The organism is Acinetobacter sp. 797_lipA, from assembly GCF_058243025.1.
Genome location: NZ_JBZAYQ010000001.1, coordinates 1095755 through 1153425, shown reverse-complemented (window position 1 = coordinate 1153425; position 57671 = coordinate 1095755). Strand labels below are relative to the sequence as shown.

General features: G+C 42.1%; 54 protein-coding genes and 3 pseudogenes (2 of these 57 running past the window's edge). 23 read left to right on the top strand and 34 right to left on the bottom strand.

Annotated features, from left to right (window positions below; translation table 11 throughout):
• Nucleotides 1–12, top strand: partial view of a tRNA (guanosine(46)-N7)-methyltransferase TrmB gene (trmB, locus tag AC4CU2_RS05590; protein WP_490768410.1) — the final stretch only. Its footprint begins 705 nt before the window's first position; 12 of the gene's 717 nt are visible here — the last part of the coding sequence; the start codon falls outside the window, past its left edge; the stop codon is at nucleotides 10–12.
• A 53-nt stretch (nucleotides 13–65) separates the two neighbouring features.
• On the opposite strand, the gene AC4CU2_RS05585 is transcribed toward trmB, so the two are convergent.
• From AC4CU2_RS05585 to AC4CU2_RS05555, 7 genes and pseudogenes are all read right to left on the bottom strand, one after another.
• Nucleotides 66–851 (bottom strand): fatty acid desaturase family protein, encoded by a 786-nt coding sequence (locus tag AC4CU2_RS05585; RefSeq protein WP_490768409.1) that lies wholly within the window; start codon nucleotides 849–851, stop codon nucleotides 66–68.
• A 127-nt stretch (nucleotides 852–978) separates the two neighbouring features.
• On the bottom strand, nucleotides 979–1752 hold the full coding sequence (locus AC4CU2_RS05580; protein WP_490768408.1) for a Rossmann-like and DUF2520 domain-containing protein: 774 nt from the start codon (nucleotides 1750–1752) through the stop codon (nucleotides 979–981).
• Nucleotides 1753–1843: 91 nt separating this feature from the next.
• Nucleotides 1844–2641, bottom strand: a complete 798-nt coding sequence (locus tag AC4CU2_RS05575; protein ID WP_279043050.1) for a thioesterase family protein — start codon at nucleotides 2639–2641, stop codon at nucleotides 1844–1846.
• A 57-nt stretch (nucleotides 2642–2698) separates the two neighbouring features.
• A pseudogene (locus AC4CU2_RS05570) lies at nucleotides 2699–3370 on the bottom strand (class I SAM-dependent methyltransferase); the annotation flags it as partial.
• A 70-nt stretch (nucleotides 3371–3440) separates the two neighbouring features.
• The gene (gene bioB, locus AC4CU2_RS05565; protein WP_490768407.1) at nucleotides 3441–4433 is read right to left on the bottom strand and encodes a biotin synthase BioB; all 993 of its coding nucleotides are present in this window, start codon (nucleotides 4431–4433) and stop codon (nucleotides 3441–3443) included.
• A gap of 74 nt (nucleotides 4434–4507) precedes the next feature.
• Nucleotides 4508–6196 (bottom strand): AMP-binding protein, encoded by a 1689-nt coding sequence (locus tag AC4CU2_RS05560; RefSeq protein ID WP_490768406.1) that lies wholly within the window; start codon nucleotides 6194–6196, stop codon nucleotides 4508–4510.
• 100 nt (nucleotides 6197–6296) lie between these two features.
• Nucleotides 6297–6923, bottom strand: a complete 627-nt coding sequence (locus AC4CU2_RS05555; RefSeq protein ID WP_490768405.1) for a TetR/AcrR family transcriptional regulator — start codon at nucleotides 6921–6923, stop codon at nucleotides 6297–6299.
• 148 nt (nucleotides 6924–7071) lie between these two features.
• Between AC4CU2_RS05555 and AC4CU2_RS05550 the strand changes: the two genes are divergently transcribed.
• The 8 genes from AC4CU2_RS05550 to AC4CU2_RS05515 all read left to right on the top strand — a co-directional run bounded on the left by AC4CU2_RS05550 (nucleotide 7072) and on the right by AC4CU2_RS05515 (nucleotide 16505).
• A complete protein-coding gene (locus tag AC4CU2_RS05550; protein ID WP_333653066.1) occupies nucleotides 7072–8244 on the top strand; it encodes an isovaleryl-CoA dehydrogenase in 1173 nt (390 codons plus the stop codon).
• Nucleotides 8245–8280: 36 nt separating this feature from the next.
• Nucleotides 8281–9882, top strand: coding sequence for a carboxyl transferase domain-containing protein (locus AC4CU2_RS05545; RefSeq protein ID WP_490768404.1), 1602 nt, complete (start codon nucleotides 8281–8283; stop codon nucleotides 9880–9882).
• A 10-nt stretch (nucleotides 9883–9892) separates the two neighbouring features.
• Nucleotides 9893–10687 (top strand): enoyl-CoA hydratase/isomerase family protein, encoded by a 795-nt coding sequence (locus tag AC4CU2_RS05540; RefSeq protein WP_490768403.1) that lies wholly within the window; start codon nucleotides 9893–9895, stop codon nucleotides 10685–10687.
• A gap of 20 nt (nucleotides 10688–10707) precedes the next feature.
• Nucleotides 10708–12699, top strand: coding sequence for an acetyl/propionyl/methylcrotonyl-CoA carboxylase subunit alpha (locus AC4CU2_RS05535; protein WP_490768402.1), 1992 nt, complete (start codon nucleotides 10708–10710; stop codon nucleotides 12697–12699).
• Nucleotides 12696–13598, top strand: coding sequence for a hydroxymethylglutaryl-CoA lyase (locus AC4CU2_RS05530; protein ID WP_490768401.1), 903 nt, complete (start codon nucleotides 12696–12698; stop codon nucleotides 13596–13598). The genes AC4CU2_RS05535 and AC4CU2_RS05530 overlap by 4 nt, the downstream gene beginning before the upstream one ends.
• Nucleotides 13599–13624: 26 nt before the next feature.
• On the top strand, nucleotides 13625–14329 hold the full coding sequence (locus AC4CU2_RS05525; RefSeq protein WP_242759376.1) for a CoA transferase subunit A: 705 nt from the start codon (nucleotides 13625–13627) through the stop codon (nucleotides 14327–14329).
• Nucleotides 14330–14332: 3 nt separating this feature from the next.
• Nucleotides 14333–14962 carry a CoA transferase subunit B gene (locus tag AC4CU2_RS05520; RefSeq protein ID WP_078426227.1) on the top strand — a complete coding sequence of 210 codons (630 nt, stop codon included), beginning with the start codon at nucleotides 14333–14335 and terminating at the stop codon, nucleotides 14960–14962.
• A 133-nt stretch (nucleotides 14963–15095) separates the two neighbouring features.
• Entirely contained in the window at nucleotides 15096–16505 is a 1410-nt protein-coding gene (locus tag AC4CU2_RS05515) for a short-chain fatty acid transporter (protein WP_004696201.1), read from the top strand.
• 101 nt (nucleotides 16506–16606) lie between these two features.
• Here the strand turns inward: AC4CU2_RS05515 and AC4CU2_RS05510 are convergent, their stop codons facing one another.
• From AC4CU2_RS05510 to AC4CU2_RS05490, 5 genes are all read right to left on the bottom strand, one after another.
• Nucleotides 16607–17632 carry a DUF1311 domain-containing protein gene (locus AC4CU2_RS05510; RefSeq protein ID WP_114836820.1) on the bottom strand — a complete coding sequence of 342 codons (1026 nt, stop codon included), beginning with the start codon at nucleotides 17630–17632 and terminating at the stop codon, nucleotides 16607–16609.
• Nucleotides 17633–17743: 111 nt separating this feature from the next.
• Entirely contained in the window at nucleotides 17744–19201 is a 1458-nt protein-coding gene (locus tag AC4CU2_RS05505; protein ID WP_114836821.1) for an OmpA family protein, read from the bottom strand.
• A 160-nt stretch (nucleotides 19202–19361) separates the two neighbouring features.
• Entirely contained in the window at nucleotides 19362–20597 is a 1236-nt protein-coding gene (locus tag AC4CU2_RS05500) for a dihydroorotase (protein ID WP_114836822.1), read from the bottom strand.
• 10 nt (nucleotides 20598–20607) lie between these two features.
• Nucleotides 20608–21624: an aspartate carbamoyltransferase catalytic subunit gene (locus tag AC4CU2_RS05495; RefSeq protein WP_490768400.1), complete on the bottom strand. Its 1017-nt coding sequence runs from the start codon at nucleotides 21622–21624 to the stop codon at nucleotides 20608–20610.
• Between the two features lie 286 nt (nucleotides 21625–21910).
• The gene (locus AC4CU2_RS05490; RefSeq protein WP_004696191.1) at nucleotides 21911–22264 is read right to left on the bottom strand and encodes a hypothetical protein; all 354 of its coding nucleotides are present in this window, start codon (nucleotides 22262–22264) and stop codon (nucleotides 21911–21913) included.
• A 231-nt stretch (nucleotides 22265–22495) separates the two neighbouring features.
• On the opposite strand from AC4CU2_RS05490, the gene rlmKL reads away from it, so the two are divergent.
• Nucleotides 22496–24700 (top strand): bifunctional 23S rRNA (guanine(2069)-N(7))-methyltransferase RlmK/23S rRNA (guanine(2445)-N(2))-methyltransferase RlmL, encoded by a 2205-nt coding sequence (gene rlmKL, locus AC4CU2_RS05485; RefSeq protein ID WP_490768399.1) that lies wholly within the window; start codon nucleotides 22496–22498, stop codon nucleotides 24698–24700.
• Nucleotides 24701–24823: 123 nt separating this feature from the next.
• Here rlmKL and AC4CU2_RS05480 read toward each other — a convergent pair whose 3' ends face one another.
• From AC4CU2_RS05480 to AC4CU2_RS05470, 3 genes are all read right to left on the bottom strand, one after another.
• Complete coding sequence (locus AC4CU2_RS05480; RefSeq protein ID WP_490768398.1) at nucleotides 24824–26110, bottom strand: DUF945 family protein; 1287 nt, start codon at nucleotides 26108–26110, stop codon at nucleotides 24824–24826.
• 215 nt (nucleotides 26111–26325) lie between these two features.
• Entirely contained in the window at nucleotides 26326–28905 is a 2580-nt protein-coding gene (clpB, locus tag AC4CU2_RS05475; RefSeq protein ID WP_419282436.1) for an ATP-dependent chaperone ClpB, read from the bottom strand.
• A 390-nt stretch (nucleotides 28906–29295) separates the two neighbouring features.
• Complete coding sequence (locus tag AC4CU2_RS05470; RefSeq protein WP_004982311.1) at nucleotides 29296–29718, bottom strand: OsmC family protein; 423 nt, start codon at nucleotides 29716–29718, stop codon at nucleotides 29296–29298.
• A gap of 147 nt (nucleotides 29719–29865) precedes the next feature.
• On the opposite strand from AC4CU2_RS05470, the gene crp reads away from it, so the two are divergent.
• Nucleotides 29866–30573 (top strand): cAMP-activated global transcriptional regulator CRP, encoded by a 708-nt coding sequence (gene crp, locus AC4CU2_RS05465; RefSeq protein ID WP_004696183.1) that lies wholly within the window; start codon nucleotides 29866–29868, stop codon nucleotides 30571–30573.
• A gap of 186 nt (nucleotides 30574–30759) precedes the next feature.
• The gene (locus tag AC4CU2_RS05460; protein ID WP_078388958.1) at nucleotides 30760–31809 is read left to right on the top strand and encodes an NADP(H)-dependent aldo-keto reductase; all 1050 of its coding nucleotides are present in this window, start codon (nucleotides 30760–30762) and stop codon (nucleotides 31807–31809) included.
• Between the two features lie 125 nt (nucleotides 31810–31934).
• Here AC4CU2_RS05460 and AC4CU2_RS05455 read toward each other — a convergent pair whose 3' ends face one another.
• The 4 genes from AC4CU2_RS05455 to AC4CU2_RS05440 form a co-directional block, all read right to left on the bottom strand.
• The gene (locus tag AC4CU2_RS05455; RefSeq protein WP_004982314.1) at nucleotides 31935–32708 is read right to left on the bottom strand and encodes a M48 family metallopeptidase; all 774 of its coding nucleotides are present in this window, start codon (nucleotides 32706–32708) and stop codon (nucleotides 31935–31937) included.
• A gap of 186 nt (nucleotides 32709–32894) precedes the next feature.
• Nucleotides 32895–33200 carry a hypothetical protein gene (locus AC4CU2_RS05450; RefSeq protein WP_004696180.1) on the bottom strand — a complete coding sequence of 102 codons (306 nt, stop codon included), beginning with the start codon at nucleotides 33198–33200 and terminating at the stop codon, nucleotides 32895–32897.
• Between the two features lie 199 nt (nucleotides 33201–33399).
• A complete protein-coding gene (locus AC4CU2_RS05445) occupies nucleotides 33400–34719 on the bottom strand; it encodes an adenylosuccinate synthase (protein WP_490768397.1) in 1320 nt (439 codons plus the stop codon).
• Between the two features lie 69 nt (nucleotides 34720–34788).
• Nucleotides 34789–35955 carry an ATP phosphoribosyltransferase regulatory subunit gene (locus AC4CU2_RS05440; protein WP_490768396.1) on the bottom strand — a complete coding sequence of 389 codons (1167 nt, stop codon included), beginning with the start codon at nucleotides 35953–35955 and terminating at the stop codon, nucleotides 34789–34791.
• 429 nt (nucleotides 35956–36384) lie between these two features.
• Here AC4CU2_RS05440 and AC4CU2_RS05435 point away from each other — a divergent pair, with 429 nt between their 5' ends.
• A complete protein-coding gene (locus AC4CU2_RS05435; RefSeq protein WP_114836828.1) occupies nucleotides 36385–36897 on the top strand; it encodes a hypothetical protein in 513 nt (170 codons plus the stop codon).
• 88 nt (nucleotides 36898–36985) lie between these two features.
• Here AC4CU2_RS05435 and AC4CU2_RS05430 read toward each other — a convergent pair whose 3' ends face one another.
• Nucleotides 36986–37441, bottom strand: coding sequence for an Lrp/AsnC family transcriptional regulator (locus AC4CU2_RS05430; protein WP_490768395.1), 456 nt, complete (start codon nucleotides 37439–37441; stop codon nucleotides 36986–36988).
• Nucleotides 37442–37605: 164 nt separating this feature from the next.
• Here AC4CU2_RS05430 and AC4CU2_RS05425 point away from each other — a divergent pair, with 164 nt between their 5' ends.
• On the top strand, nucleotides 37606–38352 hold the full coding sequence (locus tag AC4CU2_RS05425) for an AzlC family ABC transporter permease (RefSeq protein WP_490768394.1): 747 nt from the start codon (nucleotides 37606–37608) through the stop codon (nucleotides 38350–38352).
• Nucleotides 38349–38648, top strand: coding sequence for an AzlD family protein (locus AC4CU2_RS05420; protein WP_005400577.1), 300 nt, complete (start codon nucleotides 38349–38351; stop codon nucleotides 38646–38648). Before AC4CU2_RS05425 ends, AC4CU2_RS05420 begins: the two co-directional genes overlap by 4 nt.
• Before the next feature lie 9 nt (nucleotides 38649–38657).
• Here AC4CU2_RS05420 and AC4CU2_RS05415 read toward each other — a convergent pair whose 3' ends face one another.
• Together AC4CU2_RS05415 and AC4CU2_RS05410 are read right to left on the bottom strand one after the other, a co-directional pair.
• Complete coding sequence (locus AC4CU2_RS05415; RefSeq protein ID WP_004696167.1) at nucleotides 38658–38963, bottom strand: hypothetical protein; 306 nt, start codon at nucleotides 38961–38963, stop codon at nucleotides 38658–38660.
• A 113-nt stretch (nucleotides 38964–39076) separates the two neighbouring features.
• Nucleotides 39077–40111: a type I glyceraldehyde-3-phosphate dehydrogenase gene (locus tag AC4CU2_RS05410; protein WP_005400575.1), complete on the bottom strand. Its 1035-nt coding sequence runs from the start codon at nucleotides 40109–40111 to the stop codon at nucleotides 39077–39079.
• 392 nt (nucleotides 40112–40503) lie between these two features.
• Here AC4CU2_RS05410 and alaS point away from each other — a divergent pair, with 392 nt between their 5' ends.
• From alaS to csrA, 3 genes are all read left to right on the top strand, one after another.
• On the top strand, nucleotides 40504–43197 hold the full coding sequence (gene alaS, locus AC4CU2_RS05405) for an alanine--tRNA ligase (RefSeq protein ID WP_490768393.1): 2694 nt from the start codon (nucleotides 40504–40506) through the stop codon (nucleotides 43195–43197).
• Between the two features lie 66 nt (nucleotides 43198–43263).
• Nucleotides 43264–44544, top strand: coding sequence for an aspartate kinase (locus AC4CU2_RS05400; RefSeq protein WP_010327134.1), 1281 nt, complete (start codon nucleotides 43264–43266; stop codon nucleotides 44542–44544).
• A gap of 273 nt (nucleotides 44545–44817) precedes the next feature.
• Nucleotides 44818–45072, top strand: coding sequence for a carbon storage regulator CsrA (csrA, locus tag AC4CU2_RS05395; RefSeq protein WP_004982340.1), 255 nt, complete (start codon nucleotides 44818–44820; stop codon nucleotides 45070–45072).
• Nucleotides 45073–45120: 48 nt separating this feature from the next.
• Here the strand turns inward: csrA and rnhB are convergent, their stop codons facing one another.
• The 3 genes from rnhB to AC4CU2_RS05380 all read right to left on the bottom strand — a co-directional run bounded on the left by rnhB (nucleotide 45121) and on the right by AC4CU2_RS05380 (nucleotide 46637).
• On the bottom strand, nucleotides 45121–45708 hold the full coding sequence (gene rnhB, locus AC4CU2_RS05390; RefSeq protein WP_010327135.1) for a ribonuclease HII: 588 nt from the start codon (nucleotides 45706–45708) through the stop codon (nucleotides 45121–45123).
• A 62-nt stretch (nucleotides 45709–45770) separates the two neighbouring features.
• Nucleotides 45771–46133 carry a hypothetical protein gene (locus AC4CU2_RS05385; RefSeq protein WP_010327136.1) on the bottom strand — a complete coding sequence of 121 codons (363 nt, stop codon included), beginning with the start codon at nucleotides 46131–46133 and terminating at the stop codon, nucleotides 45771–45773.
• Between the two features lie 138 nt (nucleotides 46134–46271).
• Complete coding sequence (locus AC4CU2_RS05380) at nucleotides 46272–46637, bottom strand: hypothetical protein (RefSeq protein WP_490768392.1); 366 nt, start codon at nucleotides 46635–46637, stop codon at nucleotides 46272–46274.
• 236 nt (nucleotides 46638–46873) lie between these two features.
• Here AC4CU2_RS05380 and AC4CU2_RS05375 point away from each other — a divergent pair, with 236 nt between their 5' ends.
• Entirely contained in the window at nucleotides 46874–47428 is a 555-nt protein-coding gene (locus tag AC4CU2_RS05375; RefSeq protein ID WP_490768391.1) for a cytochrome b, read from the top strand.
• Nucleotides 47429–47454: 26 nt separating this feature from the next.
• Here the strand turns inward: AC4CU2_RS05375 and AC4CU2_RS05370 are convergent, their stop codons facing one another.
• The 4 genes from AC4CU2_RS05370 to AC4CU2_RS05355 all read right to left on the bottom strand — a co-directional run bounded on the left by AC4CU2_RS05370 (nucleotide 47455) and on the right by AC4CU2_RS05355 (nucleotide 50872).
• Nucleotides 47455–47817 (bottom strand): hypothetical protein, encoded by a 363-nt coding sequence (locus AC4CU2_RS05370; RefSeq protein ID WP_234955714.1) that lies wholly within the window; start codon nucleotides 47815–47817, stop codon nucleotides 47455–47457.
• A 54-nt stretch (nucleotides 47818–47871) separates the two neighbouring features.
• Nucleotides 47872–48873 (bottom strand): adenosine deaminase, encoded by a 1002-nt coding sequence (locus AC4CU2_RS05365; protein ID WP_490768390.1) that lies wholly within the window; start codon nucleotides 48871–48873, stop codon nucleotides 47872–47874.
• A gap of 67 nt (nucleotides 48874–48940) precedes the next feature.
• A complete protein-coding gene (locus tag AC4CU2_RS05360) occupies nucleotides 48941–50263 on the bottom strand; it encodes an NCS2 family permease (RefSeq protein ID WP_004696144.1) in 1323 nt (440 codons plus the stop codon).
• Nucleotides 50264–50632: 369 nt separating this feature from the next.
• Entirely contained in the window at nucleotides 50633–50872 is a 240-nt protein-coding gene (locus AC4CU2_RS05355; protein ID WP_259233349.1) for a hypothetical protein, read from the bottom strand.
• 228 nt (nucleotides 50873–51100) lie between these two features.
• Between AC4CU2_RS05355 and AC4CU2_RS05350 the strand changes: the two genes are divergently transcribed.
• Nucleotides 51101–52528 carry a cryptochrome/photolyase family protein gene (locus tag AC4CU2_RS05350; protein WP_490768389.1) on the top strand — a complete coding sequence of 476 codons (1428 nt, stop codon included), beginning with the start codon at nucleotides 51101–51103 and terminating at the stop codon, nucleotides 52526–52528.
• Here AC4CU2_RS05350 and AC4CU2_RS05345 read toward each other — a convergent pair.
• On the bottom strand, nucleotides 52525–53151 hold the full coding sequence (locus tag AC4CU2_RS05345) for an HD domain-containing protein (protein WP_490768388.1): 627 nt from the start codon (nucleotides 53149–53151) through the stop codon (nucleotides 52525–52527). The genes AC4CU2_RS05350 and AC4CU2_RS05345 overlap by 4 nt on opposite strands.
• Before the next feature lie 15 nt (nucleotides 53152–53166).
• Nucleotides 53167–53946: a peroxide stress protein YaaA gene (yaaA, locus tag AC4CU2_RS05340; RefSeq protein WP_490768387.1), complete on the bottom strand. Its 780-nt coding sequence runs from the start codon at nucleotides 53944–53946 to the stop codon at nucleotides 53167–53169.
• Nucleotides 53947–54072: 126 nt separating this feature from the next.
• On the opposite strand from yaaA, the gene AC4CU2_RS05335 reads away from it, so the two are divergent.
• Nucleotides 54073–54702: an alpha/beta hydrolase gene (locus AC4CU2_RS05335; protein WP_010327145.1), complete on the top strand. Its 630-nt coding sequence runs from the start codon at nucleotides 54073–54075 to the stop codon at nucleotides 54700–54702.
• A 393-nt stretch (nucleotides 54703–55095) separates the two neighbouring features.
• A pseudogene (locus tag AC4CU2_RS05330) lies at nucleotides 55096–55377 on the top strand (DUF2147 domain-containing protein); the annotation flags it as partial.
• Between the two features lie 21 nt (nucleotides 55378–55398).
• Here AC4CU2_RS05330 and AC4CU2_RS05325 read toward each other — a convergent pair.
• Nucleotides 55399–56058, bottom strand: a complete 660-nt coding sequence (locus AC4CU2_RS05325) for an IS1595-like element ISAba36 family transposase (protein WP_000782406.1) — start codon at nucleotides 56056–56058, stop codon at nucleotides 55399–55401.
• Between the two features lie 33 nt (nucleotides 56059–56091).
• Here AC4CU2_RS05325 and AC4CU2_RS05320 point away from each other — a divergent pair.
• Nucleotides 56092–56256: pseudogene (locus AC4CU2_RS05320) on the top strand (DUF2147 domain-containing protein); the annotation flags it as partial.
• A 114-nt stretch (nucleotides 56257–56370) separates the two neighbouring features.
• Here the strand turns inward: AC4CU2_RS05320 and AC4CU2_RS05315 are convergent.
• Nucleotides 56371–56736, bottom strand: a complete 366-nt coding sequence (locus AC4CU2_RS05315; RefSeq protein ID WP_279744832.1) for a hypothetical protein — start codon at nucleotides 56734–56736, stop codon at nucleotides 56371–56373.
• Between the two features lie 108 nt (nucleotides 56737–56844).
• A protein-coding gene (locus AC4CU2_RS05310) for a bifunctional prephenate dehydrogenase/3-phosphoshikimate 1-carboxyvinyltransferase (protein WP_490768386.1) crosses the window boundary here: on the bottom strand, nucleotides 56845–57671 show its final stretch. The gene runs 1423 nt beyond the window's last position; the window shows 827 of its 2250 coding nt (coding positions 1424–2250); the start codon falls outside the window, past its right edge; it ends in the stop codon at nucleotides 56845–56847.

Genomic DNA, 57671 nt, shown 5'->3' with positions numbered 1-57671 from the left:
AAAATTAAATAAATTTCAGATCTCATAAAAATAGGGCCGAGAGCCCTATTTTTATGTCCGATGTTTTAAAACACATGCCGAATTTCAACCGTTGGATCATGTTCATCCAAACGTTTTGCCAAAATATGTAAACGTCGTGTCGGCACTGCGGGAAACAAATGATGCTCCACATGATAAAACATGTTGTAGGTCACGACCCGTTTAAACTCATTACGCACAGTACGCGCCATATACACATGATCTTCCGTATCATGATGCACCGTCCACACCGCAAAAAAAGCCGTCATGCATTGTCCAATCAACATGGCACTGACATGGTATTTTAAAATACTGATATCCAAGATCACAAAAACCAAAAACAATACCATGACGTTGGCAACAAGCTCAGCAGACATCCATTTTTTCTGGGTTTTAGTCCCAACCTCAAAGGCTTTTTTATGTAATATCCATGGAAAAACTGGGCCAAAAAGCAAAGCTTGCCACCACTTCATGGTTGCACTTTTTGCTTCAATATCTTCGTCCTGCATACAGTGCTGATGGTGGCGGAGGTGATTAATTTGTACAGCATGCATCGAACCGAGCATGACGATGCTCAAAACAAACATGACCCAATGAGTCGCAGGACGGCTAATACCTAAGGCAAAATGAAAAGCGTTATGCACCTGCCTGAGCCCTGTTAAGAAAAACATAAACGAGCAAAACAGCGCCAAGACATACCACTGTAAACCTGCAAAAATGAAAGAGACAATCAACCATGGCAAAGAGATAAATAATTCACTGATCACATCGGTACGGCCTAAATGAACGAGATCTTTCCACTGCACTTGTTCTAATAATGAATGTGAACGCATATACCCTCTATTTGTTTGTATTTATTTTAAGCAACACTGTACCGAATCTTAGGGCATAAAAAAAGCCACGTTTTCAGTGGCTTTGCTTGTTCTTTGTGACTCGCTTCTTCGTTTATTATTTTAAATGTCAACTGTGACGTTGACTGATCTGCTGACTCATTAAGGCATATACCTCAGCAAGATCCGCTCGTTGAGCTTGTCCAAGCATCTGTTGATGCATCTGTAGAATATTCTGATCTTGACGCATCGCAGGGCCAGTTTGCATCTGCTTCGGATCATTCTGTGTGGCTTTCTGCGCGGTTTCTAAGATCAAGGGATACAAGAGATTAAAATCGACCTGCTCTGCATCCACCACTTGTTTTGCCATGTCATAACAATAATTACTAAAATTACAGGCAAAAACGGCCGCTAAATGCAAACTTAGACGCTGCACAGAGCTGTAGCTATACACGCGTTGGCTCAGGCTTTCTGCCAGTATATGTAGTCTTTGAAGATCCGTATTTTCAGTGGCTTCTACAAACAACGGTGTATTTGACCAATCAATTTTACGTTCTAAGCTAAAGGTCTGTAAGGGATAAAAAACTCCTGCACGTGCATGTTTCGTCGCCAAAACTGAAAGAGCTGTACTCCCCGAAGTATGTACAATCAACACATTCGGCAGATATTCAGTCAAGGCCGAAATCACACTCGGAATAGACTGATCACTTACTGCAATAATCACCAAATCCACATCAGCATTTAACTGCTTAAAATGACTGACCGCCTTTGCATGTACGACTTGCGCTAAATCCGCGGCTTTGTCGAAGCTTCGGCTATAAATATTGATGATTTCATGCTGAGACATCAGGGCTTTAGCCAAATGATGAGCCACCCGCCCCGCTCCAATTAAACTGATCCGCATCTTCATTTCACTATTTTAAAGTGCCTACAGCATGCCAATAAAAAAAGGATGAAGCAATTCATCCTTTTTTTATTAAATTGATACTGACCAACTAAAACTTACGCAGAGTCAAAATCTGTTCACTACGGCCAAATGGCCCTTGTTCATCGTGCAAAACCGCACTGGTTAAGCCAATACCATCATCACCATATTGCTGAGTCGCTTCCAAACCTAACCATTTCCCTTGAGGTAAACGGTATAAATGCAGTTGTAAGTCTAAATTGGGAAAGCCCCATCCAGATGCTGGATTTTGACGTGGCACAATACCGTTGGCTGTGTCGACCATACCCAATAACCGCACAAAACTTGATGTGTCCTGAGCTTCCACCATGTCCAAATCATTATGTAACCAGACAATGCCTTTACCAGCACGGTGCCCTTCTGCCGCACGTGTCTCAATACTTTGGATATAACCACCCGGCCAACATTTCATTCCATCCCATACTGGCAAAGTTTCAGGATGTACAATCGATTGATCTTCTAGCCCTGCAATTGCACTGGTATCTTGCTTCATCATTTTCCAAGCACGGGCCACAATACAAGTCTTCCCGTTTGCCTGCATTTCCGCCTCGATCAGTTCAATGGTTTTTCCAGCACGAATGACACTGGTATGCACCGTAAACTCACCAAAAGCGATCAGTCCAAAAATATCTAAACTCACGCGTCCAATGCGCATCTCATCGCGTGGTTGAAACTGCTCTAACTCCGCACATAAAACCCCTGTTGCAGGTGCCATGTGCTGTTCATGCGGGTTCCATGCGCCTTGTGCATGAATATTGGAAAGATAAGACGCCGTACAGCTTCCATCACTGTGCTGTTCACGATTTAAAAGTTGATAATAGGCTGCCATGTGTATTCCTTCATTCTTATCTTTAAAATGTATCTTTTCACTGCCATTGGTTTTTACTTTTGTGCAAAAAAAACCATAATAATTCAACAGTTGACTATAAGTTCGTACTTCATGAAATCCAACTTTAGTCAGAAGCTCTCGCATCTGGCTGGCCGAGACTAAATAAAAATCTTGTTGCAGGCGCTCAATCATTTTTTCACTCTGTACCACCGTCAAACCATTGCTCTGACATAAGGTTTGTAAAACATTGAGTTCAGTGTCAACACTAGAACGCATCAGGTCATAGCTGAGTAAAATGGCTTGATTTTTAAGACAGCGTAAAATGTCGGCAAAGAAGAATGACTTTGCTTCAAGTGGAATAAAATGCGCCACCAATATGGCTAAAGCGGCATCAAACTGTGAACTTTCCTGTAATGCCGTCGTATCACCATGCACAAAGTGAACCCGCGTTAAATCACTATGGGTCTCGCTCAATAACTGCTTCGCTTTTTCAATCATGGTCAAAGATGGGTCAACCGCGGTAAAACTCCACGTTGGATGCTGCGCCAACAAATATGAAAGCTCATAACCTGTACCACATCCCACAATCAATACATGCGCATGTTCTGGTAGATGTGTTTTTAAAATGGCTTGAATTTGCAGATGAACCAACTCATAACCTGGAATGAGCTTACGAATATGTTGATCATAACCATCCACTACAGTTTGACTCTGAAAGTCTTTCGCCATTTTATTATTCACTCATCTACTTTTATTCGTCGCCCTAAATCTACACGTTCATGACCGTATGTTCTAGCACTTAAGCCACAGCCATAGCATCGACCGTTAACTCAGTAAGTTGCGGTTTGGCTTTTTCTGCATGTAGACCCAGCTTTTGAAAGAGTTGTTGATCCTTGCCTTGTGCCGTATTTGGCGTAGTCAGCAATTTCTCACCCGAAAACAGTGAATTTGCGCCTGCCATGAAAGCCAAAGCTTGATCGGCATCGGACAACGATTCACGTCCCGCGGACAGACGAATATAGCTTTTCGGCATAATGATCCGCGCTACCGCAATAGTGCGAATCCACTCCGTCACATCTAACTTGTCAACTTCTGCCAAAGGCGTACCTTGCATTGGAACCAGCATGTTGATCGGCACAGACTCAGGATGTATCGGTAAAGTCGCCAATTCAAACAACAAGCCAATTCGATCTTTGGTCTCTTCACCTAGGCCAACAATCCCGCCACTACACACTTTTAAGCCTGCCTCTCGAACATGACTTAAGGTATCTAGACGGTCATCAAAACTACGGGTACTAATCACATTTGGATAGTACTCACGAGACGTGTCTAAGTTATGGTTGTAATAATCGAGTCCTGCACCTTTTAATCGTTCGGCTTGGGAGGCATTTAGCATGCCTAGGGTCATACAGGTTTCTAAACCCAATGCTTTGACTTCACGCACCATATCCAAGACATAAGGCATATCGCGTTCATGTGGATTGCGCCATGCCGCGCCCATACAAAACCGTGTAGAACCCGAGGCCTTCGCCTGCTGTGCTTCGCTAATGACCTTTTCAACCGCAATTCTTTTTTCAGCTTCAAGCTTTGAGTCATAGCGCGCAGACTGTGAACAGTATTTGCAGTCTTCAGGGCATTTGCCTGTTTTGATCGACAGTAAAGTACTGACTTGAATGGCATTCGCTTCAAAGTACTGACGATGAATTTGCTGTGCTTGAAAGACCAAATCTAAAAAAGGCTGTTGGTAGAATGCTTGTATTTCAGCGCGAGTCCAATCATTTCTCAGGTGCATATGCTATTCCTTTTGCTTTTCACTTCGGACTTTCCTTTGGCTTTAACCCAGCAAAGGAAAGTCCGTCTTCAACCTTATGCGATTTCTTTCAAATCCAGTTCATTACGCATAAATTCCTGCAATTTAAACTTCTGCGCTTTGCCCGAAGCCGTCATTGGGAACTCATTAAAAAACCGGACATAACGTGGAACTTTATTGTGTGAAATGTGTTCCGCACAATACTGTCGGATCGACTCTTCAGTAATTTCATGATGCTCATGTAAAATAATACATGCACACAACTCTTCACCATAACGCACATCTGGCAGACCAATCACTTGGACATCACTGACATCAGGATGGGTATATAAAAAGTCTTCGATTTCTTTCGGAAATAAATTTTCTCCGCCACGAATGACCACATCCTTAATTCGGCCTTTAATTTTCACAAAGCCTGCTTCGTCCATTTCTGCGATGTCACCCGTATGCATCCAGCGTGCTGAATCAATCACTTCTTGTGACTTCTCATGGTCTTCCCAATAACCCAACATTACCGAATAGCCACGAACACATAGTTCACCCAACTGACCGCGCGGCACGACTTTGCCTTGCTCATCTACAATTTTAATTTCAAGATGTGGATGGACACGCCCTACGGTTCCGACTCGTTGTTCAACTGAATCGGAGGTTGAACTTTGTGCACTGACAGGTGCCGTTTCAGTCATACCATAGCAAATGGTAATTTCAGACATATGCATCCGATCAATAACACGTTGCATAATTTCACGTGGGCACGGACTACCCGCCATAATGCCTGTACGTAAACTGGAAAGATCAAAGTCATCAAACTGTTCATGCTCTAAAATGGCAATGAACATGGTCGGTACACCATATGCGGCCGTACATTTTTCTTGCTGAATGGCTTTTAACGTTTCTAAAGGATTGAACACCGCCGATGGATAGACCATGGTTGAACCATGCGTAATACAGGCCAAATTACCCATCACCATACCGAAACAGTGAAAGAGCGGTACAGAAATACAGACTCGATCGGCAGGGCTTAAGTGAATGGATTCACCAACAAAATAACCATTATTGAGAATATTATTATGTGTCAGCATTGTGCCTTTCGGGTTACCCGTGGTGCCCGAAGTAAACTGGATATTGATGGTTTCATCAAACTGCGATTCGCTTGCAACGAGCTCTAATTGATTGAGCTGTCTCTTGCTGGGGGGAGTAAGCAAATCACTAAAACGATGCAGCCCTGTATGTTCTTCTTCATCAATTTTAATAATATATTTTAAATGTGGCAGTCGTTCTGCCTTTAACACTTTATTTTCAGCACCTTTAATTTCAGGGGCAATTTTCATTAGAATATCTTGATAATTCGTGCTTTTAAATTGCGATGCAATGACCAAGCCCTTACAAGAGACTTTATTCATCACATATTCGAGCTCATTACTTTTATAGGCAGGGTTCAAGTTGACTAAAATGATGCCCGCTTTAAACGCAGCAAACTGGGTGATCGTCCATTCCACACAGTTCGGTGACCAAATCGCAAGTCGATCGCCTTTCTTCAAGCCCAGTTTTAGTAAACTACAGGCAAACGCATTGACCTGAGCTTGTAATTCCTTATACGTGAGTCTGACATTTTGATGCAGGCTGACAACAGCATCTTGTTCCGCATACTGCTGACAAGCCTGATCAAATTTCTCACCAATCGTCATGCCTAATAGGGGCTGACTGCTCGTTCCATAGGCATAACTTAACCGTTTTTGTGTCATCGAATCGATCTCCTTGATTCATTGTAATCTTGTTATTCAACTTTAATTGTTCTATGACTACTTCCCTTCAAACACCAAGCCTTTGTGTTCACACCTGCTACTATTTTTCCTCCTGAACCTGAACTGCATTGACACAAAATTCGGCAATTTGTTTCACAAAGTAGTCTTTATAATTTTGATCAAACATCACATTTCGAGACGGATTTAAAGGCTCAATCACCACAAAAGTCATGGCGCCGACCACACAAAGTGCTGCGGTATTTAAATCTTCAAATCCAAAATCACCGTTAATTTTCCCTGCGGCCAGTATTTCTTTGATGCTCTGTTTAATCAGCTGTTTACTGCGAAAACGTTCATGTTCTAACTCAGCATCGACTGGCTCAAACATGAGTGAATACGCAAGTTGGGGGCTATTCATAGCACGTTTCACAAACGTGGTTACCGCCTTGTCCAATTTCTGTTTTGACGAGAGCTCACTTTCAGCAATGTGATTTAAAATTTTCACCTCATGCTGAATGGCCTCAGACAAAACCTCAATTAACACTTGGCTTTTATTATCGAAGTATCGATACACCAAACCACTCGAAACACCCGCGCGTTCAGCTATTGCTTGAATTTGCGCGTCTTTAATCCCCCCTTGAGCAATAAGTTCACGAGCGGATTGCAAAATCGCTTCACGATTTTGTTCCATTCGCTCTTGCATCAACGATGATCTTTTATAACTCATAATTCTATTCTCAACCAGATAAAATGAATTGTAAATCAATTTGTGAATTTTAGTTCACTTTTTTAAAAATTCGATGTATTGTAAAAATCAAGCACAACAAAAATGCTTGATCAGGAACAATAAATACACTCATAGGACGAATGAAGAAATGACCCTACAAAGCTTAAATTTCGGTTTAGATGAAACACTCATTGCACTGCGTGATTCCGTTGCGGCTTTTTGTGCCAAAGAAATTACTCCTATTGCTCAACAAGTCGATCAGAAGAACGAATTTCCGGCTCAGTTGTGGAAAAAATTTGGCGATATGGGCTTACTCGGTCTAACCGTCAGTGAAGAATATGGCGGTACAGGCCTAGGTTATTTAGCGCATATCATTGCCATGCAGGAAATCTCACGTGCTTCAGCTTCGATAGGTCTTTCTTATGGTGCACATTCTAACCTATGTGTGAATCAAATTAACCGAAATGGCAGCGAAGAACAAAAGCAGCGCTATTTACCTAAGCTGATTTCAGGTGAATACGTCGGTGCACTTGCCATGTCTGAACCAAACGCAGGCTCAGACGTAGTCAGCATGAAACTCAAAGCTGAAGATTGTGGCGATCACTTCCTGTTAAATGGTTCAAAAATGTGGATCACCAATGGTGGTGATGCTGATGTACTAGTGGTGTATGCCAAAACTGATCTGCATGCAGGCGCTAAAGGCATGACGGCTTTCCTTGTAGAAAAAGACATGGAAGGTTTTAGCCACGGCACACATTTAGACAAGTTGGGCATGCGTGGTTCGAACACTTACCCACTGTTCTTTGACAATGTGAAAGTGCCAAAAGAAAACGTAATGGGCGGTGTTGGAAACGGCACCAAAGTGCTCATGAGTGGTTTGGACTATGAGCGTGCGGTTTTAAGTGCAGGTCCTTTAGGCATTATGGATGCCTGCATGGACACCGTGATTCCCTATATCCATGACCGTAAACAATTCGGCCAAGCGCTCGGTGAATTCCAGCTAATGCAAGGCAAAATTGCCGATATGTATTCGACTTGGTTGGCATGTAAAGCGTTGGTTTATGCCGTGGGTGCTGAGTGCGATAAGGCCGACCATAGCCGTAGCCTACGTAAAGATGCAGCCAGTGCAATTTTATATGCTGCTGAAAAAGCCACATGGATGGCAGGTGAAACCATTCAGACCTTAGGTGGAAATGGCTATATCAATGAATTTTCTGCAGGCCGTCTATGGCGCGATGCAAAACTCTATGAAATTGGCGCGGGAACTTCTGAAATTCGCCGTATGTTGATTGGCCGTGAACTGTTTAATGAAACAGCTTAATCCTCCACAACAATAAAAATGACAAGGATGTTCGTGATGAATCAATTACATAGCAAGATCAATATTCGAAGTGAAGACTTCAAAACCAACCAAACCGCGATGCAAAGCTTGGTCGATGACTTAAAGCAAAAAGCAGAACAAATTGCTTTAGGTGGCGGTGAAGCGGCGCGACAAAAACATTTGGCACGCGGAAAACTGTTAGCACGTGATCGTATTGATCAGTTAATTGATGCAGGCACGGCATTCCTTGAAATTGGTCAATTGGCAGCACAAAACGTCTATGCAGACGATGTGCCTGCGGCTGGTGTCGTTGCTGGTGTAGGTCAGGTCAATGGTGTGGCCTGCATGATCGTCGCCAACGATGCGACAGTGAAAGGCGGCACGTACTACCCATTGACGGTGAAAAAACACTTACGTGCTCAAGAGATTGCTGAGCAAAACCATCTGCCCTGTATTTATTTGGTGGACTCAGGTGGTGCATATTTGCCGATGCAGGATGAAGTTTTCCCTGACCGTGATCACTTTGGCCGTATTTTCTATAACCAAGCACGTATGTCGAGCATGGGAATTGCCCAAATTGCAGTGGTCATGGGCAGTTGTACAGCTGGTGGTGCATATGTACCTGCCATGTCTGATGAAACTATTATTGTGCGTAATCAAGGGACGATTTTCTTAGGTGGCCCACCGCTGGTGAAAGCTGCAACAGGTGAAGTGGTCAGCAGTGAAGACTTAGGTGGTGGTGATGTGCATACTCGCCTGTCCGGTGTGGCAGATCATTTGGCTGAAAACGACGAACATGCTATTGCTATTGCTCGTAACATCGTAGCCAACCTGAATAAAACACCACATACACGTGCAACAGAGATTGAAGAACCATTATTTGATGCAACTGAACTGTATGGTGTTGTGCCAAGTGATGCACGCAAACCATTCGATATTCGTGAAGTGATTGCGCGCATTGTCGATGGTTCACGTTTTGATGAATTCAAAGCTCGCTTTGGCACCACCTTAGTCACTGGTTTTGCCAAAATCTATGGCATGCCCGTTGGCATTATTGCCAACAACGGTATTTTATTTTCAGAGTCTGCACAAAAAGGGGCTCACTTTATTGAGCTATGTACACAGCGCAATATTCCCCTACTATTCCTCCAAAACATCACTGGCTTTATGGTCGGTCGCCAATACGAAAATGAAGGCATTGCTAAAAATGGCGCTAAACTGGTCATGGCTGTTGCAACCGCGAACGTGCCGAAACTCACTCTTGTGATTGGTGGTTCATTTGGTGCAGGCAACTACGGTATGTGTGGTCGTGCCTATTCTCCACGCTTCATGTGGACATGGCCGAACTCGCGTATTTCGGTGATGGGTGGTGAACAAGCGGCAAGTGTATTGTCGACCTTAAAGCGTGATCAAATCGAAAAACGTGGCGAGTCTTGGTCTGCGGCAGAAGAAGATGATTTTAAACAACCTTTCCGCGATCAGTTTGAACGACAAGGCCATCCATATTATGCATCGGCGCGTTTATGGGATGACGGTGTGATTGACCCTGCACAAAGCCGTCAGGTGCTCGGTTTAAGTTTAGCCGCAGCCTTAAATGCACCCATTCAACCGACCAAATTTGGCGTGTTCCGCATGTAGGAGATGAGCGATGAGCTTTCAATATTTACAACTCGAACAACGCGACCAAGTGGTAACGGTATGGATTAATCGTGCAGAAATGCATAATGCCTTCAATACTCAAGTGATTGAAGAACTGCACCGCTGCTTTAGCGAACTCAACACACGTGATGATGTGCGCGTCGTGATTTTAGCTGGACGTGGCAAAAGCTTCTCGGCGGGTGCTGACCTGAACTGGATGAAAGAAGCAGGACAAGCCTCACAGGCTGAAAATGAAGCCGATGCACTGAAACTAGCGAAAATGCTACAAAGTTTAGCAACATTAAAACAACCAACCATTGCCCGTGTGCAAGGCATTGCTTTTGGTGGTGGGATGGGCCTGGCTTCTGCCTGTGATATTTGTGTCGCAAGCAGTGATGCTAAGTTTGCAACCTCTGAAGTGCGCTTAGGTTTAGCCCCTTCAACCATTAGCCCTTATGTGATTCGTGCGATTGGTGCACGTCAGGCTTCACGCTACTTTTTAACCGCAGAGCGTATTTCTGCGGAGCAAGCCCTACACATTGGTCTGGCGCATGTAGTGGCCGATGCTGAACATCTGGATGAAAAAGTCGCAGAAATGGTCGATGCCTTACTTTTGGGTGGGCCAGAAGCACAAACTGCTTCAAAACAACTCATCCAAATGGTCGACCAGCAAGTGTTAACCGAAGCATTGTTGTTGCAAACAGCACAACATATTGCCCATGTACGCCAAGGATCAGAGGCGAAAAATGGCTTAAATGCTTTTTTAAATAAACACAGTCCAGTCTGGATCAAGACGACGGCATAACAACAAGAAAGGATATCGATATGTTTAATAAAATCTTAATTGCGAACCGTGGTGAAATTGCTTGTCGTGTGATCCGAACTGCAAAAAAAATGGGCATTGCGACCGTTGCAGTCTATTCAGATGCTGACGCTCAGGCACAGCACGTGCAACAAGCCGACGAAGCCATTTATATCGGCGAATCTCCTGCTGCACAAAGCTACCTACAAATTGAACGTATTATCCAAGCTGCCTTAGACACAGGCGCAGAAGCAATTCATCCGGGTTATGGCTTTTTATCTGAGAATGACCAATTTGCCAATGCCTGCCAAAAAAACAACATTGTCTTTATTGGTCCACCTGTAGATGCCATTTTAGCCATGGGCCTCAAAGCCACTTCTAAATCCTTAATGGAGAAAGCAGGTGTACCGCTGACACCGGGCTACCATGGCACCAACCAAGATCCTGATTTTTTAAAACAACAAGCCGATGCCATTGGCTACCCTGTGCTGATTAAAGCCAGTGCTGGCGGTGGGGGTAAAGGCATGCGTTTGGTTGATCGCGGCGAAGACTTTTTAAGCCATCTAGCTTCATGTAAAAGTGAGGCGCGTTCAAGCTTTGGCAATGATGATGTACTGGTTGAACGCTATGTGGTACAACCGCGCCATATTGAAGTACAAGTTTTTGGTGATACGCATGGTAACTATGTGCACCTCTTTGAACGCGATTGTTCGGTACAACGTCGCCATCAAAAAGTACTAGAAGAAGCGCCTGCACCCCAAATGGCAGAGCCAAAACTCGAAGCCATGCGCCAAGCCGCTATTGATGCAGCACGTGCAGTGGATTATGTCGGTGCAGGGACAGTTGAGTTTATTGTGGAACAAGACGGCACGGCGTATTTCATGGAAATGAATACTCGCCTGCAAGTTGAGCACCCTGTAACAGAGATGATTACAGGGCAGGATTTGGTGGAATGGCAACTACGTGTCGCTTTTGGTGAACCGCTACCAAAACAACAACACGAGCTGAGTATCCATGGTCATGCATTAGAAGCGCGTGTCTATGCTGAAGAGCCTGAAAAAGGTTTCTTACCTGCGATTGGTAAAATTCACTACCTGCACTACCCTCAGCAAAATGAGCATGTCCGTGTAGACAGTGGCATTGTTGAAGGGGATGAAATTACGACCTTTTACGACCCAATGATTGCCAAATTAATTGTTTGGGCAAAGAATCGTGAAGCCGCACTCACCCAAATGCACCATGCTCTGAGTCAATTTCATGTCGATGGCTTGGGCAATAACATTGCATTCTTAGACCGTTTGGTCCGTTCAGAATCGTTTAAAACCGCCAACCTAGACACCAACTTAATTCAACGTGAAGAAGCTTTTTTACTGCAACACAATGAAACAGCCTCTTCAGAGCTCATTATCGCGGCGGCATTGATTGAACTCTTGTCTCGCTTTGCCAGCAATAAAATAGCTGCAAATCCTGTATGGCAAGCCGAGTCTCTATGGCGTTTAAATATTAATGCCAGCTATGCCATTAAACTGGCACTAAACGATGAAGAACATAAAGTCTATTTCAGCCCAACAGCAAAAGGCTTTACAGCGAAGTACAATGGACATAGCGTTTTCATTCTGGGTGAATTGTTAGAGGCGCATTTAGCTAAAATTGAATGTGCAACAAGCAAAAAGACCTATGCTTATAGTTCAAATGCACAGGGCCTCACCCTGTATGCAGACGGTCAAAGCTATAAATTTGCACATATTCAGCCTAACTTTAATACTGAAGATGATGCTTCTGATGCCAATAACTTAAAAGCACCAATGCCGGGTGTGATTACGCAAGTCTTGGTACAAAACAACAGCGCAGTGAAAAAAGATGATGTCCTCCTCACGCTTGAAGCAATGAAAATTGAATATTCAATTCGTGCTCCACATGATGGCATTGTCTCTGCAGCTTACTTCCAAGTCGGTGATCAGGTCAAAGCAGGCGATGAATTGGTTGAGTTTTCAAGCTTGGAAGGTGCCGCATGAATGAATTTGTCAGAATTGTCGAAGTTGGGCCGCGAGATGGTTTGCAAAATGAAAAGACACCGCTCACTTTGGATGACCGTCGTAAACTGATTTTAGATTTAATGCAGACAGGACTCCGTGCAATTGAAGTGGGCTCTTGTGTCTCTGCAAAGTGGGTTCCACAAATGGCACAAAGTGACGAACTCTTTGCCAGCTTACCTAAAGATCCGAATATCAGTTTTAGTTTACTGACTCCGAACTTAAAAGGGTTTGAGTCTGCTTTGGCCGTCGGCTGTCAGGAGGTTGCCGTTTTTACAGCAGCCTCTGAAAGCTTTACCCAAAAGAACATCAATTGCTCCATTGACGAAAGCTTTGAAAAATTTGCAGACATCATGGCGGCGGCGAAAGCCCATAACATCAAAGTGCGTGGTTATGTGTCTTGTATTGTCGACTGCCCCTATGAAGGCGCAATTGCACCGAGCAAAGTTGCACACGTCAGTCAACGTTTACTCGACATGGGCTGCTATGAAGTGTCCTTAGGTGAAACGATTGGTACGGCGACACCAGACCGCGTGAAAAAAGTCTGGCAGGCATGTTTAGCTGAAATGGATGCCGCGAGTTTAGCAGGACATTTTCATAATACCTATGGCATGGCCATTGCCAATATTTACCAGTCTTTAGAACAAGGCATTCGTGTATTTGATTCGTCCATTGCAGGTTTAGGCGGCTGCCCTTATGCCAAAGGCGCATCGGGCAATGTCTCCACAGAAGACCTTTACTACCTACTCTCCAACATGGGCTATGACACAGGGATTGATCTTGATGCACTGATGATTGCCAGCCAAAACATCAGCCAAGTGCTACAACGCACCAATCCATCTAACTATGCCAATGCCTACTGGCAAAAGCGCTGTGCCTAAGCCATTCCATTGATAACGAGAACACTATGGTCAATAAAGTTTATTCAAGTGCAAAGGATGCACTGCAAGATGTAGTTCAAGATGGTCAAACCCTAGCGGTTGGTGGCTTTGGTTTATGCGGTATTCCAGAAAGTCTGATTACGGCCTTAAAACAAACGGGCGTGAAAAACCTCACCTGTATTTCGAACAATGCAGGCGTCGATGGTTTCGGCTTAGGACTCTTATTAGAAAGCAAACAAATCAAAAAAATGATTGCTTCCTATGTAGGTGAAAACAAAGAATTTGAACGTCAGTTCTTAAGTGGTGAGCTTGAAGTGGAGCTCACCCCTCAAGGTACACTGGCAGAAAAACTCCGTGCTGGAGGTGCAGGTATTCCCGCTTTCTTTACCGCAACAGGCGTCGGTACGCTTATTGCCGAAGGCAAAGAAGAGCGTATGTTTAATGGCAAACCTTATATTCTAGAAAACTCACTCACCGCAGACATTGCACTCGTGAAGGCATACAAGGCCGATACTGCAGGTAACTTAATTTTCCGTAAAACCGCACAAAACTTTAACCCTGTATGTGCGATGGCTGGAAAAGTCTGCATTGTCGAAGTTGAGGAAATTGTTGAAATTGGCGCTTTAGATCCAGACCAAATTCACCTGCCGGGTATTTATGTCAATCGCATTGTGCTGAATGCAAACCCTGAAAAACGTATCGAACAATTCACATTAAAAGAGGAGGCTTAACCCATGGCTTGGTCTCGTAATGAAATGGCACAACGTGCAGCGCTTGAGCTGGAAGATGGTTTTTATGTCAATTTAGGCATTGGCTTACCCACACTGGTGGCCAACTATATTCCTGAAAACGTCAACGTCTGGTTGCAGTCTGAAAATGGATTGTTAGGTATTGGCGAGTTTCCAACAGCCGAAACAGTCGATGCCGATTTAATCAATGCTGGAAAACAAACTGTTACTGCACGTCAGGGCGCCGCATTTTTCTCTAGTGCAGATTCTTTTGCCATGATCCGTGGAGGTCATGTCAATATCGCCATTTTAGGGGCAATGGAAGTCTCACAAAATGGCGATTTGGCCAACTGGATGATTCCGGGTAAAAAAGTCAAAGGCATGGGTGGCGCCATGGATTTGGTTGCTGGAGTACAAAAAGTGGTGGTGCTCATGGAACACTCTGCAAAAGATGGTACGCCGAAAATTGTCGAGCAATGTAGCCTGCCCCTGACAGGTAAAAATGTCGTACATCGCGTGATTACTGATCTCGGTGTCATGGACATTACGCAGGAAGGTGTGAAATTAGTTGAACTGGCGAAAGATGTCAGTTTTGAAGATATTCAGAAAGTGACGGGTGTTGCTCTGATCCGCTAATTCGACATCCTCTATACAATAAAAAAATAATCCAATGCCTTTAAAGCAGCGATCCTGTTTTAAAGGCATTTCTATCAGCACGGATAGGCTGAATCAAAAATTCATACCTTATAGATAAAAATGGAATCAATGCATGGAAAACTCTCAAAATATTTTGCAACGTTTTGCACTACGTGTCAGTGATTGGTCGGAGAAATGGTTTCCAGACTCTTATATTTTTGCCCTATTGGGTGTCGTGATCGTCGCGATTGCTTCGATCAGCATTGGCGCACCTGCCAAAGATGTCGCAGTGTCCTTTGGTGATGGTTTTTGGAGTCTGATTCCTTTTACCTTACAAATGTGTATGCTGATTGTGGTTGGTTATGTGGTTTCTGTTTCAAAGCCTGTGGAGCTACTGATTCAAAAAATGGCTCGAATTCCCCATAGTGGCCGCGGTGCGATTGTTCTTGTTGCGACAGTCAGTTTATTAATTTCGCTGATTAACTGGGCCATGAGTACGGTACTGACTGCCCTGCTGGTGATTGCTTTAGCTAAACGCAAAGAACTCAATATGGACTATCGTGCTGCCGCTGCCGCCGCGATTATTGGTATGGGAGCAACGTGGGCCTTAGGTATTAGTTCTTCTGCGGCACAACTGCAAGCCAACAAAGCCAGCCTGCCCGAATCGATTTACAATCTAACCGGTGTGATTCCCTTCACCGAAACCATTTTCTTGCCTCAGTCGATGATCATGACGGCTGTATTGATTATTGCCTCGATTGCTATTGCATTTTGGTCTGCACCCAAAGGGCAAGACATTAAAACCATTGATCAATTCCCCATCCAGTTTGAGGAAGAAACTAAGCCGACAGCAACCACAAAACGCCCAGGAGACTGGTTAGAGAACTCGCCTTTATTGAGTATCTTGATTGTGCTCTTGGGTCTAGTTTGGATGTTCAATGAGTTCAGCAAAAGCAATCCGATCTTGGCTATTTCAAGCCTAAACACCTACAACTTTATTTTTCTCATGCTGGGTATTGCACTGCATGGTACGCCACGAAATTTCCTCAATGCTGTCACCAAAGCCGTGCCAGCGGTTTCAGGTGTCCTAATTCAGTTTCCACTGTATGGCAGTATCGCCTTTATGATGACGCAAGCGTTAAACAGCCATGATTTATCGCTATCACATTATATTGCTGAGTTTTTTGTTTCGATTGCCTCCAAAGAGACCTTTGCCATTGTGATGGGCTTATATTCTGCCATTTTAGGCTTTTTCATTCCTTCTGGCGGTGGTAAATGGATTATTGAAGCACCCTATGTCATGCAAGCTGCACATGATTTAAAAGTGCATTTGGGCTGGTCGGTGCAAATCTATAATGCTGCTGAAGCCTTGCCGAATTTAATCAACCCATTTTTTATGCTGCCAATGCTTGGCATTCTCAAATTAAAAGCCAAAGATGTGATCGGCTTTACCGTCACTCAATTGGTTTTCCACCTGCCTTTGGTGCTGTTCCTACTTTGGATTTTAGGCCGTAGCCTAACCTATATGCCTCCTACCTTCTAAACCAAGGAAGAAAATACAATCTAAATAAAAAAGGACGAATCATATTCGTCCTTTTCTCATTCTATAAATATTCAATAAAGCGTATTTTCAATATAGCCCAATTAATTAAACACATTATTTAAATACACAATGCGCTCATTGGTTTTTTGGTTAAAGCACTTGGTATATTGCAATTGTTGATCTTGGGCACGTAAAGCATCATCCCAATATTGCGACTGCTTTTGATAGGTTTCTTTTTCACTATCCGTCATTTGGTAGACACTTTTTTGGGAAATCACTTTACAGTCTACATCACGTTTTTCAAACCACTCAGTTTGGTCTTGTTGTAGCTGCTGTTTTTGCTCCTCAGTGAAATTGTCCCAAGTTTGGTTCAGTCGTTCCACTACCTTGACTTGGTCAGTATCCAGTTCCTTCTTACGAATATTCATGGCTTTCTGTGCCAGTTCCATCTGCGCAACTTCTTGCTCATTATATTGTTTTATATTCTTTTGTATTTCTGCATTTTCTTTTTCATATGCCGCAAACTGAACCGCATGCTGAGTCACCAACACTACACCATCAATCACGCCATTTTGGTTCGGTACATTGAGGCTAATGCCTTCTTTATCCGTTTTAATGATGTTATAGCTAAATGCACCTTGTAGCTGATCATTGTCTAAGTTGAGTGAATATTCACCCTCTTCTAAAACATCACGCAAAGTACTTTGATAACCGTCCTCACACTCTTCGCATGGACGCGCTAAAAACGCATTTTCAGCACGTTTCTGTAACCCTTTCGGGAAAATCACCACCAACTGACTTTCACAATCCAATTGCTTCGCAGTTTCAGGCTTTTCTGTGGTCGTTGAAATCCCTTTAATTTCAAAACGAATACCGTTATTAATCTGTGTTAATAATTTTTCATCGGCCTCATATTCACGGCTATCACGCAAACGGCGGTCTAGGGCTTTTAAGTATTCAGCTTTTAAATGCGCTTGAATTTGTTCGACATTGGCAGGAGCCGTACAACTCCAATCTGACATCTCTTGCGGTTCAGCAACCGTTTCTGTTTTATTCTCTGTTCGGTTACAAGCACTTAAAAATAAACTGCTCAAGATTAGACTGGCAAAAATTGTGTTCTTCATCATTGTTATAAAACCATAAGGCTGTTGTTTTTCGCAGCGTATTTAACCAAAAAATAAGCTTTTATGCGAGTATCTAAATAAAAGAACCCTGCCGTAGCAGGGTTAAAGTATCACTTAGTTGACCTTTTCTACACCACGTTCATCTACTTCACGCACCACACCAGAGTCTGTATTTAAAACCTCAAACTCGATACGGCGGTTTTTAAACTTACCTTCATCAGTTTGATTGTCTGCTATTGGCTTTTCTTGACCATAACCAATCGCTCGCAACTGCGCAGGATCGACGCCTTTAAAAATTAAATAATCCACCACCGCTTGTGCTCGATTTTGCGACAAGGTTTTATTGACTGCCGCATCTCCCGTTGCATCTGTATGCCCCATCACGGTTAGTTTGACTTGCGGTGCTTTTTGCATCAGTGCTGCGGCCTGATCCAAAATCGACTTATTGACATCAGGTATCGCCGATGAAGCTGTATCAAAGTTAATAATTTGCAAATTCAATGCCGTGGCAACGTCTAGTGCTCGAACTTGCTCAGGATTAATTTCTGCCAGCGCACGCTCAGCATCACTAATACTGGTATCCACAGCACGGTTTACATCCAGTGGTTGCTGAGTCACAACCGTCATATTGCGCAGTAAAGGTTTAATTTGATCTGCCACTTTAAGTGCATTGGCTGGATCTTGTGATTGAATCGATAACTGATTGCCAAACCATGTTAAATTTACATTGGGCACACCTTTCAACGCACTGATTACACTGGGTATCGCATCTTGATCAATAAATTCAGTGTGATACATACTCTGCATATCTGCACCACAACCGATGCTGTTATTAAAAATTTGCTTTACTTCTTTTTGTAAAATTTCAACATAAGCAGCATTGGCTGAGAAAATTTGGCAGGTGACCAAGTCTCCTGTTGCCCCAGTGGTGATTTGAAATTTAGCGGGTTGGCTGGCATTCACATTTGCAGCAGGTATTGTTTCAGTCGTGGCTTTGTCGGTACAGGCTCTAAAAATAAAAGCAAACAATGCCGCAAAAATAATTAAAGCCAAAATTGGCAGTAAAAATGACCGTTTCTCATCTACTTTTGTAGCATGTACACTTGTAGGCGCGACATGTGTAGCCTGTCCTTGTAAGGTATTTACCCCCAATCCAGCCAGTAATGCAGTTGCCCACTCAGGTAACGCACGACTAATGGAATCCGTGTTGACCTGTAGTAAATGGGAAATCGCTTCAGGTTCTGAAGAGCCTGCCTCTGTGGCTAAAAATGCTAATGCAGGTGTAATCGAACGGCTCAAGGTACTTTCAATTTCATCTGCGGGTGCTGCCCCGCGGACATGATCCAAAAACTGTTGCTTGAGACTGACATTCGATGCAAAAGCATCATTAAGACGTGGATTCAACTGCTGTTGAAATGCAGGAATCAGTTCAGACTTTGACTTTAATATAGACAGTAAAATTGGTAAAAAGGATTGAATTGCTTGATTTTTTTCAAGTAAATGTTGTGTATCACCCTCTAAAACAATTGCAGAGACATTTTGTTTTAGTAAATCCATAAAATCGACATTCATGAAGTCTTACCCCACTTTTTCTCATTGTTTTCATCATCATTTTCCAGTTTATCTGTTCATTTTTTACACTTTGTAAAATATTGTATTTGCATCAGTTTTACCTAGGCCCAATAAAAAAGCCAGCCGAAGCTGACTTTTTAATCCACGTTTAAGGCAATATTTAAGCTGCAAAAGTTTTTAGAACTTTTCCTTTCACCACTTGATTGATCAAAGGCGTATTTTTACCTTGCGACAAAATATTGTCTTTATTCACAATCCAGTCTAACTCAGGATCAACCAACACCCAACCAGCTTCAGCAGACCAACGTTCAAGCATATTGGCTACCGTGGCTGGTGCAATCGTGACTTTTTCGACCCATTCCAAAGGGCTAAATAAACCTTCACGCACCAATTGCACACCGAAAGTTACATAGGTATCAAAAGCGGTAATACCTGGCTGTGTTTCAGCAAATGGTGCAAGCTTTGCAGAGCTGCTCAGCGGTTCATGATGCGTACAAATCGCATCGATCACTCCACTTTTCACACCTTGGCGAAGGAGCTCTTTATCCGACTCAGCACGTAACGGAGGACGGACGTGTGCAAGTGAGTTAAAGCCATCAATCAGCTGATCTGTTAAATGCAGCTGATGCATCGCCACATCACATGTGACTGGCAGGCCTTTATCTTTGGCAATTTTGATCAAATCGACAGAAGCGCCTGTAGACAATAAGCCAAAGTGAGCACGAACACCCGTCGCTTCAATCATTAGCAAATACTTAGCAATGGCAATGGTTTCAGCAATCGCTGGGATGGTCGGTAAGCCCTGACGCGATGCCACAAAGCCCTCATGGACACAGCCATCTTTGGCAATTTGCGGTTCTTCGGCATAAAACACCACCGTCATACCAAGGCCTGCTGCGTATTCTAAAGTGCGCAGCACCACATCGTCATCTGCAAAAGGCGCATTGGCATTTGAAACTGCTTTACAACCGCCCTTTTTAAGACCCGCCATATTTGCAGGTTGCTTACCTTGTAAGCCTTGGGTTTGAGCACCAATCACTTCAAGATAAATACCGCCATCCAGCATCGCTTTTTCCATCAGACCATGAATCAAAGCACCATTGTCTTGCACAATCGGTTTTGAGTCTGGCGGTGTAAACACATGCAAAATACCATTTCCACGCGCAGCGCGACCTTCTGATTTTAATGTCCCGTGCTGCTGCTGACCTGGCTCACGTAGGCGTGCACATAAGTCCACCATCGTTGGTATCAACCACTTGCCTTGACCATCGATTGTTTCAGTGACATTGGCTGTTTCAGCAACCAACTTGCCATTTTCGATATACACCGTTTGAACCACATCTGTTTGATGAATTGGGTCAAGAACACGTACATTTTCAATTTTTACAACAGTCATGACTTATTCCTTATACCGCAATCGCGTCTAACAAACCTTGCTCTTGCAGTTGACCTTGCATTGCAAGCGCCAAAACTGCCATACGTACAGCAATCCCGTTGGTCACCTGATTTAAAATCACAGACTGCGGACCATCGGCAATACTGGAATCAATCTCTACACCACGGTTCATAGGCCCCGGATGCATCACGATGCAATCAGGTTTTGCCATCGCAAGACGTTCTTTGTTTAAACCGTACATTTTGTAGAATTCAGCTTGAGATGACAGCGCAGGCGAATCAATACGTTCATTTTGAATACGTAAGGTAATAATCACGTCGCAGTCTTGAATCCCTGCTTCCATGTTATTAAATAGACGTACACCTTCACCATATTCATCAAAGCCGTATGGCAGCAGCGTGTTTGGTGCAATTACACGAATGTCTTTACACCCCAGTGTTTGTAATGCAGCAACATCTGAACGCGCCACACGTGAATGTTTAATATCACCAATGATGGCAATTGAAATATCTTCAAATTTCTTTTTGGTTTCACGGCGAATGGTCAGCATGTCCAACATAGCTTGTGTTGGATGCGCATGACGGCCATCACCTGCATTGATAATTGCAACCTGTGGACAAACGGTTTGGGCAATAAAATGTGCCGCACCCGACGAAGAATGACGTACCACAAAAATATCCGCAGCCATCGCTTCTAAGTTCCATAAAGTGTCTCTGAGCGTCTCCCCTTTGGAAGTACTTGAACGTGCGATATCAATATTTAATACATTTGCAGAAAGACGTTTTGCCGCTGCTTCAAAAGTGGTACGAGTACGGGTTGAGTTTTCAAAGAAAAGGTTCATTACCGTTCGACCTTCTAAGAGGTTGTTGGTAATCAGCTGATTTTGGTCATTAAAAAAGGACTGCGCGGTGTCCAATATTTTTGTAAGAGTTTCTTTAGAAAGACCTTCGATGGTGAGGAAGTGTTTGAGATGACCATCTTGGTTGAGTTGAATCTGACTCGGAGTATGCAATGCTGCCAAGTGCATGAGAGATTCCTTGTACGTTAAGTTAACGCATTATACAGATTTTCTTTTTGATTTGGACCTCAGTTTAAAACAATTGCCTTAATTATCATCGGCTTCAAAACTAAGGTTATGAAATTCTTATCTATTATTTCAACCAGTTAAATTAAACCATCAAAGGCTAAATTAGCCAAATTCAGAGTTCATCAAATTGCTATAAATATCAATTCTATAGAGTTTCTTATCTCATTTATCCCAAGCGGACATTTTAAAAAGCTCTCTTGCGAGAGCGATCCAACTTCAGCGATTCTTATCGTAAAGCGCCAATATAGTGATGTGACACCTGGGCACGGTAGATTTCTTCTTCAGTGGCTTCCAACTCATGTCGTGTCGTGTCGACCTGTTTAGGTTTTTCGATCACGGCGGTTTCTTCATAGTTAAAAACATCCATGACACTGTCTAAACGACTCACCAATCGAATCAGTTCAGCATCTTCTGTACTTAAAGCAAGCTCTGCCATTTGACGTGCATAACTTGGGTTTTCCACCAAATACATCACATCAATTACACGCCCCGATACACGGCGCAAACGTGCATAAAGTAAAGTTGCAATTGAAAAAGCATCAGCATGACTTACAACACCGCGATCTAACTTGGTCGACATATTCATCCCCTTTCAAGTGAAAAATATTTACTAACGATCTATCAGAAATCAGTCAGTAAATTTAACTTGCAACGATTTAGCAAAATACGTACCAAAAACGTTATTGTTCACATGGTGATTCATTTATTTTAATATTTCCGCTGAGTAGAAGCATATTTAAAAAACCATTCAGAGGCAAAATACGTTAAACTTTAGCGAGTTTATTTTGTTTTATTTTGGTCTCTCAAATTTATGAAAACCGCTTCGCGTTTAAGCAGCTATTGGGTTACGTGTGCCGATGGCTTAGAAACCTTACTCCAAGAAGAATTAGAAGGTTTAGGTGTTCAAAACATTGAACGTTTTCCTGGGCGTTTAGTTTTCAAAGGTACACTGGAACATGCCTATCGCATTTGTATGTGGTCGCGTCTTGCGTCGCGTGTACTCACACCAATTCATGTCCATGAGCTGGAATTTAGCCATGACGCACGTGATGTTGCTGAAGAGCTCTACGAAGGTGCAATGAACTTTGATTGGTCGCTGATTTTTGCACCACAAAGCACCTTCGCCGTTCGTTTACATATTGAACGTGAAATTAAGGTGAACAGCCAGTTTGCAACTCTACGTGTAAAAGACGGTATCGTGGATTCATTCATGGAAGCTGTCGGTAAGCGTCCAAGTATTGATATTAAGCAACCTGAAATTACCATTTATGCACTCGCAGGAAAAACTGAACACACCTACTGTTTAGACTTATCTGGTGATTCATTACATAAACGTGGCTACCGTCGTTATATGACCGATGCCCCAATTAAAGAAAACTTAGCCGCTGCGATTTTACAAAAAGCTAAGCTCCTTGCAAAAAGACCCGATATTTTCCTTGACCCAATGTGTGGTTCTGGGACGTTTATTATTGAAGCATTGATGATGCTGACTGACCGCGCACCTGGTTTAGTTCGTCGTTTCGGTTTCAATGGCTGGAATGGCCATGATCATGATCTGTGGATGAGCATTAAAGCAGAAGCTGCTGAACGTCATCAAACAGCCTTGGAACAACCTCTTCCTAAGTTCTACGCATTTGATGCAGACTGGGAAGCAGTAAAAGCCACCAAGCAAAATATTATTGCTGCTGGTTTTGAACGTGTACTTGACCAGATCCAAATCGAAGAACGGACTTTAGCCGACTGGCCGAACTTTGAAGCCGAAGGAAAAACAGCCTTTATTGTGACCAACCCACCTTATGGTGAGCGTTTGGGTGATAAAGCTTCAAACCGTGCTTTATATTTAGGCTTATCTGCTTTGCTGCAAAAGAACTTCCCAAATCAAACTGCAGCGGTCATCGCAGCAGCCGTTGAGCAAGCCGATGTATTGGCGCTGAATGACCCGCAAACCATGCGTTTGATGAATGGTAAACTGCCAATTTACGTGCGTTCAGGTTCAGTTAAACCTGTTGCAGTAGTCAAACCTTTCTTGGAAACTTGGCAGCCACAACAGTTTGACGCGATTGAAGGTGCTGAAGACTTTGCTAACCGTTTACAAAAGAACATGCAGACCTTAAAGAAATGGGCAGTGAAAGAAAACATTCACTGTTTACGTTTATATGATGCCGATCTTCCAGACTTTAACGTTGCAGTCGATTTGTATGGCGAACGCTTACATGTCCAAGAATATGCGCCACCGAAAAAAATCGATCCTGAAAAAGCCAAGAAACGCTTCAATCTTGCTTTACAGGCGATTCGTGCGGTGACAGGTTTAGGCCGTGATGCGATCTTTATCAAAACACGTGCTCGCCAAGAAGGTAAAACTCAATATACCAAGCAAAGTACTGCTTCTAAGCGTTTTATCGTGCAAGAAGGCAAAGCAAAAATCTTAGTGAACTTAACCGATTACTTAGATACTGGCTTGTTCCTCGACCACCGCCAAATCCGTCTACGCATCGCACAAGAAGCGCGTGGTAAGCACTTTTTGAACCTCTATAGCTATACCTCTACAGCCAGCTTACATGCAGCTTTAGGCGGTGCAGCAAGTACCACCAGCGTCGATCTTTCAAATACTTATTTGAACTGGTCTAAAGAGAACTTCGTCTTGAACGGCTTAACGGTCGACCATGCAGATGAACAACATCAGTTCTTTGCCAGCGACTGTTTTGAGTGGTTAAAAGAAGGTCATGAGCAATATGAGCTGATCTTTATTGACCCACCAACCTTCTCAAACTCGAAGAAGTTCTACGGTACCTTTGATGTACAACGCGACCATTTATCATTGCTTAAACGTGCGATGAACCGTTTAACCACGGACGGTACCTTGTACTTCTCGAACAACTACCGTGGTTTTGAAATGGACGAAGAAATTTTAGCGTTCTTTGATGTCGAAGAAATTACCAGTGAAACCATTGGGCCAGATTTCAAGCGCAATCAAAAAATCCATCGTGCGTGGAAAATTACCCATCCAAAAAACTAATGCACTGAAGATGAAATACCCGCTGGCATTTCATCTTCGCTAAATTTTGCATTAGACAATTTTCAGATATAAAAAAGGGACGAAATACGTCCCTTTTATTATGTTAGATCATCATCTTTTACATTATTCTGTCAGGAAATTGGTTTGCCCATATTTATAATCAACTGACATTTTCATGATATTCCCTTCACGCTTCACCTGCCCTGAACTCTGCATCGTTGAAAGCATGCTTTCGATCTCTTGATCAGACATGCTGATGCCCCCTTTTTGCAGATAATTATTCATGATGCGCGAGATCATATTTTTATCAAACTGAATATCTGCTTTGTATTCCATCAAACTTGGCATCATTTTCACCATACTCATCAGCGTCGATTGATGACTCGGCATAATACGCCCCGTCACATTCGCCTGCGCAACACCGTCCCCAATAGCAAATTGGTTCTCTTTGGATTCAAAACGGAAACCTTCATTGATCACTGCCAACAAAGCAAGCTCCATATCTTTTTCCACAGCCTCTTTTGCCAAACAACTGTTTTCACTTTTCGCCAAAATATCAAACAGCGTCTGCAATTTTTGTCGGTTTATATCGAGTACATTAAAATTAAACTGTACGTTTTGAACAGCGGGCGCTGAAGGCATTTTCATTTCATCTAGACGCAATAACATTTCAGTGTTTACAACTCGGTCTGTCAGTTCACTTTGCGTTTCTATACTAAAATTCTTAAGTTCGGCATTGGTAGGTTTATTGATATCTCGATCTGACATTTTCAGTAGATCCATCTTAATTTTGGTTTCACCAGCCTCAAGATATTCACCATTGAGTCCTTGGTTACTTTCTAGCTTTAGCCCCACCATTTGCAAATGTATATTTGGATCGGTGACTGTTAAATTCGGAATTTCAAGCTGTAAATCCAGTATCTTTAACTGTTGTTCGATCGGTTTTGCACGAAACTTTAATGTCATCGGGTCTAATCTAGACTGGAGTTGAGCTTCATTACGGGTAATCACTGGCGTATTCAAGGTACTATTCAAAGTACCCAACCAATTCACTTTGCTTTGTACTTTAAGTGGTTCCTTCAACAAAGACTGAAGTGCGCCGGGTGCTTGCGTAATATTAATATCTGAACGAATCGCATATCCATTCCAACTCCGTTGAATATGATCCTGCCCCTTCAATTGAATCACTTCTTTTGGTTTGCATGGGTCTAGTACTAATTCAGCGGTCCAGTTCGCACTGCCATTTAAAGCCCCCATTTGAAATTGTTGATATTGCAACTTTAAATCATTCGACTGTTTGGTGCTGTGTTGATAATAAGCCTTCAAGCTTTTATCCGCATAAAGATTTCCCCCTACTGCGACCACAGCAAGCGTAAGTACGCCTCCAATACCCCACTTCAATTGAGTCATTTTTTCTATCTCAAGTTGTTTGTTTTTTATTAGAATAAATTATAAAGAGAATCCTTAAATAAAGATAATTGTTTTGCAAATAAATCACTTAGATGTAACACCCATCACATAAATGTGAAAACTTACGTCACATTTTGGCTTAAAAATGTCATCTTTTAACATTTCTATCACGCAATAAAAAACCCAGCCGAAGCTGGGTTTTTTAGTTTAAATGATTAACTCATTTTCACTTTATCAAAGCTCAATTGACCATCATGTGCAGTGATCATAATATTGTCTCCGGCCACATAGTAACCCGACAATATTTTTTGAGCTAAGTTGTTTTCAACCTGTTGCTGGATGGCACGTTTCAATGGGCGTGCACCGTAAACGGGGTCAAAACCAGCGTCAATCAATAAGTCAAAGGCTTGATCATCCACCGTTAAGCGCATATCTTTTTCAACCAAACGATCACGTAAACGATCCAATTGGATATCGGCAATACCACGAATTTGCGCTTTTTTGAGTGAATGGAAGACCACTAACTCATCAATACGGTTGATAAACTCTGGACGGAAATGTTGCGTCACAGCATTCATCACCACTGCTCGAACTTCTTCATCCAAAGGATTATCACCCAACTCACGCACATCACTCGAACCTAAATTCGATGTCATGACGATCACAGTATTTTTAAAGTCAACCACGCGACCTTGCGAATCCGTTAAGCGACCATCATCCAACACTTGGAGCAAGATGTTAAACACATCGGGATGTGCTTTTTCCACTTCATCGAACAGCACGACACTATACGGTTTACGGCGTACAGCTTCAGTTAACACACCACCTTCTTCGTAGCCGACATAACCAGGAGGCGCACCCACCAAACGACTGACAGAGTGTTTTTCCATAAACTCGGACATGTCGATACGAATCATGGCATCGTCACTATCAAACAAGAAGTTTGCCAGTGCTTTGGTCAACTCTGTTTTACCAACACCAGTTGGACCCAAGAATAAAAACGAGCCGCTTGGTCGGTTCGGATCGGACAAGCCCGCACGCGAACGACGAACCGCATTGGATACTGCAACCACAGCATCATCCTGCCCAACGACACGGTTATGTAAGAACTCTTCCATATGGAGAAGTTTCTCACGTTCACCTTGCATCATTTTAGCCACTGGAATGCCCGTAGCAGCACTAACGACTTCTGCAATTTCATTGTCAGTGACTTTGTTACGCAGTAGTTTTGGCTCTTCTTTTTCCTCAACGACTTCTTCTTCATTGAGACGTTTTTCCAACTCTGGAATCACACCATACTGAAGACGCGACATTTCACCTAAGTCGTTTTCACGCTGCGCTTTTTGCAGCGCAATACGCGCCTGATCTAATTCAGCTTGAACTTGTTTGGTACCTTCAACTAAGGTTTTTTCAGCTTTCCAAACTTCTTCTAAATCATTGTATTCGCGCTGAACTTCGCTAATTTGCTTTTCAAGATGAGCGACTTCCGCACGACTACCGGCATCTTCATCCTTTTTCACTGCTTCAAGTTGCAGTTTCAATTGAATCAAACGACGTTCAAGTTTATCCAAAGCTTCTGGCTTAGAGTCCAGCTCCATTTTGATACGAGAAGCCGCTTCATCAATTAAATCAATCGCTTTATCAGGCAATTGACGGTCGGTGATATAACGATGTGACATTTTCGCTGCTGCAATGATGGCAGAGTCTAAAATTTTCACACCATGGTGTACTTCATAGCGCTCTTTCAAACCACGTAAAATCGCAATGGTGTCTTCCACACTTGGTTCATCAACCAACACTTTTTGGAAACGACGCTCTAGTGCAGCATCTTTTTCAATGAATTGGCGATATTCATCTAATGTGGTTGCGCCAACACAGCGTAGCTCACCACGTGCCAGAGCAGGTTTTAGCATATTGCCTGCATCCATCGCACCATCGCCTTTACCTGCGCCTACCAGCGTATGTAATTCGTCGATGAACAAAATGACTTCACCATCCTGTTTAGACAAATCTTTCAGTACTGCTTTTAAGCGCTCTTCAAACTCACCGCGGTATTTGGCACCCGCAAGCAAAGAACCCAAATCTAAGGATAAAACACGTTTACCTTGTAGGCTTTCAGGTACTTCACGGTTAATAATCCGCTGTGCCAAGCCTTCAACAATGGCTGTTTTACCCACCCCTGGTTCACCAATCAACACTGGGTTATTTTTGGTACGACGCGACAAAACTTGAATGGTACGGCGAATTTCATCATCACGCCCAATCACAGGATCTAACTTACCTGCCAGTGCGCGTTCAGTTAAATCAATGGTGTATTTATTCAGAGAATCGCGTTGATCTTCATGATTGTTGCTCATGACTTTCTCATCACCTCGAATTTTTAAAATGACTTTGCGTAAGCTGTCTGCTTGTACGCCCACGCTGTTGAGTAGCGTTTTAGTTGCCCCCACTTCGGCCAAGGCTTGCATCACCCAATCGGTAGACAAAAACTCATCGCCTGCTTTTTGTGCAAAACTATCTGCCAGATTTAGTGCTTTGACTGCCTCTGAACTTAAGTTGACGTCTCCTGTAGGATTTGTCAGTGTTGGTGCATCAGCTAGTGCTTGTTTTAATTTGCTTTGTAAAGCAGGTAAATTGGCACCCGCTTGTTGCAACAAACTCAGATTAGAGGTTTCATCTAACAATGTTGATAAAATATGAATACCTTCAATTGCGGTATGGTCTTTCCCCACTGCAAGTGATTGAGCATCTGAGAGAGCTTGCTGTAAGCGGTTTGTGAATTTTTCAAATCGCATTCTTGTTTTCCTCACAACAAATTTCGAACTTGATGAATATATGGGGACAATTGCTCAAAATTCAATTCAAATTTAATTAATTTTCCTACATTTTAACTTATTTTTCATTAGTTTACCTTAAGAATAAACTCATAAGACTCGATTATAAGATGGGTCTTATCCGCCTTATTTTCAAGCGCCAACCTAGATTATTTATGTATTAAAGACCACGACGGCATATCAATCAGTGATAACCAAAATCATTTGATCAATTATTGATCAAACAAGCAACGCATTTTTCTATTTATTCGTGTGATGAATTGTGTCCCAGTTTACGGAATCAAAACAAAAGCGTGAAGCATGAAAAAGGCCGATCACCAGATCAGCCTCAAATGACTTAAAAGTCAGTGTTTAATTTGCTTCAATAATCTCAAAATCATGGGTGATTTCAACCCCACCATCCATCAACATTTTGCTCGCAGAACAGTACTTTTCTGCCGATAATTCCACGGCTTTTGCGACTTGTTTTTCCTTCACCGCATGACCCGTAATCACAAAATGTAAGTGGATTTTTGTGAACACTGCAGGGATGCTATCTGCCCGCTCTGCCTTGAGTTCACAGCGTACATCGGTAATTTCTTGGCGTGATTTTTTAAGTATGGTCACGATGTCAAAAGAGGCACAACCACCCAGTCCCGTCAGGATTAATTCCATTGGTCTTGGACCACGGTTTTCACCCCCATATTCTGGCGATCCATCCATGATAACACTGTGACCACTTTGAGTTTTTGCTTCGAAAGCAACATTCTCTAACCAATGAACAGTTGTTTGCATTGCAAGTACCTAAAAAAAGCTATAGATTGACGAAGTGACTGTACACTAACATAAATTGAGTTGATAAGGAATTTCAGCTCTGACTGTGTGACAAGTTCACCCTAGGTCTGTGCGATCTATATTTTATCCATTTTCGGAACCGTTAGCATGACTTCAAGCTTTTCACAATTAAGCACTGATGCGCTGTCTCCAGGTCAACTCCCCGAGTCAGTCAAAGCATTATTAAAACGCGCATATATTAATCGTTATCCTAAGCGTACCACCATCGTAGATGCAGGCTCAGAATCTAAATCTTTATATTTGATTTTAAAAGGTTCGGTCTCCATTATTCTGCGTGAAGACGATGAACGTGAAATCGTGGTCGCTTATTTAAATGCGGGTGATTTTTTTGGGGAAATGGGGCTATTCGAAGCAAACTCACAACGCACTGCTGAAGTGCGTACACGTGATGTCTGCGAAATTGCTGAAGTAACTTATGAAAACTTCCATGAACTCAGCAAGCAATACCCTGACCTAAGCTATGCAGTATTTGCACAGCTGGTACGCCGTCTAAAAAATACCACACGTAAAGTGACTGACCTTGCATTTATCGATGTTTCAGGTCGTATTGCACGTTGCCTAATCGACTTATCGTCGCAACCTGAAGCGATGATTTTACCAAATGGCCGCCAAATTCGTATTACGCGTCAAGAGATTGGACGTATTGTCGGTTGTTCACGTGAAATGGTTGGTCGTGTTTTGAAAACACTCGAAGAGCAAGGCATGATCGAAACTGATGGTAAAGCCATCTTAATTTTTGATGCCTCTTTAGAAGAGTCAAAAGCGAATGCTGATGACTATGAAGACGAAGAATAAGACTTTCCTCCATAGCTGATACAGCCAAAAGCAAATCTTAGGATTTGCTTTTTTTTATGTCTTTAAATCTGCTTCTGCTTTGACAAAATCATGACAAACTTTGTAAAAATAGTGATTTAACCTACTGGGCATAACTGTGTAACCTAATTCGACCGAAAAAACGCAGTCCATAAAAGGAAATGTTGAATGCAATTTAAACCCTTAGCCGATACAGGTATTTTGGTTCCTGAAATTTGTCTCGGCACCATGACCTTTGGTGAGCAAAACACTCAAGCTGAAGCCTTTGAGCAACTTGACTATGCTTTGGCGCAAGGCATTAACTTTTGGGACACTGCGGAAATGTACCCTGTTCCTCCAAAACCTGAAACCCAAGGTGCAACCGAAAGTATTATTGGCCAATGGATTGCCCAGCGCGGCGGTCGAGACAAGCTATTTCTAGCCTCTAAAATTGCGGGGCCATCGCAAGGTGGTAGTCATATTCGTGATGGACAGACTCGTTTTAATGCAACCGATATTTCTTCTGCCCTAGATGGCAACCTAAAGCGTTTACAGACCGATTATATTGATTTATATCAGCTACACTGGCCACAGCGCCCAACCAACTTTTTCGGAAAATTAGGCTATGAAAACAGTGAAGCCCATAACACGCAAACCGTGACCTCTTTGCAAGAAACACTACAAGCATTAGAAACAGAGATTCAAAAAGGGCGTATTCGTTATATTGGCTTATCTAATGAGACGCCATGGGGCACTATGAAGTTTCTACAGATTGCAGAACAGCTTGGTCTATCTAAATTTGTCAGTGTGCAAAACCCATATAGCCTATTGAACCGTACTTATGAAATTGGTATGTCGGAAATTGCGAAATATGAAGGCATTGGTTTACTCGCCTATTCCCCACTCGCTTTTGGCTATCTCACAGGTAAATTCCGCAATGGTGCACGCCCAGCCAATGCTCGAGTAACGCTTTTCAGCCGCTTTAGTCGTTATAGCAACCCAGAGAGTGAATGGGCAACAGAACAGTATGCGCAACTGGCTGAACGACATGGTTTAACGCCTACACAACTGGCTTTAGCCTTTATCAAGCAGCAATTTTTTGTGACCAGTACGATTATTGGGGCGACCAACTTAGACCAGTTGAAAGAAAATATTCAAGCTTTTGAGATTGATTTATCCGAAGATGTTTTACAGGGTATTCAAGCTATTCATCAGCAACAACCTAATCCTGCGCCATAGATATTTCTTATATTAGCTGTTCAGGTGAAGCACTACTTCACCTGTCACAAATAATTGATGATTTTCAAAATCATCAACTGATATTAAAAAAGGACGCCTTGGCGTCCTTTTTTATTCAAAACGAATTAACGTCTTTGATTATAAACCGCTTGAGCAGCGGCTAAGTTCTTACGCATTGCTTCAATACGTTGGCTGTTTGACGGGTGCGTCGACAGGAATGAAGAACCGCCTGCTCCATCAAGCTTATTCATTTTTTCCCACAGACTAATTGCAGCTTGAGGGTTATAGCCTGCTTTAGCCATCAACATTAAGCCACCTTGGTCTGCACGACTTTCTAGGCTACGTGAGTAAGGCAAACCAATACCAATTTGACTACCTAGCTGCGCTGCTGCTGAACCCGTTTGACCTACACCTGCTGCACTTAGACCAATTCCCAAGGCCAAATCCGTTAATGCCTGCGCACCAACCTTACTCTTCGAGTGCTCTTCTAAAGCATGCACCATCTCATGTCCCATCACCGCTGCAATTTCAGCATCAGTTAGGTTCAATTTATCTACAATACCTGTGTAGAACACCACCTTACCACCAGGTGCAACATAGGCGTTGACCTGATTTGACTTAAGTACCGCCAACTGCCAGTCAAATTTCGTTCCAGTTTGGTTCATTTGATCGGCATATGGCTTCAAGCGATTGAATACACCATAAATACGCTTATAGGTCGTAGATGAGGTATCTAAGGTCTTTGTGCTTCGCGCTTCATTCACTGTTTTGTTGAAGCCTTGGGTTGCTGCTGCATTTAATGTTGCAGTGTCTGCACCTGCCACTTCCGCAAAAGTTGCACAACCAGAAATGGTAACCACACTTGCTGCACACAAACTCATTAATATTTTATTTTTCATTATTGCTTAACTCCATCCATCTCAAAGCATTTTACATAATGTGCTGAATTATATTGAATAGATTTAAAGTGTTAAATATCATCACCGCGTTTTATCATAGCAATTATGTAAAAATATCTTCACAATTAAGTACAATACGCCAAATTTCAGCGGTAAAGCCTTATCTACACGCCACCTTAAACCTACTTACATAAACTGAATTAAAAGCCAATAAACCAAACACAGGATATTTAAACCCAAATACAGGTGGCTTAAAGGTTCAATTTTTTCCTCAAGGGTCGCACTTTTACGCTTTGCAAACAGAAATGCATTTTGGAGCAGAATGATCGGCACCAAGATACAAGCAATAATCACAGACAATCCAATGAGCGCACTATAAATCACGTCTGGATCGGTGGTTTGCCCTTGAATAATCATCATCGCGATTGTTGGCGCACCACCCATAGCAAAAAGTAGTGAGTAAAAAATAGTTCCCGCGATATTCTTTTGCATCCTGCCTGCTCATCTGTTTATTGTGCATTTTATTCTAACAAGCACTTATACATTATGTCGTGCTTATTCATGCAACTTTAGTCGGGAAAATCATTCAAGCTCAGCAGCTTAAATCAACACTTTTCACGCTCATGTGCAGATCTATCGCGCAAATAAAAAACCCTGTACGAGACAGGGTTTTTGTTCAATGCTTCATCGCTTAAGCGTCAAATGGATGACGTAAAACAATCGTTTCTTCACGGTCTGGACCTGTAGAAATGATATCGATTGGGCATTCGATTAACTGTTCAATGCGTTTTATATAGTTGATCGCTGCTTGTGGCAATTGATCCATTGATTTCGCACCAAACGTAGACTCAGACCAACCTGGCATTGTTTCGTAAATTGGTTTTAAAGTTTCAAATGCAAGCGCATCAGAAGAACCAACACAACCAGAATCTGCTGCTTCGTAACCTACACAGATTTTCACTTCTTCTAAACCATCAAGAACGTCAAGTTTAGTTAAGCAAATACCTGAAAGTGAGTTTACGTCTACAGAACGACGAAGGATTTCAGCATCGAACCAACCACAACGACGTTGACGACCCGTAGAAGCGCCAAATTCAGAACCTACAGTCCCTAAGTGCTTACCAATCGCATCACCTACGTCATTTGCAGCGTCATAAACCAACTCAGTTGGGAACGGACCTGCACCTACACGTGTTGTATATGCTTTGGTAATACCCAATACATAGTCAAGATGTAATGGACCCAAACCAGAACCTGAGCTTACGCCACCAGCAGTCGTATTTGAAGACGTTACATACGGATATGTACCATGGTCAACATCTAGAAGTGAACCTTGAGCACCTTCAAACATGATGTTGTCACCGTTTTTACGGTAATTATGCAGCTCTGTAGTGACATCAATCACAAGTGGTGCAACCACTTCACGCCATTGATCACACAGCGCAAGTACATCTTCTAATTTAACTGCTTCTACGCCGTAGAATTGTGTTAATTGGAAGTTATGGTATTCAAGAAGTTCAGTTAACTGAGCTTTAAGATGCTCGCCACCACGAACCAAATCTGCAACACGAATTGCACGGCGGGCAACTTTGTCTTCATAGGCAGGCCCAATACCACGACCAGTGGTACCAATTTTTGCATTACCACGCTTGATTTCACGCGCTTGGTCAAGTGCAATATGGTTTGGCAAAATCAGTGGACAGTTCGGAGAAATACGTAGACGTTCTTTAACTGGCACGCCTTCTTTTTCAAGAATGCCCATCTCTTTGATGAGCGCTTCAGGAGAAAGCACCACACCATTACCAATTAAGCACAGTACGTTTTCACGTAAAATACCAGATGGAATGAGGTGTAATACAGTTTTCTTACCACCAACGACAAGTGTATGACCTGCGTTATGTCCGCCTTGATAACGAACGACCGCAGCCGCTTGATCTGTGAGCAGGTCGACGATTTTACCTTTACCTTCGTCGCCCCATTGGGTACCGAGTACCACAACATTCTTGCCCATAATAGCCTCATTGCATCATGCTGTTAAAATTGAAGAACTTCTCAGGTTTTAGCTTACCTGAAGAAGTGATTAAATTTGTTCTACAGTCCATTGACCTGCAACATTCACCAACTGGTGCGTTGCATATGGAAGCGTAGTTAAATCATCCTGCCCCAAAAGTTGAATCACACTCATGCCTTGAGCACGCGTGTGTTCAATCGCTTGGATCAAATCTGTTTGGGTACCTTTGGGTGCAACCACAAGACTGTTTTGCTGAAAACGACCTGCACTAAGTGCATATAAGTCACAACTAAAGCCAGTTGCTGGACGTGCACGCCCAAAGTGCTCACCAATCCCGTCATAGCGTCCACCTTGTGCCAATGGCGCAGCACGGTTTGGTGCATAAACGGCATACATTAAGCCCGTATGGTAGTGATATGAGCGCAGCTCAACCACATCAATACCCATCTGAAGATTTGGCCAACGTGCTTGAATCTCAGATTGTGTAGTTTTTAATGCATCAAAAGCGTGCTTGAATTCCGCATCGGCAATGACTTCTGCACTTAAATGCGTTTGCAAGGCATCTAAGTCACTTGCATAACGACCTAAAGTATAAAAGTCAGCACCAAAGTTTAAATCTTGGGTAAATTCAGCCAATTCTGGCAGAGCTTTACGTTGGTATAAATCAGAGAGTTGACGTTCAGTCGCTTTGCTTAAACCCGCAACCTTCACCATACTACGGAATAAGCCCACATGGCCTAAATCCAAATGGATACCGTCTGCAAAACCTGTTTTTTCAAGCAGGCTGATCATCACATCGATCAGCTCAACATCGGCATCGATGCTGTCTGAACCGAATAGCTCAGCACCTAACTGCAAAGGTGTACGCGTGGTATTAAAGCCTTGTGGTTTGGTATGTAGGACTGTTCCTGCATAGCAATAGCGAGCAACGCCTTCAACTGGATGTACATGCGCATCAATACGAGCCACTTGTGGTGTCATATCGGCACGCACACCAAGTAAACGACCAGAAAGCTGATCAATCACTTTAAAAGTGGCTAAGTCTAAATCTTGATTCGATTCTGAAAGAGAAGATAACGATTCGATGTATTCAATGAATGGCGTGTACACCAACTGATAACCTCGAGTTGCGAGGAAATCTAATGCTTGACGACGCAAAGTTTCAATCACTTGCGCCTGTTCTGGTAGTACATCAGCTACACCATCAGGTAATAACCATGTCTCTGAAATGGGCATGTTGTAAACCTAAAATCTTGTCTGCGCGGAACGAATCCGCATAAAAAAATCGGGGCACACCCGATTTCTCTTAGTCTATCACGATACAATGTGCTGTGCATTAGACAATTTCGGAAAATTTAATTTATCGTTTTGATGTCCTCATTAACAACTTTATAAATTCTTACCGATTTTGAGCGAGCTATTCAAAACATGGCTTTAGACAATGCCCAAGTATCAGAATAAATAATATTAACTCATCCTAGTGCTCTGCACAGATTGGAAAAATTCATATAAGACTTTGTTTTATATTTTATTTCCAATTATACCTATGCTTGCACAAAAGGCACATTCTTTTATACTTCAGCTCAATTTAACAGCAACAATAAATACAACGGCGTTATACAGATAACACTTTTAATCACATATTTTTTACTTGGGGAAAATTCGATGGAAATGCATAGCAACTTATATTACAGGCATGCAGATGCTCAAATCATGTCAAAGTTAGACCGATTATTTCAAGAACATCGCGGCGATGCGAGTCAATTTACGGCTTTAGTCTGTGACATCAATCCAGAACATGGTGCTGAACTGGCCGAAGATATTTTAAATACCGTCGATAATATCGAGTTTGACTTAGGTCCTGAATCGCTATACTCCCTCGCGGGTTATTCCATCGCACACTTTGTCCATGGTTCATCAGGTGATGAGTTCATGGAAGCTATTTTATTCTTCCTGAAAGCCTTGCTTCCAGACATCCATGCGCAAGCATGGGGTTGCGGTGATGATGATCCTTGGGAGTTTTGGTTCAAATTTGAAGGTGATGAACTGGTTCGTGAAGATGATGAACCTTTAAATGATCCTGAAGAAGATGAAGAAATTAAAGCCAGTATTTATGCATGGTGGCACGCAGATCTGCCTAAAGAAATTAAAGAAGGCTTTTTAAACGAAGAGTCATAATATCCTAAGTAGCATGACTAGAGTACAAGTCCTATCACTTTGAGTCATGCTGTCACATTCACGGGTAATTTCACTATCAACTTTTGAGCTACCAAATCGACAGTTCTGTGGTTTGTTTGATATTTTGCAATGGAATTTCTGTTTTAATACTTTGTATATTGGGGATTTTATTTAGACGATGGATTTGAAACTGTCGATAGGCGTCTAAGTCTGCAACCACAATACGTAAAAAGAAATCACAATCCCCTGCCATTAAATGACACTCGACCACTTCAGGAACTTCACGAATTGATTCAACAAATTGGTTCACAGTTTGCGGATCCTGACTTTTTAGCCAAATGCGTGCAAACACGGTCAATCGCAGATTCACTTTAACAGGATCAACCAAAGCCACATAAGCCCGAATAATTCCGTCTTCTTCTAGTTGTTTTACTCGTCTTAAACACGGTGAGGCAGACAATCCAATGCGTTGAGCCAGCTCATTATTTTGAAGTTTTCCATCGACTTGTAGCACTTGCAATATACGTTTATCGGTTTGATCCATAAATTTCACCTCCTAAAGCATAATTTTGCTCATATTTAACCAATTACAGCATATTATTCCAAACAAGCCCTATATTAAGCTAAATAAAGCAAAAAATATCTTCGGAAAAAGCCTAAACTTATTCACCTACTGCACCAAAACCTAGCACGCATAGGCGATTTAAAATGTTCTCCCTTAGAAATACGACTCAAGAACTCAATGACTCTACAGATTACGTCGAGTTTAAACGTGGTATTAAAACATCTATCCCCATGCTGCTGGGAATTATTCCTTTTGCTTTGGTCCTAGGAACACAAGCCACTCAAAAAGGCTTTAGCCATTTAGAAGTTCCATTATTTACGGGCCTAAACTTTGCGGGCGGTTCCGAGTTTGCCGTGCTCGAGGTCTGGACCAATCCACCAAATTTTCTCGTTTTAATTTTCATTACGCTCCTAGTCAATAGCCGTCATTTGCTCATGGGTGCAAGTCTCGTGCCCTATTTACGCCATTTGCCCAATCGACAGGTTTTCCCTGCCCTGTTTTTCATGTGTGATGAAAGTTGGGCCGCAGCTCTTGCCGATGCAGAAAAGAAGAAAAGATTTGGGCTACAACAGGCCTTTAGCATGTCCTACTACGCAGGTATCTGTTTTGCCCTGTACTTGATGTGGGTCAGTTTTACCAGCTTAGGTGCCATTCTTGGTCCTTTGCTAGGCGATGTTCACCGTTATGGATTTGATATGGCCTTTGCTGCAGTATTTCTGGTTTTATTGCGTGGCATGTGGAAAGGATTCAGTGCAGCACGGCCTTGGCTTATCAGTCTAATCAGTGCAGCCATTGCTTATTTATATTTACCGACGGGTTGGTATGTGCCTATTGGTGCAATCTGTGGCATCGCCTCTGCTTTTTTATTTATTCAGGAGGATGGGCTATGATCCACAGCACAACACTTATCGCGATTTTATTGGTCGCAGCAACCACTTATCTGACGCGTATATTGGGCTATGTTTTGCTGAAAAATAAAACTTTAAGCAACAAACAACGAAAGATTTTGGAAGTTGTTCCGGGCTGCGTACTTATTTCAGTAATTGCACCTTATTTTGTCAAAGACAATGTCGCAGACCTACTCGCCATTGCCATCACTCTAATTGCAGCTTCACGCTTTTCACTCTTACCCACCGTTGTGATTAGTATGCTGAGCGCGGCATTATTACGTACCGTGCTCATCTAAACTTAATTTTTAGCGTTCTGGTTGTACGGCTTTAGCAAGAATATTCACCAACTCAGCGTTTTGTAGCTCAACTTTTTGCAACTTAGACGTGGTCTGCTCGATCACTTCCTGTTGCACATGCATCTTTTTTGCAAGATCTTGCATAATTTCCAAGGTCTTTTTTAAATTTTCTTCAAGATGATGTACTTTTTCTTGCAGTTGATTTTGCTCTACGCTTGGATCGGTTTTATCTGCCTGATTTTTAAATTGAAACCAAATTAAAAATACGACAGCGACCGCCAACAGCAAAATAAATCCCCAAATTAAGATCAACATAAACACCACTCTACATTATTTTCGTTTATGAATTCATGATAACCACAAGTCTGTATTCGGTCTATGCCTATCATCTTGTTTTCAGAGTAAAAGATGCCTAAAAATAAAGATCTTTAGGTGGTTGACGCACTAAAAGATTCACACAAATCTAATAAGCGGTTTGCATAGCCCCATTCATTGTCATACCACGCAAAGACTTTGGCTTGATGCCCCACCACCATGGTTTGCGTTAAATCAACAATGAGTGAATAGGGTGAATGGTTAAAATCTGAAGACACCAAAGGTTCATCCGTCACATCCATAATTTCACGGTAGTCTGACTTCGCCGCTTGAATCAGCACTTCATTAATTTTATGGTCGGTAATTGGTGTTTGCGAAATAAAAGTTAAATCAATTGCAGCCACGTTAATGGTTGGCACACGAATCGAATAACCATCAATACGATCAGCCATCTTAGGCATCACTTGTTTTAAAGCACCAAGGGCTGACGATGTCGTTGGGATAATGTTTTGACCTGAAGCACGGGCACGCCTTAGGTCACGATGCGCATGATCCAATACAGACTGATCGGCAGTCACTGCATGAATTTCGGTCATGAGTGCAGTATCAATCCCAAAAGCATCATCAATGATTTTAACCAAAGGCACTAAGGCCTGTGTGGTACATGACACACTGGAAATGATTTGGTCATTGGCTTTCACCTCATGGTGATTCACCCCATACACAATTGCGGCATCAACCGAATCAAAAGGTGCCGCGCCAATAATAACCCGCTTTGCACCTGCACTGATATGCCCTGTTGCTGCTTCACGCGAGCGAAATAAACCTGTGCACTCTAGAACCACGTCTACATGGAGACTTGCCCAAGGTAAATCTTGTGGGTTTGCCTGACACAATACTTCAACTTTGAGCTGCGCTTGATCTTTAGAAAGATGTAAATAAATCCTTTCATTTTCATAACTTAAATCGACTTTTCCGGGAAAGCGCCCATGCGTGGTGTCATATTTAAATAAATGCAATAAGGTTTCTACATCTGCTACATCATTCACCGCGACGATTTCAAACTGAAAGTTCTTTGGATTTTCAAACCAAGCACGTAGTACATTACGTCCGATCCGACCAAATCCATTTATCGCCACTCGTTGCATGACTTGCCCTTATTTATAAAATGATGAAAGATAAAGCAGGCCTATATTAATGGATTTATACAGATTTGGTTAAGCTTTCTTTTTCTATCATCTATCAGTGAAGATGATGAATATGAACCCTTAAGTCATAAATTGACCAGCCTGACCACCTCGCACTAATCAACTCATTTCCACGAAATGATATAAATATCCAACAATAACAAGCAAAATCTTAGAACTATCGAATACATAGAAATATCATCAATTCGCCTTAAAGTGATTGGTGCAACATCCTTTTTCCGTTATAATTTGGCGTTTTAAAATTTTTAAGCCAGTATCTGAAGTCAGCATATTTAGAATAAGACTTTCTTCAGCTACTATTAGCCAAATCGAAATTATGGAGTGACTTGGTTGTGAGTACTCGTTTTATGACATCAGCTGAAATTCGCGAAGCTTTTTTAAGCTACTTTGAATCGCAAGGGCATACACGTGTCGCGTCGAGTTCTCTAGTTCCCGCCAACGACCCTACTTTGTTGTTTACCAACGCGGGTATGAACCAATTTAAAGATTGTTTCTTAGGCCTAGAAAAACGTGATTATGTACGTGCAGTGTCTTCACAAAAGTGTGTCCGCGCAGGTGGTAAACACAACGACTTAGACAATGTCGGTTATACCGCACGTCACCATACCTTCTTTGAAATGTTAGGTAACTTCTCATTTGGCGACTACTTCAAACGTGATGCAATCAAATTTGCATGGGATTTTCTCACTGGTGAAGCTTGGTTAGCACTGCCTAAAGACAAACTCTATGCAACGGTTTACCACACTGACGACGAAGCATTTGACATCTGGAACAAAGAAATTGGTTTAGATGCATCTCGTATTATTCGTATTGGCGACAACAAAGGCGGCCAATACGCATCAGATAACTTCTGGGCAATGGGTGATACAGGTCCTTGTGGTCCATGTTCTGAAATTTTCTTTGACCATGGCGACCATATTTGGGGTGGCTTACCAGGCACACCTGAAGAAGATGGCGACCGTTTCATTGAAATCTGGAACAACGTCTTCATGCAGTTCAACCGCACTGCAGATGGCGTATTACACCCTCTTCCGGCGCCTTCTGTTGATACAGGCATGGGCTTAGAGCGTATTTCTGCTGTTTTACAACACGTTAACTCAAACTACGAAATTGACCTGTTCCAACACTTACTCAAAGCAGCCGCGGAAATTATTGGTTTAGATACCGCTGCACTTGAAGCAGAAGCTAGCGAAAAAGGTACACCTGTTCAATATCCTGCATCACTTAAAGTGGTTGCGGATCACGCACGTTCATGTTCATTCCTGATTGCTGATGGTGTAAACCCATCAAATGAAGGCCGTGGTTATGTACTACGTCGTATTATCCGTCGTGCAGTACGTCATGGTAACAAACTGGGTGCGACAGGCTCATTCTTCCATAAAATGTTGCAACCTTTAATTGAAGTGATGGGTCAAGCTTACCCAGAACTTGAAGCACAAAAAGTACGTATTGAAGCGCAATTGCTGAAAGAAGAAGAACAGTTTGCTAAAACTCTAGAGCAAGGTTTGAAATTGCTTGAAGGTGAATTGGCTCAACTGAAAGGTTCTGTGATTCCAGGTGAAGTGGTGTTTAAACTGTATGATACGTATGGTTTCCCAACTGACCTAACTGCTGACATTGCACGTGAACGTGATTTAACCATTGATGAAGCCGGCTTTGAAGTTGAAATGGCTGCGCAACGTCAACGTGCACGCGATGCAGGTAAATTCGCAATTGACTACAACTCTGTTGTTAAAGTTGAAGGCGAAACTCAGTTTAACGGCTATGACGCAACGGTTGGTGAAGGTCAAATTGTCGCGATCTATAAAGATGGCGAACAAGTTGATGAAGTGGTTGAAGGTGACGAAGCCCTCATCGTACTGAACCAAACCCCGTTCTATGCAGAAAGCGGTGGTCAAATTGGTGACACGGGTATTTTCAAAAACGACACAGGTATTTTTGAAGTCCAAGACACCAAGAAATCGGGCGGCGCTTTTGTCCACCAAGGTATCGTGACTGTAGGTAGTATTAAGGTTGCTCAAAATGTTGAAGCGACAGTCAAAGCAGATATCCGCGCTGCAACTGCACGTAACCACTCTGCAACTCACCTGTTGCATGCTGCACTACGTCAAATTTTAGGTGAACACGTACAACAAAAAGGTTCATTGGTTGCTTCAGACATCTTACGTTTTGACTTTGCCAATGATCAGCCAGTTTCATTTGAACAACTTCAAGAAATTGAACGTTTAGTGAATGCCGAAGTGATTGCAAACAGCGCTGTGACCACTGAACTTCTTGACATCGAATCTGCGAAAGCAAAAGGTGCGATGATGCTGTTCGCTGAAAAATATGGCGATGAAGTTCGTGTCCTTTCAATGGGTTCAATCATTGAAGAGAAGAACTTCTCAATCGAGCTATGTGGTGGTATTCACGTTAAACGCACAGGCGACATTGGCTTGTTTAAAATCACTTCTGAAGGTGGTGTAGCTGCGGGTGTACGTCGTATTGAAGCGGTAACGGGTACCAAAGCCATTGAAGTTACTCAAAAAGCTGACCGTGATATCAATACCATCAATGGTTTATTGAAAGCTCAAAAAGACCAAACTTTAGAAAAAGTTGAAGCCTTAGTCGACACAGCATCAAGCTTGCAAAAACAGATTGAGCAACTCAATCAAAAACTTGCCAGCTTCCAAGCCACTGAACTGCTTAGTCAAGTTCAAACGCTTGCGGGTCGTCAGACGCTGATCACTACTGTTCAAAACATGGATGCGAAATCACTTCGCAACCTACATGACGGTGTGAAATCAAAATTAGAAAATGCAGTCATCGTACTTGCTGGTGTTGAAGGTGACAAAGTTAGCCTGATCGCATCTGTAGCAAAAGACTTTACTGCTTCTATTAAAGCAGGTGACATCATCAAACATCTAGCAACTGAGCTTGGTGGTAAAGGTGGTGGCAAACCTGACTTAGCACAAGGTGGCGCGCCACTAAACGAGAAGTTTGCAACAGTGATGGCAGATTTAACTGCTTGGCTTGAAGCGAAATAAAACTTCACCTTTTGTGTAACTGACCCTGAATGATGCATTCAGGGTCATGGTTTATATGGAACAACTATGGCATTAATCGTTCAAAAATATGGCGGTACCTCTATGGGTACTCCAGAGCGCATTTTAAATGTTGCTCGTCGTGTAAAGCGTTGGCATGACCACGGCCACAAGGTTGTAGTGGTTGTATCAGCAATGAGTGGCGAAACCAATCGTCTGCTTGCTTTAGCGAAAGCCATTACCGAAACCCCTGACCCACGAGAATTAGACCAAATGGTTTCTACGGGTGAACAGGTAACGATTTCAATGTTAGCAATGGCGCTCAATTCTATTGGCGTCGAAGCTAAGTCACTTACAGGTCGCCAAGTCGGTATCAAGACGGACAATGCGTTTACCAAAGCACGTATCGAGTCAATTGATACCGATACCATGACTGCGCATTTAGATGCTGGTCGTGTGATCGTGGTTGCTGGTTTCCAAGGCTTCGATGCCGATGGCAACACCACCACCCTCGGCCGTGGCGGTTCAGATACTTCGGGTGTAGCACTTGCTGCGGCATTAAAAGCAGATGAATGCCAAATCTATACAGATGTAGATGGCGTTTATACCACTGACCCACGCGTTGCACCAAAAGCGAAAAAAGTAGACCGTATTTCATTTGAAGAAATGCTGGAAATGGCATCACTTGGTTCTAAAGTTCTACAAATTCGTTCGGTTGAATTTGCAGGAAAATACCAAGTGCCTTTACGCGTATTATCAAGTTTTGATAATGACGATGATGGCGCATTCGACGAAGACTTTAAAAAGAACGTCGGAACACTAATCACCACTGAGGCGGAAGACAACATGGAACAACCAATTATCTCTGGTATCGCATTTAACCGTGACGAAGCTAAACTTACGATTCTAGGTGTTCCTGATGAACCAGGTATTGCATCTAAAATTTTATCGCCAATTGGTAATGCCAACATTGAAGTGGATATGATTATCCAAAATGTTGAAGAAGATGGTACAACTGACTTCACCTTCACGGTAAACCGCGGCGAACTTGCAAAAGCAACAAAAATTCTTCAAGAAACTGCTCAAGCTATTGGTGCACGCGAAGTTGCTACACGTGATGACATTGTGAAAGTGTCAATTGTAGGTGTGGGTATGCGTTCACACGCAGGTGTTGCAAGTAAAATGTTTACTGCTCTGGCTGATGAAGGCATCAACATTTTGATGATCTCAACTTCAGAAATCAAAATTTCTGTGATTATTGAAGAAAACTACCTAGAACTTGCTGTACGTTCTCTACACACTGCTTTCGGTTTAGACCGTGAACATGGTGAATCAAGCGCACGTGCTTAAGCAATCTTGCGAAAAACTTGTCATTGTCTGACAGTTTTTGCAAAAGACTACAAAAATCAGGGGCCACTATAGTTTTTTCTATAGTGGCTCTGTTATATTAAGCCCGAGGCTTTCTTAAATTTAGATGAATGTTATACCTAATGTCACTAGATATCTAAAAATTCAAGTGTCATGCGGTTGTATTAAACATTTGTTTAAATTTTTTTAAATACAAAAAATTATGTATTTTACTTTAGTACAACTGCAGGTTTAGCGTTTTGCAAGGAGATAAACATGCTGATTTTGACCCGACGCGTCGGTGAAACATTAATGATTGGGGATCAAGTAAGTGTTACTGTACTTGGTGTCAAAGGCAACCAAGTTCGTATTGGTGTCAATGCTCCCAAAGAAGTATCTGTACATCGTGAAGAGATTTATCAACGCATTCAGCATGAACGTGCAATGCATGAACATCTTCAACATCTTGATCAGGACTACCAGCCTGCATTTGAAGATGAAGGTGCACAGCAGAATAATTTCAATCGTTAAGATTGAAACATTCAGATATAAAGCGGCCCGATTGGCCGCTTTAAATTTTTATACAGTCTCTTTTTGCTCAAATGCCTCAATTACTTTCTTTACAGGCCCAAAACTACGACGATGCTCGTCAATGACCCCATGTTCAGCAATCGCCTCAAAATGCGCTTTGGTTGGATAACCTTTGTGTTTGGCAAAACCAAACTGAGGATATTTTCGGTCCATCTCAATCATTTGATGGTCACGCGTCACTTTGGCCAAAATACTCGCCGCTGAGATTTCAGCATGTAAAGCATCCCCGCCCACAATTGCCTCACAGCTCATACTCAAGCCTTGTGGAATTTTATTACCATCAACCAAGACATGTTCAGGCTGTATTGCAAGCTGTTCAACCGCGCGGCGCATCGCAAGCAAAGATGCTTGTAAAATGTTGATCTCATCAATTTCAGCAGCACTCGCCTCAGCAATCGCCCATGCTAATGCTTTTTCCTGAATTTCGACAAAAAGTTTTTCACGTTTTTTTTCAGTCAATTTTTTGGAATCATTCAACCCTTGTATTGGGTTATTGGGGTCTAGAATTACCGCAGCAGCGACCACTGAACCCACCAAAGGGCCGCGCCCTGCCTCATCTGCACCTGCAATTTGCATTTTCTACTCTCATAAAAAATGGCTGATAACAGCCATTCTAAAAATTTAACAATTTATTCGGCTTAGTTTAGCATTTCGGAGGCGCATGTGGCTGTTGTTTTTGTTGCGGCTAAAGTACCATAGGTTGCCTTTGCTTTGGGATCAATTGCCGCCAAAGCCAACTGCTCTTTAGACAATACTTTGGGAGAGTTATCACCTACACAGTTACATACTTCACGTTTTTTCTTTTGTTTTTGGTCTTCTGATAACAGCTTACTGCCCATGATCCATGTCGGATTAGTTTCGATTTCATCCATACATTTTGCATGTGAGGCCATTTTAATAGCCGAGATTCCATCATCATCTGAGCTAGATAAAGGATTCGACACACACGCGGAAAGCATAAGCGAGCCAAACAAACAGAGAATTAACTTATCATTTTTCATACAGATACACCCTTTGTTGTAAAAGAAATCAGGCTTAAATTGTTATTATTCACATCAATATAAAAGATAAACACCAAAAAGTACAAAAAAACCGCAAAGAAGCGAAGCATGTCCCCCACTTCTTTGATATATCACAACTTAATTCACCGCTTCAGCCACACATGCATTGATAGTTTTCGTCACAGCATTGCTAATAATAGTTGTACGCGCCGCAGGGTCAATGGCCGCTGTTGCCAGGTCGACAGCCGTAATATTTTGTGGGGCTTTCTCACTGACACAACCACAAATTTCGGTTTGAATATCGGTTTTTTGGTCAGCCGTCATAAATTTGGTTGCTGTTTTCCATGCTGGTAGATTATTCAACTCAGTCGTACATTTTGCATTAATGGCAATTTTAAGCGCTGCTGTACCCAGTTGTTGCGTGGTGGTCGTTGCCATATCAGTCGTTGTACAAGCCGAAAGGATCAAAGCCAAAGGAGCAAGCACTGCAATCATTTTTTTCACGGATATATCCATTTATAACAGTTAAAGTGCGCGTATTTTGCCGAATCTTTGCTAGTTACGGAAACACTATTTCCATGCCATTTTAATATCTTTCGCTTATTGCACAGTTTTAGATCAGTCATGCGTCACTGGTCTGTACAGCGTTGCAGAATATCAACGCTATGTTGCATCTACTACATTTTTGACCTATCTATAGTTCTATAAAATAGCGCAACATAAAAATGGATGTGAATCTAATGAACTCGGCAAATACCCATTACACGCGTACCGCTCAAATTCTGCATTGGCTCATGGCAATTATCTTTATTGCTGCTTGGCTGATTGGTTTTTATAGCGGAAACTTCCTCAGCTATGATGCTGATGGTAGCTTTAAAGGGGATGTCATTACCTTACATAAGAACATTGCAACCACGATTATTTTTCTGGTGGTGATTCGTATCTTTTGGCGCTATACCCACCCTGCACCCAAACTTCCAGACAGTATGTCACCGTTAATGCAAAAAATGGCACACCTCGGTCATTTGGCTTTATATTTCATTTTGTTGGCTTTGCCAATTACTGGCTGTTTATTTAGCTGGAGTGCTGGGCACCCTGCGCCTGTATTGTACCTTTTTGAAATTCCCCGTTTAGTACAAGATAACCCTGAATTACTCGCGATCGTAAAACCTTTACATATCTGGATTTCATGGGCAGCAGGATTGCTGTTGGTAGGTCATATTACAGCAGCACTGAAACACCACTTTATTGATAAAGATAATGTGTTAAATAGCATGACCAAACAGGCAAAGTAACACTAAGTTGAACCACCCTAAAAGCATCAATCGGTTGCTTTTAGGACTTCATCCACCACACATCCTTTAAGCGTATTCAACACGCCCTGTTGTACCACCTGTTTTTTGACTTGTGCATCAACCACTGCACGTAACAAGGTTGTTGCAGGAATATCCTTTAACGCATTTTCACCCACGCAACCACAGATTTGCGTTTGGAGCTGATTCTTTTTCTCTTCACCAAGCAATACTGTACTGACCTTCCATAGCCTTGTCGCTTCAAGCTCAATACCGCACTGATACACCACCACTGGCTTTAATAGCTTTTGAGTTAACCCTGTATCCGTTTTGAGCAAATAAACTGCAAAGAGCACAAAAATAACCACAAGCACCGCAATCATTTTTTTCATATCGACCTCACATAAAAAAGACAGAGCGAACTCTGTCTTTAAAAGGACATCAGATTAAGCAATGGCTGCAATTTCAGCCGCCCATTTTTGCTTCTCTTCTGCCGAAATAAACGACGCCTCAAAAGAGTTCAGCGCCAATTGTTTTAGCTCAGCTGCTGTTAAGTCTAACGCATCTGTAATGGCAATAAAGTTATCATTCATATAACCACCAAAGTACGATGGATCATCTGAATTTACCGTCACCTGCACACCTTGTTGCAACAAACGGCGGATATTGTGCTGTGCCATATCGTCAACGACACATAACTTTAAGTTACTGAGTGGACAAACTGTCAGTGGCATTTTCTCTGCGATCAAACGCTGCATTAATACAGAATCTTCTTCAGAACGTACACCGTGGTCAATACGATTCACTTTAAGCAAATCTAAAGCTTCCCACACATATTCTGCAGGACCTTCTTCACCCGCATGCGCAACCACTAAAAAGCCTGCTTCACGCGCTTTAGCAAAGACACGTTCAAACTTTGAAGGAGGATGCCCAACTTCGCTTGAGTCCAAGCCTACACCAATGATTTGATCTTTATACGGCAATGCCTGTGCTAAAGTTTCAAGGGCTGCTTCTTCACTTAAATGACGCAAGAAACACATAATCAAATGCGAACTAATGCCAAATTTTGCCTTGGCATCATCACATGCGCGTTGCAGACCATTAATCACTGTTTCAAAAGCAATACCGCGGTCAGTATGCGTTTGTGGATCAAAGAACATTTCGGTATGCACTACACGATCTTCGGCACATTTTTCAAAGTATGCCCAAGCCAAGTCGTAGAAATCTTGCTCATGAATCAGTACATTTGCACCTGCATAATAGATGTCTAAAAACGATTGCAAATTGTGAAAATTATAAGCCTGTTTTACTTCCTCAACAGACTTATAAGGGATGTCTATTTGATTACGCTGTGCGATTGCAAACATGAGTTCTGGCTCAAATGTCCCTTCAATATGCACATGCAATTCAGCTTTTGGTAAAGCACGAATGAGCTCCAATTGACTCATATCTTTTCCTCTTTAAAAATAAAAAAGGGCGTAAACTGAGTTTACACCCTTATCACTATTTGATGAATTAGCCACCAAATAACGCGAATTTTAATGCCCAAAGCACAGCCACGATCCACACCATGTAAGGTACAGTCGCCGCTTTACCGGTGAACAATTTAACCAATGCATAGCTAATAAAGCCCATCGCAATACCATCTGCAATTGAATAGGTAAATGGCATAAATACAATGGTTAAGAACGCAGGAACGGCTTCAGTAATATCATCCCAATCAATATGGGTAATCCCCTGAATCATTAACACACCAACAAATAACAATGCTGGAGCTGTTGCAAAACCGGGTACAGATTGAGCTAAGGGTGCTAAAAACAAACATAAGATAAATAACACACCGACCACAACTGCGGTTAAACCTGTACGGCCACCAGCAGCAACACCCGCAGACGACTCAATATATGGTGTCGTCGAAGATGTACCTAATGCTGCACCAGCAACAATTGCGGTTGAGTCTGCAAATAATGCTTTTTTCAAACGTGGAAGCTTGCCATCTTTCAGTAAGCCTGCACGGTGTGACACGCCAACCAATGTACCTGTTGAGTCAAATAAATCGACCAAGAAAAATACAAAGATGACACCCACTAAGCTTGCCGTAAATAGACCTTCAAAGTCCATTTGCATGAAAGTTGGAGCAATTGATGGAATCTCACCAACAACACCTTTAAACTCGCTTAAGCCCATTGCTGTTGAAATTGCAGTTAAAGCCAAGATGCTGATAATAATAGCACCACGCACTTTAAAGTGATGCAGTACAACCACCATCAAGAAGCCAAATAAAGCCAAAAGAACCGTCGGTTGCTTTAAGTCGCCCAATCCAACCAAAGTCGCTGGATTGTCCACAATAACGCCTGCATTTTTTAAAGCAATCAACGCAAGGAATAAACCAATTCCGCCGCCAATCGCAAGCTTAAGCGACATTGGGATTGCATTCACAATGGCTTCACGGATCTTAAACATACTGATCGCAATAAAAACCAAACCAGATACAAACACTGCTGCTAAAGCAGTCTGCCAAGGCACACCCATACCCATACACACCGAATAGGTAAAGTAAGCGTTTAAGCCCATACCTGGTGCTAATGCAATTGGATAATTTGCAACAATACCCATAACCAAACAGCCGATTGCGGCTGCAAGACAAGTCGCTACAAAGACAGCACCATGATCCATCCCCGTTTCGGATAAAATCATTGGATTCACAATAATGATGTAACACATGGTTAAGAATGTGGTTACACCTGCAAGAAGCTCTGTACGAAAACTGGTTTTATTTTCACTCAGTTTGAACATACGCTCGAGCATATTTTCTGAAGATGGATTAGGAGTCGTCATGACCTAGCCCCTGTAAATAAACTTTTAAAACTGTATAACTGCCAAAAAATTTCGACACTCAGTACGATGAAAATCTGATTAAATTTCTGGAAGTTAAAGCAATGAATATGCCAAATTTCCTCAATTCAGGAAAAGTTTATTTAGCCATGAATGGTTCAAACGCAGGGTTGAACCATATATACCTAAACAAAAAAGCCGCATAAACCGTATGCAGCTTTCAACAAAAACGTCATTTTAGACTCAAAATCTAAAATTCAATATATCTTGGCGCGAATTATAACACACTGATTTTTAATTGTTTTAAATTTATTTTTAATTAAAATTCAACATGATAAGTCATTTACACATGATTTTATTCTCTCTTAAGCGTCAAAGTACTTTAATGGAGACCTGCTCGATTATTGCTTCAGCATCACTTTGAAGCGGGCTATTGACTTTTTCAGGCACGACCTTTGCCTTTGATAAAGGACTCAACTTTTGCACTTTAGGCTCAGCGCTGTTCATGAGTTGATTCAACTGTTGCTGTTTTTTCGTTTCTGTATCCTGAAAAACAGCAAACCCAAGCAAACAAACTGCAGCCACAAAAATAGGGATTAGAATTTTTTTCATGACATTCACAATATCCACAACTGCTTTAGCATGATTACAAATCATAACAAATAATACAAAGGGTCACACATTTATCAGATAAAAAGCATCTTCACACTTTATAGTTTTTTCTGATTTAATTATTTCAATAACATAAGATTAAGTTAAATGAGTGAGAAAAAAATATGATCAAAGTGCTCAATTTTGTAATATTTTATATTTCAAAAAATTACAGTTGATTAACCTTTTATGAACATAATTTGGTTTAGACAAGATCTTCGCATACACGACCATGCCGCACTTTGGCATGCAAGCCAACATGGACCTATGCTGGCTTTAGTGATCCTATCCCCACAACAGTGGCTATTACATCATGATGCAGCTGTAAAAATTGATTTATATGTCAGACAATTGCACGATTTAAAACAGAGCCTTGCTCAGCTGAATATTCCTTTGCTCATTCTAAATATTCCGCTGTGGCAAGATATTCCACGTCAGCTTTCATCTTTATGTCATACACTGCAAGTACAACAAATCTTTGCAAATATCGAAATGGGCGTGAATGAGCTTAAGCGCGATGCCGAAGTTCAACAATGCTTAAATCAGCAACACATTGAATTTACACTCTTCCAAGATCGAACCCTCTTTCCCTTAAACAGTATTCGTAACCAATCTGGTAAGCCCTATCAAGTCTTTGGCGCTTTTAAAAAAACCTGTTATGAGCGCTTAAATATTGGCTTACCGCAGTGTTACCCTCTCCTTTCTGCACAGCAACCTATACAGCTTCCTGCCGATTTAAATACAGCCATTCCACTCATTGAATCACTGATTGATGTAAATACCAATGAGCTAAATCAAATTAAAGCCTATTGGCCTGAAACGGAAATATATGCGCTTTCTGTACTCGATGATTTTATTGATCATAAAGTTAGTGACTATCAAAAAGAAAGAGACTTACCATTTTTAAATAGCACCAGTCAACTTTCAACTTATTTAAATCTCGGGATCGTGTCGATTCGCCAGTGTCTCAATGCCCTGTTTCGTGCTCAACACGGTCAATTTATGATTGATAACACAGGCCAGCAGACTTGGTTAGATGAATTACTTTGGCGGGAGTTTTATCAGCATATTTTATTTGATTTTCCACATGTCTCTAAACACCTGCCATTTAAAGCCAATACACAGCGTATTGTATGGCGAGATTCGCCTGAAGATTTAAACGCGTGGCAACAAGGTCGTACTGGTATTCCAATTGTGGATGCAGGCATGCGACAACTACTTGCGACAGGCTGGATGCATAATCGAGTTCGTATGATTGTCGCAATGTTCTTAACTAAAAACTTGTTGATTGATTGGCGTCTGGGCGAGCAATGGTTTATGCAACATTTGGCTGATGGTGACTTAGCTGCCAATAATGGCGGATGGCAGTGGTGTGCCTCCACGGGCACCGATGCTGTGCCTTATTTCCGAGTCTTTAACCCTGTGAGCCAATCTCAGAAATTTGATAGCAATGGTGACTATATTCGACAGTGGCTACCAGAGCTTGCACATTTAGATGCCAAAAGCATTCATGAACCTTATGCGAAGCAGCAGAATATGGAATTGGACTATCCCCAACCAATCGTCGATTTAAAATCGAGTCGTATTCGTGCCATTGAAGCATTTAAAGGGCTTTAATCACCCAAAGCTTGGGCTAAGTTCTGCTTAGCCAGACGCTCATAGCGCTTTTGGAAAAATGGCGTCTGGTACAGTGGCTGCGTTTCTAAAAAGTGCCTTAACACTTGCTGACGCTTCTGCACATAAAGTGAGGGCTTAACCCAAACATATTCTTGCTGAATTTGGCGTTCATATTCAGCAAAACGCATAGGATCACTGGCTAAAATAGCCAGATCAATATCCAATAGATAAGCCAAATCAGTATCAGCTGTCGGTGCATGTGCTTTGGTTGCCAAAATCCATGCATAGATCTTTGCAATTTGCTCAGCTCCAAGCACATTTTCAAGCATCCGTTGCATATAATCGGCGCTTTGCTGCTCATTGTCATGTGCTTGCGGGTTATAAATGACATCATGAAACCAAATGGCCAACTCAACAGATAAAGTATCGTCTAAGTAGGTTTTGATCTGATGAAAATGCTCTAAACATTCAACAATATGTTGAATGCTATGATAATACCGCTGTACTTCACTATAGGCGTCATACAGCGAGGCATGGAACTTTTGAGTAGTATCGTCGTCCAAACTCAGTTGCTTTGCGGTGAGCGCCCAATAGTCCTGAAACTGTTTTGTATACTGCACCATTGGAAGGCCCTTTCGTTATGCTGCCTGTTCATCTCGTTTAAAGACCAACTCACCTTTTAATGAGCTGTCGGCATCAAAGTAATAACCATCTGTTTGGAATGATTTTAACCCTTCAATTTGATCAATTTGGTTTTCAATCATATAACGCGCCATCAAACCACGCGCTTTTTTAGCATAGAAACTAATGACTTTATATTTGCCATTTTTCTGATCTAAAAACACAGGTTTAATAATCTCTGCTTGGATTTTGCTCTCTTTCACAGACTTATAGTACTCATCCGAAGCAATATTCAGCAAAATTTTAGAACCTGCCTGTTCTAAATCTTGGTTAATTAAATCGGTAATGTGATTGCCCCAAAACTCATACAGATTATGTCCGTGTGGGTTAGCCAGCTTGGTTCCCATCTCTAAACGATATGGCATCATCAAGTCCAATGGACGTAGCAAACCATATAACCCAGAGAGCATTCTTAAATGTTGCTGTGCATATTCAATGTTCGACTCTGACAAATGATAAGCATCTAAACCGGTATAGACATCGCCTTTAAAAGCAAACATGGCTTGTCGCGCATTGGCAAAGCTGAATTCTAGCTGCCAATCGCGAAAACGATCGACGTTTAAGGTGGCAATTTTTTCACTGACACTCATTAAGCTTGCAATTTCACTTGCTGACAGTTTGCGACTAACTTCGATCAATTCTTGGGAATGTTGCAGCAATCTAGGTTGTGTATACGCATCGGTAGGTAAAGCAGTTTGGTAATCTAAAGTTTTGGCAGGAGAAACAAGGGCAAGCATAGATAACCTGATTAAAAAACAATTAAACAGACTATATCAGTAGACTTATTTTATTGCCAATCTGTGTTTTTAATAAGCATAAACGGTTAAACTAGCCCATTCTCCTGTTATATGTATCGATTCTCTATGTCTGAGCAGATGTTCATTCAAGGTCCAGTTGGGCAAATTGAAGTTTTTGTAGATTATCCACAGGGTGAAGTGAAAGGATTCGCGGTAGTTACTCACCCCCATCCACTCCAAGGTGGTACGCCTCAACACAAGGTTCCAGCATTGCTTGCGCAAATGTTCTTAGAACGCGGTTGCATTGTGTACCGTCCAAGTTTCCGTGGCTCAGGTCAAAGTGTTGGTCTACACGACGAAGGTCATGGCGAAACTGATGATGTTCTTGAAGTGATTAAGCATGCTCGTGCAGCACATACAACTTTACCCTTCTATGCAGGTGGTTTTAGTTTCGGTGCGCATGTCATGGCAAAATGCTATGATGCTTTACAAGAAGAAATTCGACCAAAACAAACCATTTTATGTGGTCTACCAACGGCAACGGTCGCAGGTGTGCGCCACTATGTAACACCACAACTTAAAGGTGACATCTTATTCATCCATGGCGAAGCCGATGAAGTTACCTTACTGTCTGACATGATTACATGGGCTAAACCGCAGCGCCATTTAGTGACTGTACTACCTGGTGCAAACCATTTCTTTACCGGTTACTTAAAACAGTTACGTATTGCGATTACACGTTTCCTGTGGATTTAACGCATCACTCAGTTCAGGAAAGAAATGACTGTCTAACATTAGCCCCTTTCTTTCTTGAACTTTTTATTTTTAATCTAGACGTATCTCTTTTTCTATTCCAACGCTTAATAAGCTATTTCCAGCAGCTTCATTAGTCTTCCCTTATATCTCTTCTGTTCCCAAAATAATTTTAAGCTCCCTTTTGAGCGCTAAACTCAATCAGCACTACCTCCATCAAATACCTGTTTTAAAAATAAGTGAGGGTTGAACCCTGCTAATGGTAGTTTATGCAACAATCTACGCTTGAACTTGATATATTCTGCACATCATTATTCAAATAATAAGTTATACAATCAACATCTTAGCTCGTGAGAGCTATTCATTTAAATAATTTTTAAAATATTCAGGGATTTTATGAAAACAATTCTCGGGGCAGTTTTAGTCACTATAGCCACCACATCAGCCTGTGCTCAGGACATTATAGGAACTTGGCGTTATATCGATGATAAAACTGGAGAGCCTAAAGGTCTGGTGAAAATTGAAAAGCAAGCCAATGGGACTTATGCTGGAACTGCACTAAAAGCAACTCCTCGTCCAGGTTATACAGCAAAAGAGTTCTGTACCAACTGCCCTGCACCCTACACCGATAAGCCTATTATTGGCATGCAAGTGATTACAGGTTTAAAAACTGAAAATAAGGGGCTGTAGTAGATAAGGTCAAATACCCGTCCAATCCAACAGTATTTCGAGCTGTTGTTTTGGACTCCCATAGTTAAATCTAAACTCACATTCTTTAATAAACAATGGAAAGGCATTTCGGTCAATCCCATTGTACTTCCTTAGGATGCGTTTAGCTTGATTCCAGAAATTTTCTACACCATTAATATGATTTCGACCTTTTGCAAAATCTTTAGAATGGTTAATTCGCTCATGATAAAAACAATTAACATCAAGCACATTGTAGCTTCGATAGCTATCAGTATAAACCACACTATCAGGCGCTACTTTACGTGTAATAACAGGCATTAATGTATCAGACTTGGTATCAGGGACAACCTTGACATAAACCATACCACCGCGCTTTAGTATACCAAATACAGCCACTTTTCCACCAGCACCACGCCCACGCTTTCCCTTACGAGTGCCACCAAAGTAGCTTTCATCTAACTCAACCTCTCCCTCAAAAATATCATCGGCAGTTTGGTCAAGGTGGTACATGATTATTTCACGTATTTTTCTATAAAATAGTGCGGCAGTATTAGGCTGAATATCCAGCAAATTGGCCGCAGTTCTAGCTGTTACCTCAGCAACAAAGAACTCGACAAGCTTTCTTTGGGTATTTTTATCTAATTTACAACGATTTATCTTCATTTTCATAGAGTAGCACTTCTGCTAATCTACTACAGCCCCGAAAATAATATTAATTATACGCATGGCAAAATCATTGATCCCGTTTCAGGCAAGCTGTATAGCCTAAAAGGTAAAATTAGCCCAAATGGGAAAAAACTATTCTTAAGAGGTTATTTAGGCGTTTCTGCTGTGGGACGCAGCCAGACGTGGTTACGTGTGGAATAAGGCTTCTAGCAAATACAGTTATAAGCACATTTCCCCATCAAAATATTAAACGTGTTCTGTTCTAAAAAAATGCTGAATTGTGAAAAACCAATTCAGCATTTTTTATCTATTCAATTAGCCTTTCCACTCAAATTCAGTAAAACTTTTATCTGTTTTTAGTGTAGTTTCAACCGCTTGTGCCAATTGATTTAACAAGCTTCGTTCAGCAATTCGGTCTAACCAGTCTTGCTCTTCATCTGGATAAGAGGCAATTTCGCACACCAGATTTCCTTCGCTGTCATGACCTTGGCACGTAATAGACAGTGGCAACGTATGATTATCGACACTCACAGCCACTTGATCACCACTTTGTGGCAAAGTTTCAAAACCAAATTGACCTAACTTTTGAACCAGTAGGTCTTGTACCTGCTTCTGTACCACACCGCTTTCCTTTACATCCTGCTGCTGTCCATGCTGTGCCGTAAATTGTAATTTTCTCATTGATCATCCCAAAGGCTTTTTTGTTATATGGGTTTAGCATAATGACTTAACACAAAACAGCCAAGCAAAAGCTTGGCTGTTCTCACACAAAATATCTAAGCTTTAGTCTTATTCAGTGACTTGGATCGCTAAACCAGCTTGATTGCTTAATTGCGTAAAGGTCGGGAAACTGGTTGCAACCGTTTCAGTACCAATGATTTTAATTTCACCAGAGGTGCGTAAACCTGCCATTGAGAAACTCATTGCAATACGGTGATCGTGATGTGATTCAATTTCTCCACCGGTGAAAATCGCGCCCCACTCGCCCGAATGACCTTTACCCTCAATAATGATGCCATCGTCAGTCGGTGTACAATCGATACCCATGGTTTTTAAACCATCTGCCATCACTTGAATACGGTCTGATTCTTTCACACGCAGCTCAGCAGCACCCGTTAATACGGTTCGCCCTTCGGCACAGGCAGCGGCAATGAACAATGCAGGGAATTCATCAATCGCCAATGGCACTTGATCTTCAGGCATATGAATACCTTTGAGTGTACGTGTGCCTTGAATACGAATGTCTGCAATCGGCTCTCCGCCTGCAATACGTTCATTTTCAACCGTAATGTCTGCACCCATTTGCTTCAAAATCTCGATCACACCTGTACGCGTTGGGTTAATGCCCACTGCTTCTAAAGTGACGTCTGAACCTTCAGTAATCGCAGCACCCACCATAAAGAAAGCAGCCGATGAAATATCTGATGGCACTTGAATCTCTGTACCAACTAACTTACCGCCACCTTGCAGTGAAATACGGTTGCCTTCTGTTTTCACGTCATAACCAAATGCACGTAGCATACGTTCAGTATGGTCACGTGTAGGTTCAGGTTCTGTGACCGATGTTTCACCTGCTGCCCACAAACCTGCCAATAAAATTCCAGATTTCACCTGCG

Bases quoted from the DNA above. Each gene is read 5' to 3' on its own strand.
- AC4CU2_RS05415 (WP_004696167.1), bottom strand. From the start codon at position 38,963: ATGTTGATCTTAATTTGGGGATTTATTTTGCTGTTGGCGGTCGCTGTC.
- AC4CU2_RS05480 (WP_490768398.1), bottom strand. From the start codon at position 26,110: ATGACTCAATTGAAGTGGGGTATTGGAGGCGTACTTACGCTTGCTGTG.
- AC4CU2_RS05435 (WP_114836828.1), top strand. From the start codon at position 36,385: ATGGAAATGCATAGCAACTTATATTACAGGCATGCAGATGCTCAAATC.
- bioB (WP_490768407.1), bottom strand. From the start codon at position 4,433: ATGCACCTGAGAAATGATTGGACTCGCGCTGAAATACAAGCATTCTAC.
- AC4CU2_RS05400 (WP_010327134.1), top strand. From the start codon at position 43,264: ATGGCATTAATCGTTCAAAAATATGGCGGTACCTCTATGGGTACTCCA.
- AC4CU2_RS05500 (WP_114836822.1), bottom strand. From the start codon at position 20,597: ATGACTGTTGTAAAAATTGAAAATGTACGTGTTCTTGACCCAATTCAT.
- rlmKL (WP_490768399.1), top strand. From the start codon at position 22,496: ATGAAAACCGCTTCGCGTTTAAGCAGCTATTGGGTTACGTGTGCCGAT.
- AC4CU2_RS05560 (WP_490768406.1), bottom strand. From the start codon at position 6,196: ATGACACAAAAACGGTTAAGTTATGCCTATGGAACGAGCAGTCAGCCC.
- AC4CU2_RS05370 (WP_234955714.1), bottom strand. From the start codon at position 47,817: ATGAAAAAAATGATTGCGGTGCTTGTGGTTATTTTTGTGCTCTTTGCA.
- AC4CU2_RS05365 (WP_490768390.1), bottom strand. From the start codon at position 48,873: ATGAGTCAATTGGAGCTCATTCGTGCTTTACCAAAAGCTGAATTGCAT.
- AC4CU2_RS05520 (WP_078426227.1), top strand. From the start codon at position 14,333: ATGGCTTGGTCTCGTAATGAAATGGCACAACGTGCAGCGCTTGAGCTG.
- AC4CU2_RS05470 (WP_004982311.1), bottom strand. From the start codon at position 29,718: ATGCAAACAACTGTTCATTGGTTAGAGAATGTTGCTTTCGAAGCAAAA.
- AC4CU2_RS05420 (WP_005400577.1), top strand. From the start codon at position 38,349: ATGATCCACAGCACAACACTTATCGCGATTTTATTGGTCGCAGCAACC.
- AC4CU2_RS05530 (WP_490768401.1), top strand. From the start codon at position 12,696: ATGAATGAATTTGTCAGAATTGTCGAAGTTGGGCCGCGAGATGGTTTG.
- AC4CU2_RS05385 (WP_010327136.1), bottom strand. From the start codon at position 46,133: ATGAAAAATGATAAGTTAATTCTCTGTTTGTTTGGCTCGCTTATGCTT.
- AC4CU2_RS05360 (WP_004696144.1), bottom strand. From the start codon at position 50,263: ATGACGACTCCTAATCCATCTTCAGAAAATATGCTCGAGCGTATGTTC.
- AC4CU2_RS05460 (WP_078388958.1), top strand. From the start codon at position 30,760: ATGCAATTTAAACCCTTAGCCGATACAGGTATTTTGGTTCCTGAAATT.
- AC4CU2_RS05540 (WP_490768403.1), top strand. From the start codon at position 9,893: ATGAGCTTTCAATATTTACAACTCGAACAACGCGACCAAGTGGTAACG.
- AC4CU2_RS05445 (WP_490768397.1), bottom strand. From the start codon at position 34,719: ATGGGCAAGAATGTTGTGGTACTCGGTACCCAATGGGGCGACGAAGGT.
- AC4CU2_RS05490 (WP_004696191.1), bottom strand. From the start codon at position 22,264: ATGTCGACCAAGTTAGATCGCGGTGTTGTAAGTCATGCTGATGCTTTT.
- AC4CU2_RS05505 (WP_114836821.1), bottom strand. From the start codon at position 19,201: ATGAATGTCGATTTTATGGATTTACTAAAACAAAATGTCTCTGCAATT.
- AC4CU2_RS05555 (WP_490768405.1), bottom strand. From the start codon at position 6,923: ATGAGTTATAAAAGATCATCGTTGATGCAAGAGCGAATGGAACAAAAT.
- AC4CU2_RS05375 (WP_490768391.1), top strand. From the start codon at position 46,874: ATGAACTCGGCAAATACCCATTACACGCGTACCGCTCAAATTCTGCAT.
- AC4CU2_RS05535 (WP_490768402.1), top strand. From the start codon at position 10,708: ATGTTTAATAAAATCTTAATTGCGAACCGTGGTGAAATTGCTTGTCGT.
- AC4CU2_RS05425 (WP_490768394.1), top strand. From the start codon at position 37,606: ATGTTCTCCCTTAGAAATACGACTCAAGAACTCAATGACTCTACAGAT.
- csrA (WP_004982340.1), top strand. From the start codon at position 44,818: ATGCTGATTTTGACCCGACGCGTCGGTGAAACATTAATGATTGGGGAT.
- AC4CU2_RS05515 (WP_004696201.1), top strand. From the start codon at position 15,096: ATGGAAAACTCTCAAAATATTTTGCAACGTTTTGCACTACGTGTCAGT.
- AC4CU2_RS05455 (WP_004982314.1), bottom strand. From the start codon at position 32,708: ATGAAAAATAAAATATTAATGAGTTTGTGTGCAGCAAGTGTGGTTACC.
- crp (WP_004696183.1), top strand. From the start codon at position 29,866: ATGACTTCAAGCTTTTCACAATTAAGCACTGATGCGCTGTCTCCAGGT.
- rnhB (WP_010327135.1), bottom strand. From the start codon at position 45,708: ATGCAAATTGCAGGTGCAGATGAGGCAGGGCGCGGCCCTTTGGTGGGT.
- AC4CU2_RS05355 (WP_259233349.1), bottom strand. From the start codon at position 50,872: ATGAAAAAAATTCTAATCCCTATTTTTGTGGCTGCAGTTTGTTTGCTT.
- AC4CU2_RS05315 (WP_279744832.1), bottom strand. From the start codon at position 56,736: ATGAGAAAATTACAATTTACGGCACAGCATGGACAGCAGCAGGATGTA.
- AC4CU2_RS05585 (WP_490768409.1), bottom strand. From the start codon at position 851: ATGCGTTCACATTCATTATTAGAACAAGTGCAGTGGAAAGATCTCGTT.
- AC4CU2_RS05450 (WP_004696180.1), bottom strand. From the start codon at position 33,200: ATGCAAAAGAATATCGCGGGAACTATTTTTTACTCACTACTTTTTGCT.
- AC4CU2_RS05580 (WP_490768408.1), bottom strand. From the start codon at position 1,752: ATGCGGATCAGTTTAATTGGAGCGGGGCGGGTGGCTCATCATTTGGCT.
- AC4CU2_RS05550 (WP_333653066.1), top strand. From the start codon at position 7,072: ATGACCCTACAAAGCTTAAATTTCGGTTTAGATGAAACACTCATTGCA.
- clpB (WP_419282436.1), bottom strand. From the start codon at position 28,905: ATGCGATTTGAAAAATTCACAAACCGCTTACAGCAAGCTCTCTCAGAT.
- yaaA (WP_490768387.1), bottom strand. From the start codon at position 53,946: ATGCTTGCCCTTGTTTCTCCTGCCAAAACTTTAGATTACCAAACTGCT.
- AC4CU2_RS05495 (WP_490768400.1), bottom strand. From the start codon at position 21,624: ATGCACTTGGCAGCATTGCATACTCCGAGTCAGATTCAACTCAACCAA.
- AC4CU2_RS05325 (WP_000782406.1), bottom strand. From the start codon at position 56,058: ATGAAAATGAAGATAAATCGTTGTAAATTAGATAAAAATACCCAAAGA.
- AC4CU2_RS05575 (WP_279043050.1), bottom strand. From the start codon at position 2,641: ATGGCAGCCTATTATCAACTTTTAAATCGTGAACAGCACAGTGATGGA.
- AC4CU2_RS05510 (WP_114836820.1), bottom strand. From the start codon at position 17,632: ATGATGAAGAACACAATTTTTGCCAGTCTAATCTTGAGCAGTTTATTT.
- AC4CU2_RS05350 (WP_490768389.1), top strand. From the start codon at position 51,101: ATGAACATAATTTGGTTTAGACAAGATCTTCGCATACACGACCATGCC.
- AC4CU2_RS05430 (WP_490768395.1), bottom strand. From the start codon at position 37,441: ATGGATCAAACCGATAAACGTATATTGCAAGTGCTACAAGTCGATGGA.
- AC4CU2_RS05545 (WP_490768404.1), top strand. From the start codon at position 8,281: ATGAATCAATTACATAGCAAGATCAATATTCGAAGTGAAGACTTCAAA.
- AC4CU2_RS05335 (WP_010327145.1), top strand. From the start codon at position 54,073: ATGTCTGAGCAGATGTTCATTCAAGGTCCAGTTGGGCAAATTGAAGTT.
- AC4CU2_RS05410 (WP_005400575.1), bottom strand. From the start codon at position 40,111: ATGCAACGAGTGGCGATAAATGGATTTGGTCGGATCGGACGTAATGTA.
- AC4CU2_RS05440 (WP_490768396.1), bottom strand. From the start codon at position 35,955: ATGCCCATTTCAGAGACATGGTTATTACCTGATGGTGTAGCTGATGTA.
- AC4CU2_RS05525 (WP_242759376.1), top strand. From the start codon at position 13,625: ATGGTCAATAAAGTTTATTCAAGTGCAAAGGATGCACTGCAAGATGTA.
- AC4CU2_RS05345 (WP_490768388.1), bottom strand. From the start codon at position 53,151: ATGGTGCAGTATACAAAACAGTTTCAGGACTATTGGGCGCTCACCGCA.